We start from the raw sequence: 57,671 nt of genomic DNA, 5'->3' as shown, positions 1-57,671 counted from the left end.
CGCCCTTCTGCCACAGCTTCGCCCGGAGCTCCGTCGTGCCGGGCGCTCCCGAGGACTCCACCTTGAGAGAGAAGCTGTCCCCCGCCTTGTAGGTGAGACCCGTGGCCGTCGTGGTCTGGAGGACGGTCGAGCCGCGCTGGGCCACGAGCCAGACCTTGCCGTCCGATCGGAGCCACGCGCTCATCGCGTAGAAGTTGCTTCCAGATCGCCGCGGAACGATCCCGGCGTAGCCGGACCCGCTCGTGGACGACACGTCGACCGTGAAGTCGGCGGACGCCGTGAAGTTGCGGACGGGCGTCTGGGCCAGCAACGCGGTGCGCGTGCTGCCCGCATTGAGAGCGAACCTGCCCACTCCATTGCCCACACTCGCCGCGCTCACCGCGCCGTCGCTGATCGTCCAGGTGCCGCCGAGGTCGGACGCCCCCCACCCGTTCGCCGCAGTTCGTTCGAATGCGTCGCGTGCCAGCACGTCCGTGGGGGCAGGGGCGGTTACCGTCACGGTCTTCTTCGCCGAGTGAGTCGCGCCGTCATCGTCGGTGACGGTCAGGGTCACCTCGTAGGTACCGGCTGCCGAGAAGGAGTGCGAGGTCTTCGCGCCGGCCCCGTTCTCAGAGGAGTCACCCCACTTCCAGGAATACGAGGCAATCGAACCGTCCGCGTCCGAGGACCCGGAGCCATCGACCGACAGGGTGAGATCGGAGGCGGAGGAGGTGAAACTCGCCACCGGGTCCTGATTCGGCGCGGGCGCGGTGGTGGTCACCGATTTCGTGACGGTGTGAGAGGCGCCGTCGTCATCGACCACCGTCAGTGTGATCACGTGGTCACCCGCCGACTCGTAGACGTGCGACGCCGTCTTGCCCGTCGACGACGGCGACCCATCCCCCCAGTTCCATGAGTACGACGCGATCGATCCGTCGGTATCCGATGACGCGGATGCGTCGACGGAGGCGGTCAGGCTCGCGACCGATGACGAGAAGGCGGCGACCGGTGCCTGGTTGGGTGCGGGCGCGACCTGAGTATCGCGAACCGTCAGATTGTCGAACTTCACCGTTCCGGGTGCCGTCGCGGTTCCCGCCATTGCGTAGTGGAGGAGGGGTGCACCGGCCTCTTGCATGCCGGCGGTTGAGTCCGTCGTCTCGAGCTGCCATGCCGCAGGCTCGGTGGCACCGTGCTTCCACACCTTGGCGCGGATGGCCGTCGGATTGGCCCCGGTGACATCGAGTCGAAGCGAGAAGCTGTCCCCTGCCCCCCAGGTGAGGCCGCTGACCTGCTTCGACGTGAGAACTGTGGTGCCGCGCTGTGCAACGAGCCACACCGCCCCCGTGTCCCGATGCCACACGCGCACGGTGTAGAAATTCGCCCCGATGCGGCGAGCGCCGAGCCCGACGTAGCCGGCTCCCGAGGACGGCGCGTTGACCAGTGTGTAATCGACGCGGCTCTCGGAGTCGCGCACCGTGGACGTCAGCGCCAGATTGCGAGTTTGACCCGCGGGCAGGGTCAGCTGCCCCCTGCCGTCTTGAACCGATGCCACCGATGCACTGCCGCTGAGGATCGACCAAGCGCCGCCGACGTCGGAGGTTCCCCAGCCGGACGACGTGGTGCGACCGAAGGCATCCGCGGCCACGAACGCGGGCGCCGGTATCTTCGCCACCGAGACGGAACGCTCCGCGGTCGACGTGCCTCCGAGGCTGTCGGTCAACGTGAGGGTGATCGTGTAGTCACCGTCCTTGTCGTAGACGTGCGATGCGGTCGCGCCGGTCGAGTGAGCGGACCCATCCCCCCAGTTCCAGTCGTAGGTGAGGGTCGCATCGTCGGACGCCGCCGACGCCGAGGCGTCCGTCGCGACGGCGAGTTCGTCGGTCGTGGACGTGAACTTCGCCACCGGCGCTGCGTGCGTCACCGTGACGTCTTCTGCGCGCTGGGTCGAGCCGCCGCGTCCGTCGGTCACGGTCAGCGTCACCCGGTACGTGCCCGCGGCAGCGAAGCGGTGGGACACCGTCGCACCGGTGTCGGATGCGTCGTCCCCGAAGTTCCACTGGTAGGTGAGGGGATCGCCGTCCGGATCGGTCGCCGTCCCGGCGAAGGCGACGGTCAGCCCGGCCGCCTCGGCGGTGAGAGCAGCGTCCTTCGGCTGGCCGTTCGGCGGCTGCTGCCCGGATCCGATGCGGAAGTGATCCGTCACCTGCGCCGCGGTGAGCGCTGTCGGATAGACCGCCGCTTCATCCAGCGAACCCGTCCAGTAGGTCGCGCCCTCCCACCCGTTGTCGCCGCCGATTCGCCAATAGCCGCTGTAGTTCTGCGCGGTCGTGATGTCATTCTGGGCGACCAGCTGACCATCCAAGTAGAGACGCATCCCCGCGGCGGACTGAGAGGCGACCACGTGGTGCCAGGAACCGTCGTTGAACCCCGGAGCGCTCTCGATGATCCCCGCCCAGCCGTTCCAGACACCGAACTTGATCACTCCGTCGCCGTTCATGTAGACGTGCCGGTCGTAACTGCCGCTCTCCCCCGTGCGGTTGCTGCCGAAGCCGATCAGCTTCCCGCCGTCCCTGCTCGTCGTCTTGAACCAGGTCTCCATCGAGTAGGTCGACGGATTGAACACCTGCTTGTTGCCGGTAACGCCCGTCTGCCCGTTCGGGCTCAACTGGATCGACGTACCCGCCCCCGTCGCGAGGGCGCTGGGGGCGGCCTTCGTGACGCCGCCGAAGTACGTGCCGGGGTAGCTGTATCCCGCCCCGCTCGCGTCCGCTGCGGCGTCACCCGACGCCTCGTCGAGACGCCAGTAGACGGAGGGCTTCAGGGCGTAGACAGCTGCACCGTAGGCGTCTGTCGGAGCCGCCGCGGGTGCGGTACCGCGGCCGCTCGCCAGGTAGTGCCGGTTGACCGCGTCGACGCTCAGAGCCGACGGGTAGACGGCGACGTCTGAGATGGCGCCCGCCAGGTAGTTGCTGCTTCCACCGTTCGGCCAGCCGCCGGTGTTGTCGCCGCCGACCTTCCAGTAGCCGTTGTAGCCCTGGGCCGAAGTGACGTCTGTTCGTCCGCCGACGAGCGCGCCGTCGAGGTACAGAGTCATCCCGGAGGACGACAGCGTGCCGACGACATGGTGCCACGCACCGTCGTTGAATCCCGTTCCGCTTTCGAGCGTCTGCACACTGTTCGGGTAGACGCCGAACGTCACCCTGCCGTCGTTGCTCAGGTAGACGTGACGGTCGTAACTGCCCGAGGTCCCGCCCGCGTTGTCTCCGAAGCCGATGATCTTTCCGCCGGAGGTGCTGGTGGTCTTGAACCACGCCTCGACGGAGAAGGTGTTGGGCCCTGCCTCGGAGGTGACTGTCGAGGCGAACGACTGATCCGTGCCGGAGAACTCCGTCGCCGTGGTGCTCGCGGCTCGATTCTGCCCCGGTGCACCCCGGGTCGCGCCCTTCACGGTGAGGTCGTCACTGCCGGCCCAGTCGAAACCGGCCGACCCCGAGTCCTCTCCGAGGGGCCAATAGTGGGCAGCACTGTCCTCGATGACCGCGGTTGCGTACGCCGATGCGGATTCGGAGGCGATCGTCACACTGGCAGGAGAGCTCTGGACCGTGTTCCCGTTCGCGTCCTTCGCGACGACCGTGTACGTGTACGTCTGTCCCGCGGTGACGTCGGTGTCCTTCAGGACGATCCCCGGGCGCTGCCACCACGTGGATGCGACCGAAGTCGTCGCGACAGGGGTCGCGCGTCCGCTGCGGCGGAGTTCGTAGGTGAGGTTCAGATCATCTCTGTCCCAGTTGGCCAGGATCTGCACGCGGGCTTCGCCCGCGGCGATGGATCGTGCACTCGGGGTCCAGGCGGCCGTCGCGACGCGCGGTCCCTGCTTCGCACCGCTGGACGGCTTCGTGGAGAACCGCACGATGCCCTGGTAGCGACCGTTGTTCACGCTGCCGAACTCGCCCGCGACCGAGATGAAGTCCCCGGAACCCGTGATCGACAGGCCCGCCTGTCCGAGCCCCGACGTGTTTCCGACCGTGAAGTCGGGGTACCAGGCGTAGGCGGACGGCGAGGGTGTGCCCGCCCAGTTCTTATAGATCGAGCTCTCACTCGGCGTGCGGGGCAGCGTGCCTCGGGCGTCGGCCGTGTACGCCTCGAGGTAGCGGTACTGGCGAGTGGGCTGCTCGGGCCAGAGACCGACCGTGTCGCACTGGTGGGTGTGGCTGGTCGAATAGACCACCTTCCCCGTCGACCAGACGCCGTAGTGATCGCCGTGGCAGTCGGCGAGCCAGCGGAGATCACCCGCGCCGGCATTCACCGCGAACGTGCCTTCGATGTTGCCGGTAGCGACATCGGCGAAGGTCCATCCGGTTCCGTAGACGCCGCCCGCATCCGTGGCCAGCGTGAAGATGCCGCTCTTGCCGGCGTTCCCGCCTTCTGCCCACCCGTTCTTGATGATCGAGGTCACCGCCCAGGGCACGGTCTGCCCGGTGGCCGGGTCGAGAGCCGCGATCCCCCGCTGCTCCCCGCCGACACCGTTGACGGCGTAGAACCGGCCGGCGATGATCACCTTCTGGTTGCCGGGCTCCATCACCATCGCGTCGACCTGGAGATCCGTCGAGGGCGTCCAGGAGAGGAGGGCACCGTTGCTCGTGCTGAACGCAGCGAGGTTGGCGCGTGCGACACCGTTGCCCTGCGTGAACCGACCTCCGACGTACACCGTGTCGCCCGTGGCGACGATGCCGTAGACCCCGGAGCCGCCCACCGACGGCGCGAAACCGGCGATGAGAGCCCCCGACGACGCGTCGAGAGCGGCGAAGTTGTAGCGCGTCGCACCGTTGACCTGGCTGAAGGAACCCCCGATGTAGATCCTTCTGCCGTCGGGCGAGGCGGCGATCGACTTGATCACGCCGTTGACCTGCGGCGCGAACGGCTTGAGGTTTCCCGTCGTGATGTCGTAGGCGAGGATGTTCGTGCGCGGCGTGAGACTCGTTCCCGGCGCAGCCAGAGCGGCGCGAGCGTTCTTGAACGAGCCCGCCGCGTAGACGGTGGTACCGATGGTCGTCTGCGCCCAGACGTATCCGTCATCGATCTGCACCGTCGGGAGGGCGTCCGCGGTGGCGACGTCGGTGTCGCGCTGCAGCAGGGGCGCCGGCGTGGGCGGGACGGGGTCCGCCGCCTGGGCGGCGGGCGCCACGGCCAGCACGCCGGTCCCGACGAGGACCGCCGCCGCGAGGATGCTGAGCACTCGCGCGCGCTTCGACGGCTTCCGAGTCGTTGCGAGGATCATCATCAGTCCGTCTTTCCCGAGAATTCGGCGACGGGCTGTCCCGCCGAGTAGTTGACGCTCACGACCACGCTGCGATCCGCAGCCCGCTCCAGCATGAAGACGTAGGTGCCGGACGCTGACCGCCCGGGCTCGAGTTCGCCGGAGAGCGGCTTGTCAGGACCGGCCGTCGTGCCGACCCCGTATTCGCCGTCGGCGGCGGTGAGCGTGACGACCGCGGAATCGAGGTCGGCTGCTTCGCGTGAGTCGTTTCGCGCGGTCACGCGGACGATGACAGCCGATCCCGATACCTCGCCCGGGGTCTCCGCATCGACGGTCGTCGACGTCACCGAGTCGAGGTCGATGACGAGTCCTGTCGACAGCGCGATGGAGTCGTCGATCGCACCGTCTTCGACATCGGCCGCCGGTGCCTTCGTCGGCGCATCCGCATCGGCGGATGGTTCGGGAGCGGGCGCATCGGTGTCGATCGGCGTCGGCTGTGCGGTCGCCTCGCCCTCGACGGCGACCGGTTCGGCAGCGGTCACCGCGCTGCATCCGCTCAAAAGCACCAGACCCGCGAGCGCGAGCACTGATCCGAGCCTCGATCGGCGCACGATACGCCGAGCATCATTAGTCCCCAAGAGAATCCCCGACCCCCAAGTCGTTTCTCGTTCCCCAACGAGAGATCCCGCCCCCAGCAGGATCGAGCACAACTTACGTCCAACGACCCGCCAGCGCAAGTGCTGTGTATCCGCAGAGCGGGCCGAGCCTCATAGGATGACCCACAGGGGGCGACTATGCGCGTGATGTTCGACGCATTCTGGTGGGGGCGCGGACCCGGTGCGAACCGGACGGTCCAGAGGGAATTCATCGATGCCTGGGCAGCGGCGTTCCCGGATGACGAGATCGTCCTGGCCTTGCGCCGAGACGCCGACCCCTCGGACGTCCCGCCGGGCTCGGAGATCGTGCGAACGACCCTCTGGCCCCACGCGGCGGCGAACCGATGGCAGCTGCCGCGCCTCGCGGGGGACGCTCGCGTCGACCTGAGCATCGTTCACAACTACGCGCCTCGCAGCGGACGCTCGATCGTCTTCGTGCACGACGCGATGTTCCACGACAACCCGGAGTGGTTCTCCCGTCGGGAACGTCTGTACTTCGCGCCGATGCTCCGATGGGCGAGGCGGGCCACCCTGGTCACCACCTCCAGCGAGACCGAGGCGGGGCGCATCGCCCGCCTGGCACCGGCCCTCACCCCCCTCGCCGTCGGACTCGGCGTCCCCACCGCTCTGACGCAGACGCACCCTCGACGACCGGATGCCGTCCCTGCCGGCACGGGGTTCGCCGTCACCGTCGGCCGTCTGAACGTGCGGAAGAATCTCGCTGCCATCATCGACGGTGCGCGTCTCGCCTCGTCCATCACGCCGCAGAGTCCGCTGTACATCGTGGGAGGGTCCGCTCACTCCGGTGTGAGCGCGGAGCTCCCGGATGCTCTGCGCGCCGCCGTCGACGAGGGCCGGGTGGTGTTCCTGGGCTCGTTGCCGGACGACGAGGTCGCCTGGCTCTACTCCGAGGCATCCCTCGTCATCAGCCTCAGCCTCGACGAGGGGTTCGGTCTTCCGGCCGTCGAGGCAGCCTGGTTCGGTGCGCCGTTGCTCGCCAGCGACATCCCGGTCTTCCGCGAGACCGTCGGCTCGTACGCCCACTTCGTCACACCGACGGCGCCTCCCGGAGAGGTCGCCGAGGCCATCGACGGGGCATGGAGACGACGACCGGATGCCGCGGCCCGTGACGATGCGGCGAACCGCCACACCTGGTCTTCCGCCGTGCAGCGGCTGCGGGCGGCGGCTCAGCGACTCTGACGTCGGCTGCGCGCGTCGACCACAGCGCGCCGGCCGTCTCGCATCCCGCGCGCAAGCGCGCGCCATGGTGCGATCGACCGCAACTGCGCACGACCGCCCTGGAGGACGATCTGCCACGACACCCGCGGCGTCGCGCGCCACCAGCGCTCGACCATCTCACCGTCGCCGTGCTTCACGGCGTAGAGGAGTCGGTTCCGGATGTTGTGGTAGTAGTACGTCTCGGACTTGGCGCGGCCACGGACCGCATCGGGGTGCGTCTGCCCCTCGTCGTGGACCGCCGTGACGGCGAGCGTCCGTAGGGAGCCGCCGAGGTCGAGCACCCGGCGGGAGAGGTCGACATCCTCCCAGTAGAGGAAGTAGTCCTCGTCGAACCCGCCGAGGAGTTCCCACAGTCTCCCCGAGACGGCGAAGCACGCGCCCGTGGACCATTCGTGACGCGGTCTCCCGGCCCGCTCGGCTCTGCGGGAGACGCCGGCGATCGATCCATCGTCGAGATACAGATCACTGCCGCGGAACCACACCGACCCCGTGCCGTCGACGATGGTCGGTGTCACGAGAGCGAGGGGATCCTCGAATGCCGCGGCGGCCAGTGTCGCAAGGCTCTCGGAATCGATCGAGGCATCCGGATTCAGCCCGACGATGACCTCCGCGCCGCGCTGCACCGCGACGGTCGCGCCCGCATTGGTCCCCCCACCGAAGCCCGCGTTCTCCGAGAGCAGCACGGGGATCCACCCATGGCGCGCGCACGCCTCCTCGACTCGTTCGCGTTCCTGAGTGGAACTGAAGCAGTCGACGACGATGACGAACCCGTCGCCGGGGGCGACGACCCGCACTGCGTTGGCTTCGAGGATGCCGACGGCACCGTAGTTCACGATCACCACCGCTGTCCGCGGCGTCACGCCGTCGCTCCGTCCAGCGCCCGGATCTCGCGATGCCACTTGACCGCGGCGGCCGCCAAGAAGACCGCGTTCGCGATCATGAGCAACGCGTACACGGCAAGGAAGACATCCGGAGCGCCCCACAGCGCGAACACGACGCACAGCAGCCCGAAGTCGGTGGGGAGCAGGATCGTGGACCGCAGTGCGGTACCGCCGCCCCTCGCGTGGGTCGAGTCGACGCCTTTCTTGCCCTTGAGCAGATCGTTCAGCAGCATGCCGAAGAACGTCACGACGGCGATCACGCAGTACGCGAGCGGAACGACGAGCCAGAGCGTGTCGCGAGCATCGGTGTGCCACCACAGCGCGACCAGTACGCACAGATGCAGGGATGCCGTCTTGAAAGCGTCGACGAAGTGGTCGAGCCACTCGCCCGCGAGACTCCCTCCTCCGCGCAGCCGGGCGAGCTGACCGTCCGCCGAATCCCACGCGTAGCCGAGCACGAGCAGCAGCGCCACGATGAATCCGGTCCACAATTCGGCCGGCCCGACCACCAGGATGACGAGGGCGGCGAGCGTGTGCGCGGCACTGATGGCAGTCGCACCGTCGGGCGTGAACCCCCATCGATAGGCGGCAGCGGCCAGGACCCGGCCGATCCGCCTGTTGACGTAGACCGAGTACGCAGGCGCCCCCCGAGCGTGGCCCTTCTGCGCCGCGGCCAACCGTCCGTACGCGTCCCCGAATGTACGCATATGCTCCGTCCCCCAGACTGGATGCAATGTCCCCGGGACTGAGCATAGGGGATCCGCCGACCTGCCAGACTGTCCGCTATGTCGACCGGTGAGCGCCTGCGGGTGATGCAGTCCTTCGGTGCGCCACGGCCCACCTCCAACCCGTACGTCCACATGCTCGACGCCGCGCTCGCCGCGGATCCGGGGGTGGAGCACCTGCGCTTCGACCGCCGGGCCGCCCTGGTCGGCCGGTACGACGCACTGCACTTCCACTGGCCGGAGACGCTTTTCGGCGGTGCCACGCCCGTGAAGCGGTTCGTGCGCCGCCTGTTCGGCACTGCTCTGGTCGTCCGCCTCCGCCTCACTCGGGTCGCCGTGGTCCGGACCGTGCACAACGTCGAGCTCCCCGACGTCGACTCCCGGTGGGAGCGGTTGCTCCTGCGGTGGATCGACCGTCGCGCCGACTTCCACATCCGTCTCAACGACTCGACCCCGGAGCGGAGCGGCATCCCGTCGGCAGTGATCCCGCACGGTCATTACCGCGACTGGTTCGCCTCCGTCGACCCGGTGCCGCCCGTCCCACGATCGCTCGGATTCGTGGGACTCGTGCGACGCTACAAAGGCGTCGAGTCGCTCATCGCCTGTTTTCGCGAGACGTCGCCACGTCTGCCCGACTGGGCCCTGCGCATCGCCGGCAACCCTTCCACGGGCGAGCTCGCCGACGAGATCTGCGGGCTCGCGTCGGGCGACGAGCGCATCTCGCTGGATCTCCGATACCTCTCGGAGGAGGACTTCGCCCGGGCGGTCATGTCCGCGACGGGGGTGGTGCTGCCCTACCGGTTCATGCATAACTCCGGCACCGCCCTGGCCGCGCTCTCGCTCGCGCGTCCCGTGCTGGTCCCCCGGAACGAGGTCAACGAGGCGCTGGCCGAGGAAGTCGGCGACGGCTGGGTGTCGATGTTCGACGGCGACCTCACCGCGGCCGACCTCGAGCGGTTCGCGAGCGCCGTGACCGAGCGTCCCGAGGCGGACCCGCAACTCGACGATCGCGGATGGTCGCTCGTCGGCATCCGTCACCGCGAGGCTTACGAGCGAGCGATCCGAAACCGGCGAGCCGTCGCATGAGCAGAACCGACCCCCGCGTGCTGATCGCCGTCCCGTCGTACCGCCGCCCCGATCGACTCGCGAGGCTGCTCGCGGCCCTGACGGAGCAGCGCGACGACGTCAGCCCCACGCTGGTCGAGGTCGTCGTGATCGACAACGACCCGGAAGGCAGTGCCGCCGAGCCTGCCACGGCGGCACAGGCCCTCTACCGGCTGGAGCCACGACCCGGGCTCGCGGCGGTCCGAAACCGGGCGTTGGACGAGGCGATCGCTCACGACGTGGATGCCGTCGTCTTCATCGACGACGACGAGGTGCCCGCCTCGGGCTGGCTCCGAGCCCTCCTCGCCCCCTGGTCGTCCGGCACGGCGGAGCTCGTGTCGGGACGCGTCGAGTCGGAGTTCGACGTCACCCCCGACCCATGGATCGTGGCCGGCGGATTCTTCCGGCGAGTCGGATTCTCTGCGGGCGAGCGGATGCCCGCGGCCCCGACGAACAACCTGCTGATCGACGTCGGGACCCTCCGCGCGACCGGCATCCGATTCGACGAGGAGTTCGGTCGCACCGGGGGTGAGGACATCCACTTCACCTCCGCGCTCGCGCGCCGTGGCGCGCGGATCATCGCGGCACCCGACGCACTCGTGACCGATCACGTCCCCACCGAACGCGCGACGCCGTCATGGGTGCTCCGGCGCGCCTTCCGGGTGGGGACGACGACCGCCCGCGGCGACATCCACCTCACCGACGGGAGAAGCAGACGGAGCATCCGCCGAGCCCGCTGGCTGATCGTCGGCCTCGCCCGCTCCGCGGCCGGGGCCGGGCGCTGGCTCATCGGGGTCGTGACACGCTCGACGACGCATCGGGCGCGAGGCGCGAGGCTCGTCGCCCGCGGCGCCGGCATGGCTGCCGGCGGAGTGGGCTTCCGCTACCTCGAGTACCGTCCCCGCACCCGATCGTGACGCCCGCGCCCGTCGTGGTGTAGTGTCCTCCGCATCGGGCTTTGGGGGCTCGGTTCGAGTTGGGGCTCGATTTAGCTGGCTGGGGAGCTTGCTATGACTGTGCGTATCGGTTACGCCGCGGGGGCGTTCGATCTGTTCCACGTGGGACATCTGAACATCCTTCGCCACGCGAGGGACAACTGCGACATGCTCGTCGCCGGTGTGGTCAGCGACGAGATGCTGCACGAGGTGAAGGGCGTCGACCCGTTCATCCCGACGGCTGAGCGAGCCGACATCGTGCGCGGCATCCGCTTCGTGGATCACGTCCACATCGAGCGCGTGCCCGACAAGCTGGCCGTGTGGCGCGAGGTCGGTTTCACGCACTTCTTCAAAGGCGACGACTGGCGCGGCACCGAGAAGGGCAACCGTCTCGAACGGGAGTTCGCCGAGGTCGGGGTCGAGGTCGTCTACTTCCCGTACACGGCGCACACCTCGAGCACCCAGCTGCGTCGTGCGCTCGAGGTCGCCTCAGCCGAGACGCTGTACGACCGCGAGCTGCGTTCCGAGTCGGCGTGACCACGGCGCGCGACGACAGCGCGCGATCCGAGGGTCCCGACGAAGTCATCGAACTGTTCGTCGGCCAGGTCCTCGCCCTCTACCCCCTGCGGGTGTTGAGCGGACCGACCAGCGGACTCGACCCTCCGCCGCTGCGCCGCATCTTCCCCCGCTCCCGTGACCCGAGAGCCTCCTCCCGCGCCGAGCAGGACTGGGCGCGGGCTCGAGCGCGGACCTATGTGGTCCTCGCCGATGCGCCCGGCCACGGCATCCTGACCGTCGGCGACTACCGGGTGGAGGTCGTCATCCTCCCCCTCGACGCCTCGACCCCGCCGCAGGCGACCGTCTTCCGCGTCGCCTCGATCACCGGCCGCATGGTCACCGTCACCGGCGCCGTCATCGATCCGCTGATGGATGCCGCCGGCTGAGCCCCGGACTTTTCGAGACCTGTCCCGCCCACCGTCGTGCGGGACAGACGGCGAGAGCCGCACCCCTGTGGACGGGGTGCGGCTCTCGACCTGGATGCTGCGGGTCAGCGACCGCTGCGGCGGCCGGCACCGTTCTGGCGGACGACCGACCCGACGGTGAGCGCACCGCCACCGCTGGCGCGACGACCGGTGCGACGAGCGCCGCCGGCCTTGGGCGCGCCGTGCGACGTGGTCTGGCCGGAGCCGGCGGTGCGAGCGGGCTGGCCGTCACGGCGCGGCGCGTCGGCGGAGCGGCGCGCCGCATCCGCGGCACGACCCTGGCCACGGCCACGGCCACCCTCGCCGCGTCCGCCGCCCTGGCCGGAGCGACCGCGGTCGCCCTGGCCCTCGCGGGCGGCGCGCTTGCGCTGCGCGTTCGCGCCCTGGCTCTGACCGCCGCCGCGGGTCTGCGGCTGCTCGGGTGCCGGGGTGACGTGCGCGGCGACCTCGCCGACGAGCTCGACGACCGAGGCGGATGCCGCGGTCACGGTCTCGGGCGTGACGGAGATCGCGGCCTTGCGCAGGAGCGAGTCGACGTCGCGACGCTGCTCGGGCAGGACGATCGTGACGACGGCGCCCTCGGCGCCGGCGCGAGCGGTGCGGCCCGAACGGTGCAGGTACGCCTTGTGCTCCATGGGCGGGTCGACGTGGACGACGAGCTCGACGTTGTCGACGTGCACACCGCGGGCGGCGACGTCGGTCGCGACGAGCACACGGGCGGTGCCGGCCGAGAAGGCTGCGAGGTTGCGGTCGCGCTGCGGCTGCGACAGGTTGCCGTGCAGGTCGACCGACGGGATGCCCTGCGAGGTCAGCTGCTTGGCGAGCTTCTTCGCGGCGTGCTTGGTGCGAAGGAACAGGATGCGACGGCCGGTGCCCGACGCGAGGAAGCGCACGAGCTCCTTCTTCTCGTCGGAGCCGGGCACGTGGAACACGTGGTGGGTCATGGCGGTGACGGGCGAGTGCGCCTCGTCGACCGAGTGGAGCACCTCGTTCTGCAGGAAGCGGCTGACCAGCTTGTCCACGCCGTTGTCGAGCGTGGCGCTGAACAGCAGGCGCTGCGAACCCTGCGGGGTCGCGTTCAGGATGCGCGTGACGCCGGGCAGGAAGCCGAGGTCGGCCATGTGGTCGGCCTCGTCGATGACGGTGATCTCGACGGCGTCGAGGCTCACGAGCTTCTGCTGCATGAGGTCCTCGAGGCGGCCCGGGCAGGCCACGACGATGTCGGCGCCGGCGCGGATGGCCTCGACCTGACGGTTCTGGTTCACACCGCCGAAGACGGTGGCGGTCTTCATCCCGTAGGCGGCTGCCAGCGGAGCGAGCACGCGGTCGATCTGCGTCGCGAGCTCGCGGGTCGGGGCGAGCACGAGGCCGAGGATGCGGCCGCGGCGGCGGGTGCCGCCGGCGAGCTCCTGCCCGAGGCGGGCGACCATGGGGATCGAGAAGGCGAGGGTCTTGCCCGAGCCGGTGCGACCGCGGCCGAGCACGTCGCGACCGGCGAGCGTGTCGGGGAGCGTGTCGATCTGGATCGGGAACGCGGTGGTCTTGCCGTCGGCAGCCAGCGCGGCGACGAGGGGAGCGGGCACGCCGAGCGTGCCGAACGTGGGTTCAGTCATGAGAGAACTAACTCGGGCGTGATCGCCCGGATCGGTGTCCCGAGTGCGAGTGCGCAGACGGGTTCGCCGTGAGAAGGAGTCGCCAGCGACGATCGATGGATCGGCAGCGGATGATGCGTTCTACGACGCGAGGGGCACCAGGAAAGGCGCCGCAACCCCTTCAGCCTATCAGGTGGCTCCCGGACCGGCCTCTCAGAGCTGCTGGCCCGAGACGGAGAAGGTGTCGCAGGCGCCGGATCCGCCCGTGTATCCGGCCATGAACCAGCGCTGGCGCTGCTCGCTCGACCCGTGCGTCCAGCTCTCGGGGTTCACACGTCCGGACTGCTGCTGGATGTGATCGTCGCCGACGGCGGATGCCGCGGACAGGGCATCGTCGATCTGGGCCTGCGTCGGCTTCTGCAGGAAGGACTGACCGGAGGCATCCTTCTGATTCGGCGCCTCAGCCGCCCACGCCCCGGCGAAGCAGTCGGCCTGCAGCTCGGTGCGGACCGCGTTGCTGTCCTCGCCGGTCCCGTCGCGCGGGTGGTCCTCGAAGATCCCGGTGAGGTGCTGCACGTGGTGGCCGTACTCGTGCGCGAGCACGTACAGCTGCGCGAACTCGCCTCCCTCGGCGCCGAGCTGGTTCCGGAGGATCGACCAGAACGTCGGATCGATGTAGACGGTCTCGTCGGTGGGGCAGTAGAACGGACCGGTCTGATTGGATGCCGTGCCGCAGGGCGATGACGTCTGCTGCTCCACGAGCACGAGATCGGGTGCGCGGTACCCCTCGACTTCGTTCTGCCAGTACGAGTTGATGACCTCCTCGCCGGCGTCGAGCCGGCACGCGTCGTCGTTGTTCGCGTCGGCACCCGTCGTGCAGTTCTGCAGCGCTTCACCCTCGGAGCCGGTGCCCCCACCGGGTGATCCGCCCAGGAGTCCGCTGAAATCCTGACCGGTGAAGAGGCTGATCAGCAGGACGGCGATGCCGATGACGCCGACTCCGGCCCCCCCGGCGACGACGGCGCCGCGGCCCCCGCGGCGAGTCGCGCTTTTGCCCCGCACATCCGCATTCGGGTTGAAGGTCATGCGACGGACGGTACTCCGCCCCGATCGGCGCGGCACACGGGTTGATTTCAGGCCGCGGACCGTGTTCGGGACGGTCGCGCGTCGGCCAGAATGGGGCGATCGGTCACAATGGACTGCGACGGGGCTGACCGCATCGTCGCTCGCGGAGGAGATCACAGTGGACGCACACGCGGACGAACCGGCACCCGGGGACTACGCGGAATCGCGCCTCATCGCGATCCCCGACGATCCGACGACGGATGCCCCCGGCTTCGCCGCCCTGCACCCCAGCCCGGAGTGGTGGCTGGCGCTCCCCGCCGGCTCACGACTCGTGGGGCTCGTCGTCTCGCGGCCCGACATGCCGAGCGTCGTCGCCCAGCGTGACGCGCTCGCGCAGTTCGGCGTGCCGATCGAGGGGTTCCGGCATCCCGCCCCCGACATCGGCGAGACCTGGGAGGAACGTCTCACACGCCTGTTCGGGCGCCTCGGCGCCGGCGACGTGCTCGTCGTCACCGACGTGAAGGCCCTCGGCCGCGACGCGCACGAGGAGACCCGCACGGTCGCGGAGCTCCGCCGCCGGTCGGTCATCGTGAAGGTGCTCGACCGGGGCTGATCCCCGCCGTCAGGATGTCGCGCAGATGCGCAGCGGGTCGCTCGTCGCGCCGTTCTCGCGGCGCACGCTGACGTCGATGCAGATCTGGGTCTCGTCCCCGAGAGGAACGGACACGCGCGCCTTGGGGGCGTTCGCGGGGGTGGCTTCAGCGCCGTCGAGGCGCACCTGCTGCCACAGGTAGGTGTCGCCGTCCTGCGGGTCGGGGTTGACCCACCGGAAGACCGCCTTGCCGTTCTGGATGCGGCTCGACCCGTCGGTCGGCGCCGCGATGAACTCCGCGTCGGGTTCCTGGGGTTTCGGAGTCGGGGCCGAGGACTGCGCGGGCTTCGCCTCCGTCGCGTGCGGCGCGAGCAGCGATGCGACGACGACCGCGCCGACCACCACGACGACGACAACGGCAGCGGCGATGAGCCCGACCCACAGTCCCCGACGCGACCGAGCCGGCGCGGCCGTCCGACCGACGGTCTCACCGGCCGACGCCGGCGGCGCGGTCGGTGATGTCGCCGGAGGGGTCTCGCCGGCGGCGATCCGCTGCGACCCCCGGACGATCGTGCCGTCATCCGGCTCGGACGCCGCGGCGGCGGGGGCCGACGGCGGGATCGCGGTCGGCGGTCGCAGGACGGTCGAGTCAACGCCGGTCGCGGAGGCCGTGGCACCGGGGGCCCACCCCGAGGTGTCGCGGTGCTGCGTGGCATCCGTCCCGGTCGCGAGACCTGCCGCGAGGGCGGTCCGCTCCCACGTGGGCCCTGCCGCCGGGGAGGTGTGCGGGTCGATGCTGACGATGCCGCGGACGCGGGTGAGCTCGCCCTCCTCCTCCTGCTCCTCGACGGGCGGGGCGTCGTCGAGGATGTCGATCGGGGTGACCGAGTGGGCCAGCTCGATCTGCACCTTCTGCAGCGCACGGGCGAACGCGACGGCCGACTCGAAACGGTCGGTCGGGCGCTTGGACATCGCCCGTTCGAGCACCTGGAAGAGCGACGCGGGGACGTCGGCCCGCTCGAGGCGGGCGAGTGGCTCGGATTCGATCCGGCGGATCAGGTCCGCGCCGCCGTTGCGTCCACCGGGCACCTCGAACGGCGACCGTCCCGCGAGCAGGTTGTAGACCGACGCCCCCAGCGCCCACACGTCCGAGCGCACGGTGAAGTCCGGCGCGTCCGCGAAGGACTCGGGCGGCGACCACGGGATCGACATCCCCGCAGACGGATCCATGCCGTCCGCCGTCGTCGCGATGCCGAAGTCGGTGAGGGCGGGCCTGTTGTACTCGGTGACGAGGATGTTCGCCGGCTTGATGTCGCGGTGCAGGATGCCCGCACGATGGGCGGTCTCGACCGCCGCCGCGACCTGGATGCCGACGCGCAGCGCCTCGGCCACCGAGATGGGGGCCGAGCGGGCGCGGACCTGCAGGTTCGGCTTGGAGCAGTACTCCATGACGAGATACGACCTGCCGTCGCCGGCGACACCGGCCTGGTAGATCGTGACGATCGCGGGATGCGTCGAGAGCATCGCCATGACGTTCGCCTCGGCCTGGAACTGCTCGGCCGCGCCGCTCGTCATCTTGTCGGCGAGGAGCACTTTGACGGCGACGCGACGCCTGGGCAACGCCTGCTCGTACAGGTAGACGTCGGCGAATCCGCCGGAGCCGAGCACCTGGACGTAGGAGAAGCCAGGAAGCTCCGGTGGCGCGGCGGGGGCTCGCTTCGAGCTCACGGAAGGTCCTCGAAGGTCAGGGTGACGCCGTCGCCGAGGTCGAGCACGTCGCCGTCGATCACCATGGTGGGCTCGTTCGGGTGCAGCCGCACCGGGTCGTGGCCGCCCCGGAGCAGGACGGTGCCGTTCGTGCTCGCGAGGTCGACGGCGAGCACGTGCTCACCCTCCGCGCGGATCTCGACATGGTTGCGCGAGATGTCGTGCTGTGGGCCGTCCACGGCGACGAGGGTCGGCAGCTCGTTCTCGGCCGGTCGCGTCGAGCGCGGTCGGCGGCCGATGATGACTGTGCGCTCGAGTTCGACGACGCGGCCGTCGGCGAGGCGGATGCGGCCCCGCGACGGGCTCCGCGGCGGCACGTCCTCGATCGAGTCGAAGGATGCCGACCGCATCGCGCGCGCTTCGGCGACGGATACGGTCGCACCGTCGTGGTCGCCCAGCGCCGACGCATCCGCAACCGGTGGGAGGGGCGGCGCGGGGTGCGGCGGCACGAACGGGGGCAGGGCGGGGACGGGCGCGGTGCCCTGCGGCGCCACCCGGGAACTCACGATCGTCGCCCCGAGGACGGCGTCCTCATCCGGCCCGGAGATCGTCTCGCCGGGGTCCGGCGGCCGCGGCGCATCGTGCGGCACGGGGACCGAGACGGGCGAGCCGCCGAGCGTGTGGATCGGTGGAACCCCCGTGACCAGCCCCGGCGTCTCGGTCTCCGGCTCCGATTCCGGTTCAGGTTCCTTCGCCAGCGTGCGCGGCGAGGCGACGGTCTCGCCCAGATCGTCGGGTGCCACAGCGGATGCCTCCGGCTCCGGTGCGGGCTCGGGCTCGAGCTCGGGCTCCGGCTCGGCGACAGGCTCCGGCTCGGGCTCGGCGACTGGTTCCGGCTCCGGCTCGGCGAGGGGCTCCCCCGCCGTCACGGGCGCTGCGACCGGCGCGGCGGTCTCGTGCTCTGCGACGTCGAAGATGATCTCGGCGACGGGGACGACGCCCGACTCGATCGGCAACAGGTCGGCATCCGCGGCTGTCCCGAGGTCGACGCTCACGCGGATGACGCCCGGCAGGAACCTCTCGGTCCACGTCGCGACGCCGGCACCCGAGACCGCATCGACGCCGTCGGCGGTCTCGACGACGAGGGTCACCGGACCGCGAACTGCGACGCGCACCCCGTCGCCCTCCGCGACGGCGAGACCGAACGGCGGGATCGCCGCGAGCGACGTGCCGAACGCCCCTGTGAGGGATTCGAGGACGGCGCCGATCCCGCCGTTCTCGAGCCGGCGCCACACACCCTCGACGGCGTGCGGGGTCACAGCCGGGGGCAGCACGGCGAGCGCCGAGCCGGTCACGGCGGCACGCCAGGCTTCCGGGGCGCCGTCGGGCCGATATCGCACTGCGCGCATCAGGCGTCTCCTCCTGCCGCTGCTCGCGGCCGTGTGTCCTCTTCGGCGTACGACGCGCCCCCCGCGGGAGCCGTGTCGTACGCATCATCATCCTGCCCCGCCACGCGGACGGCATCGACCACCACGGCCGTGATGTTGTCGCGACCGCCGTGGAGCATCGCTTCGTGCACGAGGCGGGTCGCGGCATCCTGCGGGTCGACGACCTCTCGGAGGATGTCGCTGATGCGGTCCTCGGGAACCTCGCCCGACAGGCCGTCAGAGCAGATCAGCATGCGATCGCCCGGCTCGGCCGCGATGAGCCAGAAGTCCGCCTCGCCGCCGCTGCCCGCGCCGATCGCCCGGGTGATCTCGTTGCGGCGCGAATCCCGTCCGGCGGCTTCGCCGGTCAGCTCGCCCGCGTCGATGAGCTCCTGCACGACGGAGTGGTCGACGCTGATCTGCTCGAGCTCACCGTCCGCGAAGCGGTAGGTGCGAGAGTCGCCCACGTTGACGGTGAGCCAGTATCCGTGGCCGCCGACTTCGGTGACCGCGACGCCGGTGAGGGTGGTGCCGGCGGCCCGCCCCTCGTGACCGATGCGGTGCACGGCGGCGCGGGCACGCGCGAGGGCCGCCCGCATCCCGTCGATCCCGACGGAGTCCTGACCGACGAGGGCGCGGAACTCGGCCACGACGGCGGAGCTCGCCGCGGCGCCCGCATCGTGGCCGCCCATGCCGTCGGCGACGAGGAAGAGCGGATACTCCGCCAGGTGGGAGTCCTCGTTCACGCGTCGACGCAGGCCCGGGTGCGTCGCCGCCCCGACCTGCACGTCCATCGCGATCATCGCGCGGACTCCACCGTCAGTCGTCGATCGCCGAGTTCGAGGACGTCGCCCGACCAGATGCGCGCCGGTTCACCCGGGACAAGCCGCTGCGGCTGACCGGCACGGACGATCACGACGCCGTTGAGCGAGTGACGGTCGACGACCCACGAGCCCCGCTCGTCGGCGCCGACCTCGAAGTGCGTCTTCGACAGCGACAGGGTCTCGTCGCGGACGGGTGTGCTGCGCCGCCCCTCCTGCTGGCCGGGCCCCCGACCGAACAGCGTCGGCTCGTAGATCGTGTGCCGCGTCCCGTCATCCCAGCGCAGGATCGCGATCACGGGCGGCGAGACCCGTTCGGCCGATGCGGGCCGGCCGTCGCGGTGCGGCACTCCGGGGACGGTCGAGATCACGTCGACCGGCAGCGTCCGCGGGATCGGCCGGTTCGCCGGAACGGATGCCGGAGCCCACGACGGCGCAGGGAGGGGGTCGCCGTGGCCGGTGGCCGCCGCCGAGACGACGGGCCGGGGATCTGGCGCCGCCGCGGCCGCCGCGGTCTGCGGGATGAGGACGGGCGCGGGTTCGATCCGTGCAGCGAGCGCAGGCTCGACCGGCGCGGCGGGCGTCACCGCCAGGACGTCGGCCGGGTGGACGATGACGGCCCCCACAGCCAGGTCGTGCCATCCACGCCGCCACCGCGACGAGTCGAACAGAGGTGAGAAGAGACCGACGACGACACTGCAGGTGAGCGTCCACACGAGGTTGCGCCCGAGTGCGCGGCCGAAGCCGAGCCGCCCGTCGCCCTCGTCGGCCCGCTCGAGCCGCAGCCCCATGACGCGCATGCCGATCGAGCCCCGGCCGCCCTGCAGGGCGGTGTGGACGAGGAACCAGGCGAGCGAGGTGCCCGCCACGGCGGGAAGCAGGACGAGGATCCCCACGACGCCGGCCGACAGGACGGACACGGCCAGGACGCCCCCCGTGACCGCGGCGGCGACCGCCGCCGCGATGACGGAGTCGATGACGACGGCGCCGACGCGGTGAGGCATCGTCGCAGGGGCACCCCCGGTCATCGCCGGCGCACCGATCGACCCGCCCGACTGCGTCGGAGCGATCGCAGGCTCAGCCGGGCCCGAAGACGCTGCCAGAACGTGGCACCGCCGGCCATGCCCGCGACGATCTCGTCGACCTCGCGCCAGAAGGCGTCGACGTCCTCAGGGGTCGGGTCACCGGGGCCGTACACCTCGGCGTCGGCCTGCTGCGCGAGTGTCGCAACGCGAGAACCGTCGAACGCGTCGCCGACGACCGTTGCGCTCTCGGCGCGGGTCGATCCGGGAGGCACGGCCACGCGGTAGTCGACAGCGCGGTCGACCAGCTCGTCCCAGCCGCCCGACACGCGGTCGGCGGTGCGCTCCGCGCGCAGTCGCCGGGTGCGACGAGCCGCCTTGAGCCCACCGATCACCAGGAACGGCGACATCAGCAGCAGGATGCCGCCGAGCCCCACGCCCGTCCAGAGGAGCACGGGTCCGAGCCAGTCCGGGCCGGGCTCCTCGTCCTCATCCTGATCGCGCTCCTCGGCGAGTGCCGGCGGCTGATCGGCCGGTTCCTGCGCGGGCGGCGGCGGCTGCAGCACCTGCGGCTTCGGGTTGGCGCGCGGCTTCGTGTTCTGCTGGCTCGGCTCGTTGTCCTCGTCGGGAGTCGGGTCGAAGGGGATCCACCCCTTGCCCTCGAAGGCGATCTCGACCCAGGCGTGCATGTTCTCGCCCGTCGCGGTGAAGACACCCCCGGCATCCTTCTCACCCTCATCGGGATGCCAGCCCATGACGACACGGGCAGGCATGCCGAGCTGGGTGGCCATGAGCGCCATCGTGACGGCGTACTGCTCGTCGTCGCCCACCATCTGGTCGTTGTTCACGAGCATCGAGATGCGTGCCGAGCCGTGACCGGACGGCGAGTACACGTCATCGGCGAGACCGTGGCTGAAGTATCCGTCGGTCTTCAGGTAGCTCTCGAGCGCGCGCGCCTGGTCGATGGGCGTCTCGGCGTCCTCCGTCGCATCCGAGGCGATCTCGCTGAGCGCCTGCGGGATGCCGGTCTGCTTGGGCATCTTCAGCGGAGCGAAGGGCGTCTCGGCGAGCTGCTCGTCCTTGATCACGGGCGGGATGATCGTGTCGATCGTGTACGCGTCACCGGACTGGACGCCCGAGGTGACCACCGCGGTGCCGGTCGCATCGTTGAAGTGGGCGCCGCGACGGAGATCGGTCGCCCGGTCTCCCTGGAACTCGATGTCGCGGGCCGATCCGACGGAGGGGAGCCACACGCCGGACAGCTCCTCGATGTCGACGCGCACCTTGGTCTCGGTGCCGGTCGCCTCGGGCGACATGTTCGACCGGATCGAGGTGAAGGCGCTCGAGGATCCGGCGCCGTCCTCGGCGACGTTGTAGACGACGCCGTCGTAGGCGTCCATCGTCGCGAGGCGCACGCGGCCGTCTTTCGGCAGCCCGCTGACGGTGAACAGCTGGTCGGTCTTGAAGTCGCGGACGTACTTCCGCCAGGACTGCAGCGGGCTCGCGTAGTCGTGGATGTCGAAGGGCGGGACGACGAAGTCGCGCAGGATGTACCGCTGGGTGGGCGGGCTGGCGGTCGCCGCGACCGCAGCCCCTGCACCCGTCGCGAGGGCCAGGACGATCCCGCCCGACACCAGACGGCGCAGCCGAGCGGCGCGCGAGGCGTCGGCTCCGGGGGTCGCTGCCTCGACGGCCGTGCGCTCCGGGCTCCACATGGTGCGCAGCGCGAGCCACACGACGGCGACGGCGACGAAGAGGGCGCCCTGCACGATCGGCGCCACGGTCTGCGCCGTGCCGAGGAGGATCTCACCGGCGATGTAGACGGATGCCGGGATCAGCGCCCACGCCGCGCGACGCAGGCGCAGCGCGAGGGACGCCGTGAGCACCGTCGCGACGAGGGTCATCAGGAACGGGACGATCAGGTGGCCATCACCCGGGTCGACCGGCGGCACCGTCGTGAGGAGGTCCTTCCACGAGGTGACGGCGCCGAGCGCCAGCTGGCGCCACGTCTCAAGGGTCGGCACGACCCCGAGGAAGGTCGTGTACGGCAGGGCCAGGGCACCGCCGAGCAGGAAGTAGAGCGCGATCGTCGCCCCGGCGAGGGACAGGATGCCCCAGCGCCACCGGGCGCCCACCCATGCGAGCGCCAGGCCGAACACGAGCGCGCCGATCGTCGCGACGAGGTAGGCCGGGCCGTCGAAGGTCGCGGCGAACCCGACGATCCCGACGCCGAGCAGGAGCACGATGGCGGCGATGTCCGCGACGACGCGCCGCCAGGTCGCGCCCGGCAGCAGAAGGAAGGCGAGCCGGTTCACGAGAGGACCTTGCGGAGGGCGTTGGGAAGCTGATCGAGGTGGCCGAGCGCGACGACATCAGCGTCGCCCACGCGGCGGAGGACCGGCGATTCGAGGCGACTGTCGGCGATGATCGCGAGGGTCCGCACGCCGAAGGGCACGCGCGAGCAGGCGAGGCGCAGCTGTCCGGCGTCGACCGTCGACCCGCAGAGCAGGACGGCGACGGCGGCATCCGGGGAGTGCGCGGCCAGGATGCCGGCGAGCGCGACGATCCCGCCGTCGCGCGGCTTCGTGCTCTCGAGCGCGGAGAGCGAGTCGAGGTACCGGCGTCCGGTCTCGGCGCGGATCTTGCCGGCCGACGTGCGCACGTCCAGGGTGCGCGAGTCGCGGAGGGCGCGCAGGCCCACGGAGCCGGCGACGGAGATCGCGGTCTCGAACTCCTCGGGGTCGCGGTACTCGCCGGGGTGCGTCGACAGCGCCACGACGAAGTGCGAGCGACGGGTCTGCTCGTACTCGCGCACCATGAGCGTGCCGGTGCGCGCCGTGGACTTCCAGTGCACGTGGCGCAGATCGTCGCCGGGCTGGTACTCGCGCAGCGCGTGGAACGAGACGTCGTCACGGGCGAGGTGCTGATCGGGCAGGCCCTCGAGGTCGCGCATCTGCCCGAGCGAGAGCCCCTCGAGCGGCAGCGTCCGCGGGTGTACGAAAAGGTCGACGGCCTGACGGCGGTCGTGCGTGCGTTCGAACAGGCCCAGCGGGTCGCCGCGGAGGACGCTCACCGGACCGACGGCGAGCACGCCGCGGTGGGTCGTCGGGATGGCGAAGAGCTCCTCGTGCTCCTCCCCCGCCTGAAGCCGCGGCACCTGGAAGACGCCGCGACCGGAACCGACCGGCAGGACGATCTCGGAGGGCAGCAGCGAGCGGGACGTGAGGTTCGCGAGCTTCAGCGCACCGACGGCCCGCTCGCCCACCACGACGCGCGTGCGGGTGAGGTCGAGATCGACCTCGTACGCGGTCCGCCCGAAGAGGAAGACGATGCATAGGAGCGCCAGCACCGTCGCCACGATCGCCGCAACGAACGCCTCCTGCCAGCCGAGCGAGAACGCCGTGATCCAGAGGATGATCGCGGCGGCGATGACGACCCAGCCGGTGAGCTGGATCACCTCGGCGATGATCCGCGCGCGGGAACCCGCGCGGCGCGCCCACACCCCGGCGTCCTCTCGCACCTTCTCCCACCGCGTCGCTTCGCGGGGCGCGAGCAGCGCCGCGTCCTCGGCGGCGTCCGGTGCGGTGCCCGCGGGCGCGCCGGAGGGGCCGGGCGCGTCCGGCGCCTCGGCGACCGTCTCCGGCGTCATCGTCATTCGGCGGACGCCCTCGCGAGAGGCGCCTCGACCTGGCCGAGGGCGCGCTCGATGACCGACTCGGACGTCGTCCCCGAGAACTCGGCCTCGGGGTCGAGGACGAGACGGTGGGTCCAGACAGGTGCCGCCAGCGCCTTCACGTCGTCGGGGATGACGTAGTGACGACCCTGGGATGCCGCGACCACACGCGCGATCCGCATCATCGAGATCGCGCCACGCACCGAGACGCCGAGCTTCGTGGCATCGGATTCGCGGGTCGACTCGACGAGCTGCGCGGCGTAGCGCGCGACGGCCGGGTCGACGTGGACGGTGGCGGCCAGATCGGCCATATCGGCGACGGCCTTCGTCGTGATGACGGGGCTCAGCTTGCCCGACGGGTTGCGGTCGACGTCGCCGGCGAGGATCCGCTCGGCGACGGCGAGAGACGGGTAGCCGATCGAGGTCTTGATCATGAAGCGGTCGAGCTGCGCCTCGGGGAGCTTGTACGTTCCGGCTTGCTCGATGGGGTTCTGCGTCGCGATGACGAGGAACGGTCGACCCACCTCGTGCGGCACGCCGTCGACCGTCACGCGGGACTCCTCCATGACCTCGAGGAGCGCCGACTGCGTCTTCGGCGAGGCGCGGTTGATCTCGTCGGCGAGGACGATCGAGGCGAATACGGGACCCTTGTGGAACTCGAACTTGTGGTTCTGCTGGTCGTAGATCGTGACGCCCGTCACGTCCGAGGGCAGCAGGTCGGGCGTGAACTGGATGCGGGTCGACGACCCCTGCACGCTCGCCGCGAGTGCCTTCGCGAGGCTCGTCTTGCCCGTGCCCGGCGCATCCTCGAGGAGGACGTGACCTTCGGCGAGCATCGCCGCCAGCACGAGGCCGACGACCTCGCGCTTGCCCATCAGCGCCTGGTCGACGTTGTCGACGAGTCGCGTGAACGTGTCGCGGAACCAGGCCGCCTGTTCGGGGGTCATGCTCATTCGTTCAGTCCTTCTTCGTCATCTTCATCGTGTTCGTTGGTCCTACTTGGCCCAGAAGCGTTTCTCGGTGTCCACGTCGCCTCCCCAGCCGAGGATGTCCACCCAGACATCCACGTTGTCCGATCCGTGCCAGCACGTGATCTGGACCGAGCCGTCGGAAGGGACGTTGAACGGACCGTTGTAGTCGTTGAACCTGGGGTCGCCCGTCGCGTTGCAGTCGATCCGATAGCTCCCCCCTGGGAAGTTCTTGGTGTTGACCACGAAGTAGTAGCAGCCGTTGACGCATGCCTGCGGCCCACCGTCTCCCTTCGTCACCCAGACCTGCGGTTGCGGTGGCGGCGGCGCGTCGACGGTCGTCGCACTCGCTTGCGCGGTGGTGGTCTGGCTGCCCGCAGCGCTCGTTCGCACTTCGATCGTCCGCGTCGTGCTGTACCCGACGTCGTAGTTCTCGGTGCCCGAGGCCGCGACGACACGCCATCCTCGGCCGTCACCGGTGCGGATCTCGGTCGTGACAGGCCGCCCGTTGGGGGCGGGCGACGACCAGCTCATCGAGATCGTCCGCCCGTCGCCCGCCCGCGATGCGCTGGCCGACGGATTACCGATCTGCCCGTACGGGGCGACCTGGTTGGAGGCCGCCGACGCGGGTCCCTCGTAGGTCGTGCCGTCCGCGGTGGCCACGGCCCGGATCTGGACCGTGTACGAGCCGTTGTTGTTGACGACGCCGTTGCCGATCGTGCCGGACGTCCCTGAACCGCCGCCCGCGACCCAATCGGCACGCCATCCGCTGCCGTTCACGTTGTACTGGTACTGGATCTCGTTCGCGGTGGCACCGTTCGACGCGGCCGGCTGCCACTGGACCGTGACCTGGTTGTCGCCCTCGCCCGCGGTGACACCAGACGGAGCACCCGGCGGCGTGAAGGCACGGCGCGGAGCGGATTCAGGACTCAGCTTGCCCCACCCTGCTTTGTTGCGCGCCCGCACGGTGTAGGTGTAGTTGGTCTGGGAGGTGTCGACGACGACGGCCTGGCTCGTCTGACCTGCCGGTACCGAGATCTTCTGGACGACGCTGCCGCCGCGGATGACTCGCAACTCGTAGGCGGCGATCGCGTCGCCGTTCTCCGCAGGCTGGTTCCAGGACACGCGCATCTGAGCACGGCCCCCGACCGGCTCGAGACGGGCCACCGTCGGAGCGCCCGCCGCCGCCGGCGGTGCGGCAGGGATCTCTCCCGCGGACCACTGCGAGAAGTCGGAAGGCTCGGGTGCGCGGTTGTGGGCGCGGACCCGTACTTGGTACTCCGTACCGTTCTGCAGCCCGTCCCACTTCAGCTTGTTCCCGGTCACGCCTGTTTTCTGCGCGACGCCGGAGGGCGGTGCGGGTGAGATCTCGAGAGTGAAGCTCTCGACCGGCGACCCCTCAGTACGTGGTGTCTTCCACGTGACGTCGAGACTACGATCACCGAACGCCAGCGCCGGGGGCGCCGGCTGGTCGGGACGCACATCCGGACGCGCGGTCTCCGACGGCACCGACGGATCGGACTCGCCGACGCTGTTGGTCGCTGTGACGACGAAGTTGTACTCGACGTTGTTCGTCAGCCCGTCGAGGGTGCACGTCGTGGAGGGACATTCCCGGGTGTAGCCACCCGCGGTCGAGGTGACCGTGTAGCCCGATATCCGACGACCGTTGTCCGCGGGCGGGGTCCAGCTGAGAACCACGGTCCGGCTCCGTACCGTGGTCACGGTCGGCTTACCGGGCGCCTCAGGCCGCCCCTGAACGGTGATGCGGATGCGTCCGTCGACACGCCGGTCGGCGTCTCCTGTCGCGTCCTGGACCGTGTAGCGGACGACCACGTTCCCGACGAACTCTTTCGACGTCGTCACATTCACGTTCGGGCCGGACACCCTCACGCTCGTGACATCGCCCGTCTCGATCTGTGTGTTCACGATCTGGAGGGCCTTCTCAGGGAACGGGTTGACGTCGTTGTTCAATGCGTTCACCGACACGGTCTCGCCCTGGTCCGCCTGTTTGACGACATCGTCGTTGACCGACGGCAGCTCGCGGGTCGACGCGGTGACCGTAACCTGGATGTTTGCTTCGACGGGGTCCGTCTCCCCATCGGTGACACGGACGGTCAGCGAGAACCGCGTGCCCTTATCCACGTCAGGTTGCGCGGACACCTGCAAAGTCTGTCCGTCGATCGACGCGTTGACACCGGATGGCGCGTCGGAGGCGAGGGAGAACGTCAGTTTCTCCATATCGCCCGGGTCGGGATCCGAAGCCAGCTCCCGCAGGCCGAGAGTCGTCGCCTCCTCGCCGGGCGCGACGGAGATCGACGCGCCCGTCATCGTGGGCGGCTCGTTGTCCGGCGGCAGCACCGTGATCGGGATGGTCAACGTCGCCTTGCGGCCGGTGTCATCATCGGGCCCGGAGCCGTCGGTGACTTCGAACGTGAGCGCGTCCGATCCGAAGTAACGCTCCGCGGAGGTGTAGGTGAGCGTCGACTCGTCCTTCACGAGGCTCGCGCCGTTGCTGTGCGCCGCCGAGACCTTCTCGGTCTCGGTGATCACGACGTTGCCGCCGCCCGAAGCACGTACGTACTCCGACAGGGGCAGGTCGATCGACTCCCCGCTCTTGACAGTCACGCCCTCGGTCGAGAGAAGGGTGGGGGGAAGATCAACGAGCGCCGGAACGTGGATGAATGCTGCAGAGACCTGGTCGTCCTCATCCTTGACGAGATACGTGATGAGCTGACGCTGGTCGGTGACGGTCAGGCTGACACGACCGCCCGATCCGACACGCGCATTGTCGCCGCCCTTGCCAAGCGATACCTCAAGGGCAGACCTTGTGCCGTCGGGGTCATCGTCGTTGGCGAGGACATCGACCGTCACGGTGCCGTCTTCCTTCACCTGGTCGGGGAGGACGCGATCGTCTCGAGCGATCGGACGGGCGAGAGGGACATCGGGGTCGACCGTGATCTGCACGGACGTCGTCGCGCGGAGCCCGCGCTCGTCGGCGATCGTGTAGATGACACTCGTCTGCATCGGCTTCTCAGGCGCCGTGATGAGCAACTGCTGTCCCGAGACCTTCGCGCTGAGCCCCGCGACGTCGGGGACCTCCACCGCGTTCTTGGCGAACGTGAACTTGTCGCCGTCGGGGTCGGAGTCGTTCTTCAGCACGTCGACGGCGACCGTGCGCCCAGGCCGCATCGTGATCGTGTCGCGCACCGCGTAAGGAGCCTGGTTGGTCGTCGGGGCCGGGGCGATGCCGATCTGGACGGATGCTGTCGCCTCCTTACCGAGAGCGTCGCGTACCCGGTACTGGAACCGATCGACACCCACCGCATCTTCGAAAGCGGTGTAAGTGAAGGAGTCGGCCTCGATGGCAGACACCCGGCCCTTCTTCGGCGAGGATGCGAGACCCACGAGCTCGACGGAATCGCCGTCCGCGTCGATCCCGTTCAGGTCGACGGGAACCGTGACAGCCGACCCGCTGAGCGTGCGGACCGTCACGTCGCGCGGTCGCGGCGCGGCGTTCGACGTGTCGTCGCGGGGCAGGATCCGGATCGTGACGTAACCGGCGTCGCGTTGGCCGCTGGAGTCCTCGACCTCATATGTCGCGTTGACCGTCTTCGGCTCCGACCCGGCGCGGAAGCGCAGCGTGTCCTCGGAGACGAACAGGTCGCCGTCCGCATCGTCGACGAGCGGCGGCACGAGTTCGGGCGAGATGTGGATCTCGTCGTTGTTCGGGCTGTAGTCGTTGTCCATCACCGGAATGGTCACGACGTCGCCGGTACGCACGACGACCTCGTCGTCGACGGCGATGGGGGGGCGGAGCTTCTCCGGAGCCGGCACTGGGATGACGATGATCTCGCCGTCGGCCGACTGCGATCCGTTCGAGATCGTGTACGTCAAGCGGACCTGCTTGTCGAGCGACGCCTGGTCGCTGACGCGGATGGTCTCATGCCCGAGCACGGCCGCGGCCACACCCGCGTCCTCATCGACGGTCACGGACTGAACGACCAGAACGCCGCCCGCCGGGTCGGTGTCGTTGCCCAGCACATTGACGAGCACGTCGCCACCGGCCGGCAGGAGGGCGACGTCACGGACGGCGATCGGCGCGACGTCGGCATCCTCTTCGGGGAGCACATCGATGCGCACGATGCCGGGAGCCGAGTTCGGTCCGGCCGAGGCGAGGTAGGTGGCGTAGTACGTGCCGATCTTGGCGGACTGGAACGTGAACGACTTGTCGGGATAGTCGCGCGTCACAGCGCCGCCTTCGACGTCGTCGACACGGGTGAGGCGGAGCTGCTCGTTGCCGGTGCTCGTATCGTTCGTCAGCGGGCGAACGGTGACCGGACGGTCGGGGCGGGTCACGACGTGATCCGCGTTCGTGACAGGGAGGGTGGTTCCGAGCGGACGGATGTCGTACCGCGCGACGCCTACGGCGGAGTCGCTTCCGTCCGACACCGAGACCGGAACGTCCTTCCGACCCTGCGTGCCGCCGATCGCGCGATAGGTGATCTGGCCGTCGGAGGTGAACTCGGCTTCGTCGCCACCGTCGGGAGTGACAGATTGCAGGAAGATGTCGTCCCCGTCGGGGTCTACCCAATCAGTCAGCACGTTGTAGGAGACCACGCCGCCCGTCTCCACGGTGATCGCGGTCTTGCGCTTCTGGACCGGCGGGGAGTTCTCGCTGAGCGGCCGAACCGTCAGCGCGACGCGGGCGCTGTCCTTTCCGCCGCGACCGTCCGACACCTCGTACGTGAACGAGGTCGTCCCGCTCGCATCCTCGGGCATGGCGATCTGCAGGGCGGTGCCGTCGTAGATCGGCGTCACCTTCCCGACCGACGGCGGCGTGACCACCTTCGCAACGAGGACGTCGCCGTCGGCGTCGAGGTCGTTCTCGAGGACGGGGAGGACCGTCGTGCGACCCGGACGGACGCCGTAGCGGTCGTTCTCGGCGACGGGAGCCGTGTTCTGCTCGGTGCGCTCGGGGAGGGTCGACTGGATGGTCTCCTCCGTCGTCTCCTCCTCTTCCTCGCCCTCGCCCTCGGGAGGAGTGATGTCCTCCCAGTTGTCGACCTGCTGCAGTGCGTCGCTCGCCATCCACGCCGATCCGCCGAAGATGTCGTTCAGGACGACGACGTCCCGGTTCACGCGGAAGCGGAGCTGGCTGGACTTCTTGACACCCTTGATGGTCTTCTGCACGTCGTCGCCGTCGCCCGTGCAGTCGCGCACGAAGGCGCCGGTGCCCGACCAGGCGCCGTAGGCGCAGCCCGCGACGTACACCGGCTGAGCCGGCGCACCGCCGCCGCTGCCGGCATCCTTCGTCACGAGGTCCCCGCCGCCCAGGGGCACCCGGACGAGCTGCGACGGCGTCGCGAGCGTGACGGTGTCGGTCGCGTTGGAGGGCTGCTGGAGAACCGCGTCGCCCGGCACCTCGGCCTGCAGCCCGTCGGTCGAGTAGAGCATCGAGGTGGTCTGATCGAGGACCACGCTGACTCCGCCGACGGAGGTGATCGAGAGCTCGTCGTCCTTGTCGATGCCCTCCAGCTCGCGCTCGGCGGTCTGCACGTAGGTGCCCTCGGCGTTGGGGCCGTAGGCGAAGATCTTGCCGGACTTCGCCGAGACGGCGTAGACGACGCCGGCGGTGCTGACGGTCACCGCGGCGCCGCGACCGAGCTTCGCGATCGGATCGCCGGCTTCCTTGCCGACCGCGGCGATCGAGGTGAAGGGGGCGGCGCGCAGGGCGCCGTCCTCGTCGATCGTCGCGACGGTGGGGCCGCCGAGCACCACGTTCGCGCCCGAGGGGATGTCGGCGCTGTCCGAGAGCACGACCCGTGACGGGTCGATCGCGGTGGCGGTGTTCTCTGCTTCGTCCGTGACGAGGACCCGGTTGCCGGCCTGCTGGATGTCGTAGTCCGCCGACAGCGTGCGAAGACCCCCGTCGAGCACGCGCGACTCGTTGTTGAAGTGTCCGACGAGCAAGCTCGTCTGCTTGGTGAGCCAGACACCGCCGTCGTTGAGCTCGACCTCGGTCGTCGGCTCACCGTCGTAGGTCAGGGCGAGGACGCTGACAGCGACGACCGCGGCCGTCACCGCACCGATCGAGGCGAACGTCTTGGGCCGAGAACGCAGCCAGGTGAACGACTTCATGAGTGTTCTGACTTCCCCCGAGGCAGTCATGCATGCAGAACCGTGGCGGCCGGTGAGAAGACCGACTGCCACGGCGTGTGGACGCCATAAAGACTAAGCGAGAGACGAATATCGGGCGAGCGCGTGACGTGGGGAGTTCTCCCCATCTATGCTCGTGGGTTCGGCCGTGCCGAGGCGGTTCAGACCGCGCCGACGTACCGTGCGAGGTGCTCTCCCGTCAGCGTCGACCGCTCCTTCACCAGTGCCGCCGGCGTCCCTTCGAACACGACCCGTCCGCCGTCCCGTCCCGCGCCCGGACCGAGGTCGATGAGGTGGTCGGCGTGCGCCATGACCGCCTGATGGTGCTCGATGACGATGACGGAGTTGCCGGCATCCACCAACCGGTCGAGAAGCGACAGCAGGTTGTCGACGTCGGCGAGGTGCAGACCCGTGGTCGGCTCGTCGAGGACGTACACCGCCCCCTTCTTCGCCATGGCGATCGCGAGCTTCAGCCGCTGGCGCTCGCCTCCGGAGAGGGTGTTGAGCGCCTGACCGAGCGTGATGTAGCCGAGGCCGACGTCGACCATCCGGGCGAGCGTCGTCTTGGCCGACCCCGTCGTGAAGCCGTGGGCCTCCTCGGCCGACATCGCGAGGACCTCGGCGATGTTCTTGCCGTCGAGGGTGTACTCCAGGACGGCGTCGCTGAACCCGGAGCCGTCGCACACCTCGCAGCGCGTCTCGACACTCTGGGTGTAGCCGAGGTTCGTGATGATCACGCCGAGCCCCTTGCACGCGGGGCAGGCGCCCTCGGAGTTCGCGCTGAACAGCGAGGCCTTCACGCCGTTGGCCTTGGCGAACGCGGTCCGGATCGCGTCGAGCACGCCGGTGTACGTCGCGGGGCTCGACCGGCGCGAACCCTTGATGGGCGATTGGTCGACGACGACGACGTCATCGAACGCGGGGACGTTCCCGTGGATGAGGGACGACTTGCCCGAGCCGGCGACACCCGTGACGACGGTCAGCACGCCGAGCGGGATGTCGACGTCGACGCCCGTGAGGTTGTGCTGGGTCGCACCGCGGATCGGCAGCGAGCCGGTCGCGGTGCGCGTGCTCGATTTCAGCGCCGCGCGGTGGTCGAGGTGCCGGCCCGTGAGCGTGTCCGAGGCGCGGAGACCCGCGACATCCCCCTCGTACATGATCTGCCCGCCGCGCGAGCCCGCCTGCGGTCCCAGGTCGACGACGTGGTCGGCGATCGCGATGACCTCGGGCTTGTGCTCGACGACGAGCACGGTGTTGCCCTTGTCGCGCAGCAGCAGGAGCAGGTCGTTCATCCGCTGGATGTCGTGCGGGTGAAGGCCCGCGGTGGGCTCGTCGAAGACATAGGTCACGTCGGTCAGCGCGGAACCGAGATGACGGATCATCTTCGTGCGCTGCGCCTCGCCGCCCGACAGCGTCCCCGACGAGCGGTCGAGCGACAGGTAGCCGAGGCCGATGTCGATGAACGAGGCGATGACCCGTTTGAGCGACGACAGCAGCGGACCGATCGACGTCGGGTCGACGCTGTCGAGCCAGGCCGACAGATCGGTGATCTGCATCGCGGAGACCTCGGCGATGTCGGCCCCACCGATCTTCGACGAGCGGGCGCCGGCGTTGAGACGGCTGCCGCCGCACTCCGGGCACGGCAGGAACTTGACCGCCCGATCGACGAACGCACGGACGTGCGGCTGCAGAGCCTCGCGATCCTTCTGCAGGAACGACTTCGTGATCTTCGGAACGAGACCCTCGTAGGTCATGTTCATGTTCTGGAGCTTCACCTTGGTGGGCTCCTTGTAGAGGAAGTCCGCACGCTCCTGTGGCGAATACGACGCGATCGGTTTGGCGGCATCCAGGAACCCGGACTCGGTGAAGATGCGCACCATCCAGCCGTCCACGTTGTAGCCGGGCACGGTGATCGCGCCTTCCGACAGTGACTTCGAGCTGTCGAAGAGTTCGTCGAGGTCGACGTCGCTCACCTCGCCGAGCCCCTCGCAGCGCGGGCACATGCCGCCGGTGACGGTGTCGGATCCCGGCGCGGAGGGGATGTTGAACGAGAAGGCCTGCGGCGACCCGATGTGCGGCTCGCCGAGGCGGCTGAAGAGCAGGCGGAGCATGGCATAGGCGTCGGTCACGGTGCCGACCGTCGAGCGCGCGTTGGCCCCCATGCGTTCCTGGTCGACGATGATCGCGGGACTGATGTTCTCGAGTCCGTCGACGTCGGGGCGGCTCAGCTGCGCCATGAACTGCTGCACGAAGGTCGGGTAGGTCTCGTTGATGAGGCGCTGGGACTCGACGGCGATCGTGCCGAACACGAGCGAGGACTTGCCCGATCCGCTCACGCCGGTGAACACCGTCAGGCGTCGCTTGGGGATCTCGACGTCGACGTCCTTGAGGTTGTTCTCACGCGCCCCGACGACGCGGATGACGTCGTGCGCGTCCGCGACGTGACGATCGGATGCCACGGCTCACCCCTCCGGCGCGGACCACGGCATCGGCCGCTCGGCCCGCGTCGAATCCGACGGCACCTCGGGGAGCACCTCCGCGCCGGCGCGGATGCACAGCCAGCGGAGCTGACCGGGGCTCTCGGGGTGGGCGCGCCACGTGCGCCACACGCCCTGCCCGACCCGGACGACGGAGCCTGGACCCACCTCGACGAGGTCGTCGTCGAGTCCCATCTGACCCCGACCCTCGAGGAAGACGTAGAGCTCTTCGACCTCGGAGTGGGTGTGCCAGTAACCGGCCTGCTCCCCCGGTTCGAGGGCGTTGGCGGTCAACCCGATGTACTGCATCGCCAGCTCGTGATCGACGACGCGTCGACCGTCACGCGAGCGCGCCGGCGCGAAGCCGCCGAAGTGGTCGCGCCACTGATCGAGCCCGCCGATCTCGGTGATCTCGTACCCCGTCATGTCTGCCTCCCGGTCGCCGTCTCCACATGATCCCGGGAGCAAACCTCACGGGGCAAGACTCGGCGCGGCGGACTCGAACCTCGCGGCCGCGGCGATCGAGTCGAAGAGGTTCAGCATCGCGTCGTGCAGGTGTCCGAGCGGCGCCCCGAAGCTCGCGAGCACGACGCGCTTGGAGCCGGGGACGGCGAACCAGTAATCGACCTCGAGCCGCTGCACTGGCGTCTCGACGGGTGGCGCCTCGACGGGCGCGCCCTCGACCGTCTCGGCGACGTGCCGGTGGATGCGCAGCGCTCCCCCGTCGGGCGCCGGCACGCGAACGGCGGTGTCGATCCCCGTCACCTCCAACGCCTGGAGGCTGCGATGAAGGGTGTCGAGCACGGCGGCCGACGCGGTGCCGATCGCGGGGGTCATGGACATCGCCGAGGGCGCGTGCACCGTGAGCGTCGCGGGCAACCGCACCCCCGGCGCGACCTCGAGGCAGAGGAAGACGCCCTGCGCCTCCGACGCCCGGGCCGCCCCGACGACGGTCCGGAGCTGATCGCGCAGCCGCCGACGGGCCGCGACGGCATCGTCGGCGACGCCCACGATGTCGCGGACCGCGGCATCCACCCGGTCGAAGGATGCTTCTTCGTCTCGCGGATCGATCGCGAGCCAGGTGCCCGGCAGGGGGAAGGCGAGCCGTGCCATCACGCTCACTCCGTGCCGGCGAGCGCCCGCAGTTCGTCGGGCGAGACGAGCAGCTGACGCTTGCCGGCATCGGTCACACCGAGGGTGGACGCGATCTCGGACGCGAGGCCGATGACGTCGCGGTTCGCCTCACCGCGGGCCGTGTAGTCGCCGCGCTGACCGTCGATGAACGTCAGCGCCACCGCATCCGCGTCGGCGACGGCATCATCGGCCGACAGCACGGGGGCGGCGGCGCGCACGGCGTCGACGACTCCGGCATCCGAGGGGTCGTCGAGGAACAGCATCACCTGCACGCGGGTCACCCACGGTGCGTTCGGATGCGTCGTCCACACGAACGCACCGTTGACTCCCCCGACCGACGCGAGCTCGCTTTCGAGTCCCGCGGTGTCGGGGTCCGCGGATGCGGCGCATCCGGAGAGGCCGAGCGCTCCGGCGCAGAGCGTGATCGCCGCGACGGCGAACACGGTCAAGGGGCGGCGCTGACGGGGCATGCGAACCTCACGATCCTCGGGTGTACTCGGCGACGTAGACCTCTTCGCTGCCCGAGTCTCCCGCACCCGCGAAGAAGATGTCGTCCCCGGGCCGTGGTTCGGGCAGATACCGCTCGGCGGCATCGCCGTACATCGTGGCATCGTGCATCGGCCAGCTGAGAGGCCGGTACGTCTGCCATTCCTGGTCCAGCCGGACGTAGTCCTCGATTCCGAGCCCGAAGAACTCGAGCGTGTGCACCGGATCGATGCCGTTGTTGAACTGCGTCACACGGACGTCGGCAGGCATGTCGCTGTAGTGCTTGTCGATCGCCGAGCCTGCCGTCACGACGGACTCGACGCGGTCCGACACCCGCGGATCCGTCGCCATCTCGCCCGCCATCATGCCGCCCAGCGACCACCCGGTGAACATGATCGGGGCGTCGCTCTGGAAGACACCGGCATCCGTCATCGCCTGCCAGGCCGCCTGCTCGTACTGCGTCTGCAGCTCGGGGAACATCGACAGCATCACGTCGGTGCGGAGGTCGTTGAGCGCTCCGTCGGTGTTGGAGGGCGACCACTGCTGTGTGCTCGGCAGCTGGACACGCCAGGCGACGATCTCGCCGGATCCGTCACGCACCGCGACGACCCGGATTTCGGTGTACTCCTCGCCGCCGGCACCGTCCTGCGCGGCCAGTTCGCCGAACAGGTCGCGGTAGTCGCGGGCTTCGAGGTCGTCGGACACCTCGAAGCGGTCCGTGCGCTGCACGACCGGTGACGCCATGAGCTCGCGGATCGCCATCGATATGAGGGATGCCGAGACGAGAGCGATGAGCAGGAGCAGGCCCGCGCCGCCCAGCGTCAGGTAGACGAAGCCGAGCACCAGCACGCCGACGAGGATCATCACCGTGACGACCGCGGCCGAGACGAGAGCGCTGACCAGCTCCGCCAGCTCGAAGACGATCGCCGCGAGCACCCCTTCGGCCCAGTCCCGGACAATGGCGAACACCTCGCCGACGCCCTCCCAGAACTGGTTCCAGTTGTCGCCGAAGGAGTCGGCGCCCTCCTCGATCGCCGTGGCTATCTGTTCGCCGGCGCGGTCGGCGGCGTCCCACAGTCGCCGCCGCGCCGAGTTGAGGGCCTGTCGTGCATCCTCGGCGCCCCCCATCGCGGTGCTGAGAGCCGAGCGCGCCTCCCCCAGGCGGTCCTCGATGGTGCTCGTCGACTCGCCCTTCGCGATGGCGAGCGTGAGCGCGTTCTCGAGGTCGTGGATCTCCGCCTCCTGCAGCGGGATCTGACTGAGGTGCGCGTCACCCTCCTCGATGGCCGCGCGCGCCTCGCGCTGGATGTCCCCCAACTCCACCGCGTAGGTCACGAGCGCAGTCGATGTCCCCTGATATCGATCCTGCGCGCGTTGCAGTCCGGCGGCAGCCTCGCTCGAGGCGGTGCCCGCGGCATCCGTCGACAGGCTGTGCTGCTGCACGAGGTTCCGGAGCGCGAGGGCCGCCGACGCGATCGCCTCGGCCGTCCGGCCCAAGTCCCGAGCCCGACCCTCGAGGTCGTCGGGACGGCCGTCGAAGAGATCCTCGAACTCCACCGACAACGCGCTCACGGCTGGCGTCCCCCCTCTGCGTCGAGCTCCGTGAAGGAGTCGACGATCGCCGTGAGCAGATCGCGGACGGTGACAAGCTGGTCTTCGAGCTTTCCGCGGTTGTAGTCCCAGTTCGCCGCGAAGTCTCGGACCTTGCCCGCCAGCCGTGCCTCGCCGGTGAGGTCGGCGAGGTCCCCGCTCACCGCATCCGCCGACGAGAAGGTGTCGTATGCGGCGATCGCGCGGTCCCTGGCTGCGGCCAACTCCGCCAGGTCCAACTGCACGTCGCTCATCGTCACCCCCGATCGGCATCGACGCTACCGATTCGGCGCGGAGTCGCCCATGGGGACTCCTCCCCACTTCTGCAGCGTCGTCAGTCTGCGGCGCGGTGGCATCCGACGACGTGGTCGTCGACCATGCCCGAGGACTGCATGAGCGCGTACATCGTCGTGGAGCCGACGAATCGGAACCCCCTCTTGCGGAGGGCCTGGGACATCGCGTCGGACTCGGTCGTCGTTGCGGGGACCTCGGCGAACGAGGACGGCCGGCGATGGGATGCCGGGGCGAACGACCACATGAACGCGTCGAGCTCGCCGGGGGCCATCTCGGTGACGAGCCGCGCGTTGCCGATGGTGGCGAGGATCTTCGCCCGATTGCGGATGATGCCCGCGTCACCCATGAGCCGCTCGACGTCGGACTCGTCGAAGGCGGCCACGGTCGCGGGCTCGAAGCCAGCGAACACCTCGCGGAAGCGCGGGCGCTTGCGGAGGATCGTGATCCACGAGAGCCCCGCCTGGAACCCTTCGAGGCTCATCTTCTCGAAGAGAGCGCGATCGCCGCGCAGAGGGCGGCCCCACTCCTCGTCGTGGTATCTCCGATACTCGGCGTCGTCCCCGACCCAGCCGCAACGAAGGAGGCCGTCGGGCCCGAGTCGCATGTCCACGCGCTCAGGCTACCGACGGCCTCCGACGCTCACTTCTTCTTCTTGAGCGACTTCTCCGGGATAGGCGCCTCGCCGCGCGCCGCGAGGTCCGCGTAGTGCGCGCGGGCCTCGTCCTGACGCTGACGCTCGACGCCCGACGCGATGGGAGCCCGCACGTGCTCGGGGGCGAAGCCGAACGCATCGACGAGGTCCTGCGCGTGGGGCCGGAGCCGCGCGCACAGCCGATCGATGTACTTCGACACCGCCGCACCGCGCTGGGTCGACAGGCGCCCGTTGATCAGGTGCCACGCGAGGTGCTTCTCGATGAGGTGCAGACCGAAGAGGTCGCGCAGCCACGTGAGCACCTGGCGCGTGCTCTCGTTCTCGGTGCCCTTCACGGCATCCGAGAACGCCTCCCACTGCAGCAGTTCGCCGTGCGCCCGCGCCGCTTCGATGAGCTCGGCCTGGTGCTGGTTGAACAGCGCGGCAGCTTTGTCGGAGGGCAGCTTGGATGCCGGGCGCAGCGCACCCGCGATGTCGGCGACCATCTGCTCGACGCGTCCGGCGAGCAGCTCGTGCTGCTGTTCCGCGCGCAGACCGAGCTCGACCGAGCGGGCGGTCGACCCGAAGTCGGCGACAGTCTGACCGAGCCTCCGCAGGCCCGCACCGTGGAAGATGTTGCCCGCCGTCTGGCCGACCGCGAACTTGGCGAGGGTGGCGGCATCCGCCCCCTTGAACTGCTTCGCGAAGTCGGCGAGCAGACGCTTGCCGACGAGCTGCAGGAGGACGTTGTTGTCGCCCTCGAAGGTCACGTAGACGTCGAGGTCCGAGCGGAGTCCGACGAGGCGGTTCTCGGCCATGAAGCCCGACCCGCCGCAGGCCTCGCGGGCCTCCTGGATCGTGTTCAGGGCGTTCCACGTGCTGAGGGGCTTGAGAGCGGCGGCGAGGGTCTCGAGGTTCTCCCGCTCGGCCGGGGTGTCGACTCTGCCGCTGAAGACGCCGTCGAAGGTGCGGAGCAGCTCGTCGTGCGCGAAGTATTGCGCGTAGTTCTGGGCGAGAAGGGGCAGGAGGCGCCGCTGGTGCTTGCCGTAGTCGAGCAGCACGACCTCGTCGGTGCCCGCGCCCGAGTCGAACTGGCGGCGCTGGTTGGCGTACGTCAGCGCGATGTGCAGGGCGAGCGAGGACGCGATCGTGGCCGAGCCGTCGAGCGAGACACGTCCCTGCACGAGGGCACCGAGCATCGTGAAGAAGCGGCGTCCGGTGCTCTCGATGGGGCTCGAGTAGGTGCCGTCGGGAGCGACGTCGCCGTAGCGGTTGAGCAGGTTCGTCCGGGGAACGCGCACGTGCTCGAAGGCGAGGCGGCCGTTGTCGATGCCGTTCAGCCCGCCCTTGACGCCGTCGTCCTCGCTCTGCACGCCGGGGAGCAGCTCGCCGTCGGTCGTGCGGATCGGGACGAAGAAGCAGTGCACGCCGTGGTTCACGCCCTTGGTGACGAGCTGAGCGAACACGGTCGCGGCCTGGCCGTAGACGGCGGCGTTGCCGAGGTAGTCCTTCCACGCCGCGCGGAACGGGGTGTGGATGACGAACTCTTCGGTCTCGGGGTCGTACGTGGCCGTCGTGCCGATCGCCGCGACATCCGACCCGTGGCCGATCTCGGTCATGGCGAAGGCGCCGGGGAGCTTGGCGTCGCGGATGTCGGGGATCCACTTGTCATGGTGTTCCTTGGTGCCCAGCTGCAGGACGGCCGAGCCGAATAGGCCCCACTGCACGCCCGCCTTGATCTGCATGCTCGGGTCGGCGACGACGAGCTCCTCGAAGCCGGCGAGGTTGGCACCGTTGTCCTCGTCGCCGCCGTACTCCTTCGGGAGTGCGCGCGTGGAGCCGCTGTTCTTCGCCAGCAACCTGACCTGACCCATGACGCGCTCGCGATGCTCGGCGACGCTCTGGCCGTCGACACGCCAGTAGGCGGGGTCCTTGAGGAGCTCGCGGACGGTCAGGCGGGTCTCGCCCCAGGTGCCACGGAGCATCGCGCCCACGGCGTCGATGTCGATGCGGGGCTCGTGCGCCTCGTCGGCGCTGTGCGGCGCGGTCGGAGCGCCTCCGGCGGGGGTGCGCTTGTCGGCGGCGGGAGTGGAGGAGCGGACGACGGTGTCGGTCATCACTGGCCTTTCTGAGGACGCCCGGTCGGGGCGACGGGACAGGGAAGTTCGACATTCACGGTAGGAGTCCTCCAACAGCACGCCAACTGCATTGTGGAAGGGAGACAAGCGCGGCCTCCGACGTGGTCTGTGCGACTTGTGCTGCGCCTACATTCGGGGTGTCCCGGGGCGTTCAGACGGGCGGATGCCGCCCGGTGTGTGCACGTTCACGGATGCCGACTGCCAGACTTGAGGAATGCCCGTTCTCCCCTCTGACGAGACCGTCATCCACCTCCGCTCCGGCGGCACCAGCGTCGTCGTCGACCTGCAGCCCGACACCGCCCCGGCCATCGCCCACTGGGGCGCGGATCTCGGCGATGCGCCGCACGAGACGCTCGTCTCGCTCGCGACCGCCTCGCGTCTGCAGCGGGTCTCGGGCGGGCTCGACCGCACGGTGCGCCTCGGCGTGGTCGGAACCGCGGCATCCGGCTGGGCGGGAACGCCGACCCTGGAGGGTCACCGCGACGGCGAGGACGTCGGCGCCCTCTTCGCGCTGACCGACCTGAGGGCGACCGGGGACACCCTCGAGCTGCACTTCACGGACAGCGAGATGCAGCTGTCGGCCCGGTACGAGCTGCGGGTCACGGCATCCGGTCTCGTGCGGGCCCGGACGACGGTCCGCAACGACGGCGCCGGCGTCTACACGGTGCAGGCCCTGCACACGACGCTGCCGCTGCCGTGGGACGCGGCCGAGATCCTCGACACGACGGGGCGCCACCTGCGGGAGCGCTCGGCGCAACGCCATGAGCTCACGTTCGGCACGCACGTGAGGGAGTCGCGTCGCGGCCGTCCGGGGGCGGACTTCACCCTGCTGTTGGCCGCCGGGACGCCCGGGTTCGGGTTCGAGCGCGGCACCGTGCACGGCGCGCACCTCGCCTGGAGCGGCAACTCCCGGATCTTCGCGGAGCGGATGCCGACGGGTGAGTCCTTCCTCGGGGCGGGCGAGCTCTACCTGCCCGGCGAGATCCGTCTCGCGCAGGGCGAGGAGATCTCCTCGCCCGAACTGCTCGGCTCCTGGGGAGACGGCCTCGACGAGCTCGCGGTGCGATTCCACGAAGAGTGGCGAGCACGCGCTCAGCACCCGACCCGCCCTCGGCCGATCACCCTCAACACGTGGGAGGCGGTCTACTTCGACCACCGCCTGCCCAAACTCATCGCCCTCGCCGATGCGGCGGCGGAGATCGGCGTGGAGCGCTACGTCCTCGACGACGGCTGGTTCCGTCACCGCCGCGACGACACCGCGGGCCTCGGCGACTGGTACGTCGACGACACCGTCTGGCCCGACGGCCTGCATCCCATCGCCGACCACGTCGTCGCGAAGGGGATGGAGTTCGGCCTCTGGTTCGAGCCCGAGATGGTCAACCCCGACAGCGACCTCGCCCGTTCGCACCCCGACTGGATCCTCCGCGGGCGCACCGACCTACCGCCGTCCGCGCGTCAGCAGCAGGTGCTGAACCTTGCGCACCCCGAGGCGTACGCGTACATCCGCCAGGTCATCTCCGACATCCTCGCCGCGTACCCGATCTCGTACGTCAAGTGGGACCACAACCGCGACCTCGTCGACGCCGCCGCCGGCCCCGGCGGTGCGGCCCGCGTCCATGCGCAGACCCTCGCCGTCTACCGCCTGATCGACGATCTCAAGGCCGCCCACCCCGGCCTCGAGATCGAGAGTTGCGCCTCGGGCGGCGCGCGCGTCGACCTCGGCATCCTCGACCGCACCGACCGCATCTGGACGAGCGACTGCCTCGACCCCGTCGAGCGCCTCGAGAACCAGCGTTACACCGCGCTCGTCGTCCCGCCCGAGATGATGGGCATGCACCTCACCACCCCGCACGTGCACTCCACCGGCCGCACCGTATCGCTCAGCCTCAGCGGCGCTGTGGCTCTGTTCGGCCACTTCGGCATCGAATGGGACGTCACGACCCTGTCCGAGACGGATGCCGCGACCGTCGGCGCGTGGGTCGCGTTGGCCAAGCGGGTGCGCCCCCTCGTCGCCACGGGCCGCCTGGTGAACGCGGACGTCGCCGACCCCGGACTCGACGTCCGCGGGGTCGTCGCGGAGGACGCGGACTCCGCCTTCTTCACGATCACGCAGACGCAGACGCTCATCTCGTCGCCGGCGGGCCGCGTGCGACTGCCGGGACTCGACGCGGATCGCGTCTACCGGGTGCAGCTCGTCACCCCCGGCGGGATCGTCGAGATTCCCGCGCAGTCGCCGCTCGAGTGGGCGCACCACGACACCGTGCTGACCGGCCGTCAGCTCGCCGTCGTCGGCCTGCGTCCGCCCGTGCAGAATCCTCAGCAGTCGGTCGTCGTCGAGGTCACCGCGGTCTGAGACCCGTCAGATCCGTTCGAGCTGGTCGAGGAACTCGTCGGCCATCTCGACCTGACGGCGAAGCTTCTCGCGCCGGGTCGCGGCCTCGGCGCGGACGCCGTCGAGACGGGCACGGATCTGCGGGTCGTCGGCGTCGCCCGCCATCGCGTCGACGACCTCGAGGAGTTCCCGCATCTCGTCGAGGGTGAAGCCGAGCGGCTTCATGCGACGGATGAGCAGGATGCGGGCGACGTCGCCCTCCGTGTAGAGACGGAAGCCGCCGTCGGTCCGCGCGGACGGAGTGACGAGGCCGATCTCGTCGTAGTGGCGGAGGGTGCGGAACGAGAGTTCGGTCCGCTCGGCGACCTCGCCGATGCGCATCGTGTCGTCGGTCATCCGGTTCCCTCCGAGTGGACAGCAAACCTCACGTTACGTTAGGTTTGGTCGTGCGCGATCTTCGCGCCCTCCATTCTCCCGCGCCGCCATCGGGCCTGCGCACACCCCTCCCCGACGGAGCCATCATGACCACCACCACTCCCGTGCGCCCGCGCATCGAACCGACGGTGCTGCAGGCCCTCCGCAGCCCGCGCCTGCTGACCCGAGAGGTCCTCGCCGGACTCGTCGTCGCGCTCGCCCTCATCCCCGAGGCGATCGCGTTCTCGATCATCGCGGGCGTCGACCCCCGGGTCGGGCTCTTCTCGTCGTTCATCATGGCTGTCGCGATCGCGTTCCTCGGCGGTCGCCCCGCGATGATCACCGCGGCGACCGGCGCCGTCGCGCTCGTCATCGCGCCCGTCGTCCGCGAGTACGGGATGGACTACTTCATCGCGACCGTCCTCCTCGGCGGCGTCATCCAGATCGTCCTCGGACTCGTGGGCGTCGCGAAGCTCATGCGCTTCATTCCCCGCAGCGTCATGGTGGGCTTCGTCAACGCGCTCGCGATCCTGATCTTCCTCGCCCAGCTGCCGCAGCTGTTCGGCGACGGCATCCCTTGGCTCGTCTGGCCGCTGCTCGCCGTCGGCCTGGCCATCCTCTACGCGATGCCGCGGCTCACCAAGGCCGTGCCCGCCCCCCTGGTCGCGATCGTGCTGCTGACCGCGGCCGTCGTCGTCTTCGCGTGGAACGTCCCCACCGTCGGCGACCAGGGCGAGCTCCCCGAGAGCCTGCCGTCCGTATTCATCCCGAACGTGCCACTCACGCTCGAGACGCTGCAGATCATCGTCCCGTTCGCGCTCGCGATGGCCGTCGTCGGACTGCTCGAGTCGCTCATGACCGCCAAGCTCGTCGACGACCTCACCGACAGTCACTCCTCGAAGACCCGCGAATCGCTGGGTCAGGGCGCCGCGAACATCCTGTCGGGCGCCTTCGGCGGCATGGGCGGCTGCGCGATGATCGGCCAGACGATGATCAACGTGAAGGCCTCGGGGGCTCGCACGCGCATCTCGACGTTCCTCGCCGGCGTGTTCCTGCTCATCCTCGTGCTCGCGCTCGGCGACGTCGTGGCGATCATCCCGATGGCCGCCCTCGTCGCGGTCATGATCATGGTCTGCATCGGCACGTTCGACTGGCACAGCATCCGCCCCGCGACGCTCCGCCGGATGCCCAAGAGCGAGACCGCCGTCATGCTCATCACGGTCGTCGCGACCGTCTGGACCCACAACCTCGCGATCGGCGTCGTCCTCGGCGTGATCGCAGCGATGATCATGTTCGCCCGTCGGGTCGCGCACTTCGTGACCGTCACGCGAACGGTGGATGCCGAGGCATCCACCGCCCACTACGCGGTCGACGGGGAGCTGTTCTTCGCCTCGAGCAACGATCTGACGACGCAGTTCTCGTACCCGGACGACCCGGCGAACGTCGTGATCGACATGTCCCGCTCGCACGTGTGGGACGCCTCGACCGTCGCCGCCCTCGACGCGATCGTCAACAAGTACGAGCGGATGGGCACGACGGTGACGATCGTCGGGTTGAACGACACGGCATCCGCCTTCCACGGCCGGCTGACCGGGAAGCTCGGCCCCGGCGAGTGAGGCACCGGGGTTGACCCCTGTGCGGCATACCTGAAGGATGCCGGGGGCGCCCCGCTTCGGAGCGTCACGACGAAGGGGTCCCATGGCAGAGTCGGCACGATTCGCGATCATCGGCACGGGGTGGCGCTCGGAGTTCTTCCTGCGCATCGCCGCGGCTGCGCCCGAGCGGCTGCAGGCGGTGGGCGTGCTCGCCCGCTCCGACGCGTCGGCGGCACGGGTCGCCGGTTGGAACGTGCCGATCCACCGCTCGCTCGACGACTTGCTCGCGGCGCGACCAGACTTCGTGATCGCGTCCGTGAGCTGGCCGGCGATGCCGGCGGTGATCACCGAGCTCGTGGAGCGCGGTGTCCGCGTGCTCGCCGAGACGCCGCCGGCACCCGACGCCGACGGCCTGCGGAAGCTGTGGCACGACGTCGGCGCGAGCCGGCTCGTGCAAGTCGCCGAGCAGTACATGCTCATGCCGGGGCATGCCGCCCGCCTCGAGGTGGTGCGGTCGGGCGCAATCGGCTCCGTCGGCGGGGTGCAGGTCTCGTCGACGCACCTGTACCACGCGACCTCGATGATCCGGACGTTCCTGGATGCCGGCATGGCCGAGGCGACCGTGTCGGCCCGCACCTTCACCGCGACGCTCGTCGACCCGCTGACGCCGGCCGGATGGTCGGACGACGTCTCGCCGCAGGATCGGACGACGACGATCGCGACGCTCGACTTCGGCGACGGGCGGATGGGCCTCTACGACTTCGTCGACAATCAGTGGTGGAACCCGATCCTGTCGCGCCGTATCGTCCTCCGCGGCTCGCACGGCGAACTCACCGACGACACCGTGCGCCGGTTCGAAGGCACCGAGGTGATCACCTCGCCGATCACCTACCGCCGCACGGGTGTCGACCTGAACCTCGAAGGCAACGACGTGGTGTCGGCCGCCTTCGAGGGGCGGATCGTCTACCGCAACCCTTGGGTCGGCACGCGACTGTCGGAGGACGACATCGCCGTCGCATCGTTGCTCGAGCTCACCGGGCGGTGGGCGCTCGGTGACGGCGCGGAACCCTATCCGCTGGCCGACGCCTGCCAGGATCACCTGCTGGGTCTCGCGATCGGCGAGTCGGCGCGGACGGGCGCCGATGTGCGGGTCGCCCCTGACGTGTGGAGCTGATGGGGTTCAGGCCTTGTCGTGCAGGGTGATCCGGTAGCCGTCCGGGTCGGCGAACGTGAACGTCCGGCCGAACGGACCGTCGATGGGCGCTGCGACGATCTCGTGGCCGTCTGCGGCGAGCGCGTCGTGGACGTCCTGAACGTCGGTCGCGCGCAGCCAGATCGCGGCTCCCATTCCGGGGTGGGCCGCCGAGGCGAGGTCGGTGCCGGGCACGATGTCGCGGAGCGCGAAGGCGATCGGCGCGGTGTCGAACACGACGGCGTGAGGAGGTCCGGCGGGCGAGCGGACGAGGCCGAGATAGTGCTCGTAGAACCGCTGCGAGGCGTCGAGGTCGCTGACCTGCAGGGAGATGAAGTCGGGTCCGATGGCGGGCATGAGGCATCCTTTCGTGTGTCAGCTATCTGACATTGATGAGTGTATGTCAGAATACTGACATGGTCCAGTCCGACGAGATCGATCTGCCGACGTCGCTCGGCTATCTCCTGAAGGAAGCGGCGACCGCGCTGCGGGTCGCGATGGAGGACGCCCTCCGCCCGCTCGAGCTGACCGTGACCGCGTACTCGTGCCTCGAGATCCTCGCGCAGCGTCCCGGGTCGTCGAACTCGGATCTCGCTCGGGGCGCTTTCGTGACACGGCAGAGCATGAATGTGCTGCTGCAGACGCTGGAGCGGGAGGGCCTCGTGACGAGGCCGGCGACCGCGGCGGAGGGTCGTGTGCTGCCGGTCACGCTGACCGACGCCGGGCTGCGCCGTCGGGAGCAGGCGAGCGCCGTGGTCAAAGCCGTGGAGGATCGGATGCTGGCCGAGTTGTCGGCGGCGGAACGGGCTCAGGCGTTCGACGTGCTCACCCGCATGACGCGGGCGCTGCGGGAGGGCTGATCCGGCTCGGCTCAAACTCGCTCAGGCTTTGGCGATGACGGCGACGACGGCCTCGCCGTACGCCTCGCGCTTCTTCGCACCGATGCCGGTGATGCCGTCGAGGTCGGCGACCGACGTCGGACGGTGCTCGGCGAGGGCGCGCAGGGTCGCATCGCCGAAGACGATGTACGCGGGAACGCCCTGCTCCTTCGCCTGCTCGGTACGCCACGCGCGGAGCGCCTCGAAGAGGTCGCGGTCACCCTCGGGCAGCGCGTCGGCAGCCGACTGCTTCTTCGCACGAGTCGATCCGCCGCCGGTGCGGCCGAGGACGTCGCGGCGCAGCGGCACCGGCTCCGCGCCGCGGAGCACCGCCGCGCCGGCCTCGCCGACGGTCAGCACGCCGTATTCACCCTGTGCGACCAAGATGCCGCGGGCCAGGAGCTGCCTCACGACCGAGCGCCAGTCCTGTTCGGACAGGTCGTTCCCGATTCCATAGGTCGAGAGCTTGTCGTGCCCCTGCTGGCGGATGCGCTCGGTCGAGGCGCCGCGGACGATGTCGATGAGGTGCCCGGCACCGAACGCCTGATTCCGCTCCCGCTGAAGTCGCACGATCGTCGAGAGGAGCTTCTGAGCGGCGATGAGGCCGTCCCACGTGTCGGGTTTAGTGAGGCAGGTGTCGCAGTTGCCACAGGCATCCGACGACTGTCCGAAGTAGTTCAGGAGGTTCTGGCGTCGGCACGAGACCGTCTCGCAGAGGCCGAGCATCGCGTCGAGGTGCTGACCCATGCGCATCTTGTAGGTGCGGTCACCGGGCGACTGGTCGATGAGGCGGCGCTGCTGCACGACGTCGCCGAGGCCGTAGGCCATCCAGGCGACCGCGGGCTCGCCGTCGCGGCCGGCGCGACCGGTCTCCTGGTAGTAGCCCTCGACGGACTTGGGCAGGTCGATGTGGGCGACGAAGCGGACGTCGGGCTTGTCGATACCCATGCCGAACGCGATCGTGGCGACCATGACGACGCCGTCTTCGCGGAGGAAGCGCGACTGATGCCGGGCGCGGATCGAGGCATCCAACCCGGCGTGATAGGCCAGGGCGTCGAGACCCTGCGTCCGCAGATACTCCGCCGTCTGCTCGACGGACTTGCGGCTCAGCGCGTACACGATGCCGGCGGAGCCTTCGGGCTGCGAGCGGACGAACTGCACGAGCTGGCGACGCATGTCGACCTTGGGCTCGATGCGGTACTGGATGTTCGGCCGGTCGAAGCTCGCGACGAAGTGGCGCGCATCGGGCAGGTGCAGACGCTCGGTGAGCTCGGTGTGCGTGGCGCGCGTCGCGGTGGCCGTGAGCGCCATGCGCGGAACGCCGGGGAACCGTTCGGCGAGGTCGCCGAGAGCGAGGTAGTCGGGGCGGAAGTCGTGACCCCACTGCGACACGCAGTGCGCCTCGTCGATCGCGATGACACTGAGCTGGGCGCGCTGCAGGAGCGCGGTCGTCGCGGGGACGGACAGCCGCTCGGGGGCGACGTAGATGAGGTCGAGTTCACCGTCGAGGAGCGCCTGCTCGACACCGGCGCGCTCGGCCGGGCTCTGCGTGGAGTTCAGGAAGGCGGCGCGGACGCCGTTGGCGATGAGCGCGTCGACCTGGTCGTGCATGAGCGCGATGAGGGGGCTGACGACGAGGCCCGTGCCGGGACGGACGAGCGCAGGCACCTGGTACGTGATCGACTTGCCGCCACCGGTGGGCATGAGGACGACCGCGTCGCCGCCCGCGATGACGTGCGAGACGATGTCACCCTGATCGCCGCGGAACGCCGTGTAGCCGAAGACCTCGGTGAGCACCTTGACCGGGTCGTCGCCGACGTGGTCGCGCCGTTCGAGACGCAGGACGGATGCCGGGGGTGCGGAGGTGCGCTGCTGCGGGGCCGCGGGGCGGGTGGGCTGGGCGCGGGTGGGTTCGGAGCGCGTGGCGCGGGCGACGGACGCGGCGTAGTCGTCGTACCGCGGGTCGGGCGGCGGCGGCGAGTCGAAATCGTCCGGCGGCGGAACGTCATCGGGATCCCACACGAGATCGGCGTAGGGGTCGTTCTGCCATCCGCCGTCACTCACCCGGTCAACCCTAGCCGCGGCATCCGACACGGTCTGCGGATGTGGAGAGCGTCCACGAGGTTGCAAGGATGGGGAGGAGGAGCGGTCATGGAACTGATCAGGTGCACGGCGGCGGATGCCGGTGAGGTCGAGGCGTTCCTGCGTGAGGTCGACCTGACCGTGACCGGGCTGGACGTGCCCACGGTGCGTCTCTGGGTCGAGCGCGATGAGGCGGGTCGCATCGTCGCGAGCACGGGCTACGAGCTGAGCGGCGACGGACGGCACGCGCTGATCCGGAGCGTGGCCGTCGCGGCCTCGTCGCGCACGCGCGGCCGAGGCACCGAAATGGCCGGTTTCGCGCTCGAACACGCCGCTGCGGAGGGCGCGACGACGGCGTGGCTGTTCAGCCGCCGGTCGGGTGCGTTCTGGCAGTCGCTGGGCTTTGCGGCGGCGGACCGTTCGGAGCTCGCTCGGGTCCTGGCGGAGACCCATCAGGTGCGGACGTTCACCGAGACCGGGCAGTTGGTTCGTGAGGTCGCGTGGACGCGGGGGCTGGGGTAGGGGAAGGGGTGGATGCGGGGTCGGGCCGGTGTCGGAACCGATGTCGGAACCCCTCCCTAGTCTGGGACTATGTCCAGTCCTTCCCCGTATGTCGATGAGGTCCCCGAGGGGATCCCGACGACCCTGGACTGGGTTGTGTTGAGCGCGGACATGGCGACGATCCACGCAGCGCAGCGGTACGCGAGCATCGTCGAGTTGTGGGATGACGCGATCCGCGCGGCGACCCGGGATGAGGGTGCGTCGGTGCTGGTGGAACGGTCGGTGCGGCTCGAAGTCGCGTCGGCGTTGCGGATCAGCGAGCACGCCGCGGGCCGTCTCATGGGGGTCGGGCGGGCGTTGGTGAGGCGGTACCCGGCGGTGTGGGAGTCGATGAGTCACGCGGACATCACCGACACGCACGCGACGATCATCGTCGACGGGCTCGATGAGCTCGAGATCATCCGGGATGAGCTGGTCCGCGAGGTACTCGCACTCGCGGAGGAGATGCCGACCGGGCCGTTCCGCCGCGCGGTGCGACGCATCGTCGACCGGGAGCGTGAAGCGACGATCGCGGAACGTCACATGGATGCCGTCGCCCGCAGGCACGTGCGCGTCGAACCCGGTGCGGACGGGATGGCGTGGCTGACCGCGCACCTCCCCGCCGTCGAAGCGCACGCGATCCACGGCAGGCTCACCGCCATCGCGAAGACCCTCGACGACGAACGTTCACTTGACCAGAAGCGCGCAGACGTGTTCGGCGACCTGCTCATCGACGGGGAGACCGCGTCTCTTCCCGACTCCGCCCGTGGCATCCGCCCGACCGTCGCCATCACCGTCCCCGCCCTGACGCTCCTGACTGACGGCCCTGCCGCGCAGGTCGACGGTGTCGGCCCGATCCCGCTCGACCGTGCGCGGGAGTTGTGCGGGGCGGCATCCGGGTGGATGCGGGTCCTCACCCACCCCGACACCGGGGTCGTCCTGTCCGTCGGACGTGAACAGTACCGGCCCCCGGCCGACCTTCGCCGGCTCGTCGCGTGGCGGGCCGCCCGGTGCATGGCACCCGGCTGCGGGATCCCGGCCGATCGGTGCGACATCGACCACACCGTCGACTGGCACCACGGCGGACACACCGACGCCACCAACCTCGCACCCCTCTGCCGCGGGCACCACACCCTCAAACACCACACCGACTGGCAGGTCACAGCCAAACCCGGCGGCGCACTCGAATGGACCTCACCCGCCGGCCGGATCTACCTCGTAAAGCCCGAACGACGCATCCCGCAGTTCACCACCGACCCACCACCGTCCTAGGGCCGAGCGAGGCTGTTCATCCGTGCGACGAGCGCGGTGACCTCGGCGATCCCGATCACGTCGACGAGAGGTTCGTTGAACCATGACTCCCAGATGCCGTCGACGTCGTCCTGCGAGACGCGTCCCTGCTGCGCCAGGATCTCGGCGATGTCGCACGCCTCACGCGCGTACTCGTCCACCGGCACACCCGCCGGCGATCCCGGCTGCAGCCCGTACGGGTCCGCCTCATTCAGTGCCGACAGCACAGCCTCCACCCCGAGCATCACCGCACCATCCGGGCTTCGACGATGCCGGGCGTCCCCGGGTCGGACTGCTCCGCACCGTCGAACGCGAAGCCGTTGCGCCGGTAGAACGCGATCGCACGCGGATTCTCCCGCGCCACCCACAACGACGCGGGCCCGTCGGCCAGCACCGCCTCGAACAACGCCTGACCCGGACCCGTCCCGTGATGCGCCGCCAGGACGTAGAGCATGTACAGCTGACGGCCACCGGCATCCGACTCACCGGACATCGCGAACCCGATCAGCTCGTCGTCCTCCTCGGCGATACGGACGACATGCGCCGGCCGCCGGTCGGAGAGAATCTGCGTCCACATCCGCAGCCGACGCTCCGCCACCTCGTCGGTGAAATAGCTCGCGGGGAGGAGATGCCCGTACGTCTCACGCCAGGCGGCCACGTGCAGGGCTGCGACCGCCGCGGCATCCGTCAGCTGCGGTTCGCGGACCACCACGCTCACGCTCCGGCCCATTTCTCGGCCAGCGTGCCGATCACGTTCACGTTCCGGTTCGTCGCCACGCCCAGCAGCTTCGCCGCGCCCAGCGGGTCGACCGCCCCGTCCTGATACCCGGGCTGCAGCAGCGCATGCGCCGCGCGCCCCCGCACCACCATCCGGCCGCGATCATCGGCCCGCGCCTCGATGTCGGCGGTCTGCGACGCCGCAGGCTCGTCCTTCAACAGATACACGTAGTGACGGGCGAGCCCCGGATTCGCCTCGGCCAGCTCACGCGTCTCCCGAGCGACCTCTCGGAACTCCGCAGCGGAGTAGACGATCGTCGGCACCTCGAATCCCCGGTCGGCGGCGAACGCCTGCTCCAGCGTCTGCTCGATCCGTTCGCGCGACCGCATCCGCGAATCGAAGCGCACGTTCCCCGTGTTGATGTGCGTCTTGACACCCTCGAACCCCGCCGCCTCGACGACACGGCGGATGTCCTCCTTCGGGAACACCCGCTTCGCACCGAGGTTGATCGCCCGCAAGAAGGCCAGATACGTCGTCACCCGCCCAGTCTGCCCGGACCGGCCGACACCCCGCGAGGGAGCAGGATGAAGACATGAACGAGCTCACGCGCTGGCTTCGCGACCAACCGTCCCTCATCGGAACACCACCGCCCCTCGATCTGTCCGACCTCCCGGCCGACCCTCACGACCTCTTCGACCGCTGGATCCGCGCCGCCGCCGACGCCGGCATCCCCGAAGTGCGTGCCGCGACCCTCGCGACGGCGGATGCCGCTGGCCGCCCGGACGCACGGACCCTCATCCTCAAGGGCGTCAGCGCCGACGGGTGGGAGTTCGCCGGCCCGCGCTCCTCCGCGAAGGGGCGCCAGCTCGCCGACAACCCCGCCGCCGCACTGAACTTCTGGTGGCAACCGGTCATGCGCGCGGTGCGCGTGCGCGGAACCGTGCACGAGGCCGCACCAGCCGAGAGCGCGGCCGACATCGCCGGCAGCCCCGCCGGCGCACTCCTCGAACCCGGCGAATGGGCGCTCTGGCGTCTCGTCCCCGAGCGCATCGAGTTCTGGCAGGGCTCGCCCGACCGCCGCCACGCCCGCATCGTCTTCACCCGCGACGGCGACGACTGGACCCGCGAGGTCTAGAGCCTCACGACCTCGGTCACCCGGACGACCGCAGCGCCCTCCTCGACGGATGCCTCGAGGTCGACCTCCGCCCGGATCCGCCAATCGTGGTCTCCGGCGGGGTCATCGATGATCTGCTCGACACGCCATATGCCGTTCGCGGCATCCGACTCGTCGAACACGCACAGCGACGGGCTGCGCGCGGCCCCTCCCGTCAGGATCTCGTCGTGGTCGTCGAAGTACCGATCGAGGACCTCCGGCCAACCGGCATCCGGATCCAACTCGACCAGTGCATCGTCGTTCTGCAGCGCCGCGAGCTGCACCCGTCGGAACATCTGGTTGCGCACCAGCACAACGAACGCACGCCGATTGGCGATCACCGACGGCGGCGCGGGCGGGACCACCGGCGCCTCGGGATCGGCGGCCGGGTTGATCAGCGCGTTCCACTCGTCGACGAGACTCGAGTCGACCTGACGCACCAACTCACCAAGCCACTCGATGAGATCGAGCAACTCGTCGGTGCGCGCCTCGGCGGGCACCGTCTGCCGGATCGCCCGGTACGCGTCGGACAGGTACCGCAGCACCAGGCCCTCGCTCCGCCCCAGTTGGTAGAACGACACGAACTCGCCGAACGACATCGCCCGCTCGAACATGTCGCGGACGACCGACTTCGGCGACAGCTCGAAGTCCCGCACCCACGGCTGACTCGACGCGAACGTCTCGTACGCCTGCGCCAGCAACTCCGCGAGCGGCTTCGGCCACGTCACCGACTCGAGCAGCTCCATGCGCTCGTCGTACTCGATGCCGTCGCGCTTCATCGCGCCGACCGCCTCGCCGCGCGCCTTGTACTCCTGCTGCGACAGGATCGCGCGCGGATCGTCGAGCGTCGACTCGATCACGCTCACCACGTCGAGCGCGTAGTGACCCGTCCCCGTCTCGCTGTCGTCCGGGGACAGCAGGTCGATCGCGGCGAGCGCGAACGGCGACAGCGGCTGGTTGAGCGCGAAGTTCGGCTGCAGGTCGACGGTGAGACGGATGCCGTCGGCATCGGCCACCACGATGTCCGCCGCCGTGAGGGTGCGGAACAGCGCGATCGCCCGGCGGGCCAGCTCGTACTGCCGGGCGCGCGGTTCGTGGTTGTCGAAGACGAGGGAGCGGACGTTCGCGAACACGCCGCCGCCACGTCCGATGACGTTGATCAGCATCGCCGAGGTCAGCTTCAGCTGCGGCGACAGCGGTTCGGGCTCCGCCGCGACCAGACGCTCGAACGAGCCCTCGCCCCAGTTCACGACGCCGGTCGGCGCCTTCTTGCGGACGATCTTCTTGCGCTTGGCGGCATCGTCCCCGGCCTTCGCGAGAGCGACGGCGTTCTCGATCTCCCACTCCGGGGCCAGCACGACGACGCTGCCGTGCGTGTCGTACCCCGCCCGCCCTGCGCGTCCGGCGATCTGGTGGAACTCACGCGCCGAGAGCTGGCGCATCTTCGTCCCGTCGTACTTCGACAGCGCCGTGATCAGCACGGTGCGGATGGGCACGTTGATGCCGACGCCGAGGGTGTCGGTGCCGCAGATCACGCGGAGGAGCCCGCGCTGCGCGAGCGTCTCGACGAGCCGCCGGTACCGCGGCAGCATCCCGGCGTGGTGCACGCCGATGCCGGCGCGCACCAGCCGCGACAGCGTCTTGCCGAATCCGGTCGTGAACCGGAACCCGCCGATGGCGTCGGCGATCTCGTCGCGCTGCTCGCGGGTCGTGAGCTTCACGCTCGACAGCGCCTGCGCCCGCTCGAGCGCCGCGGCCTGCGAGAAGTGGACGATGTAGACCGGCGTCTCGCGGTTCTCGAGCAGCCCCTCCACCACCTCGTGCACGGGCCGCCGGGCGTAGGAGTAGCCGAGCGGCACCGGGCGCTCGACACCCGCGATGTGCGCGACCGCTCGCCCGGTGCGGCGTTCGAGGTCGGTCTTGATGGCCGTGACGTCGCCGAGGGTCGCCGACATCAGCAGGAACTGCGCCTTCGGGAGGAGCAGCAGCGGCACCTGCCATGCCCATCCGCGGTCGGGGTCGCCGTAGTAGTGGAACTCGTCCATCACGACCTGGTCGATCTCCGCGTCGGGACCCAGCCGCAGTGCGACGTTCGCCAGGATCTCGGCGGTGCAGCAGATGATCGGCGCGTCGGGGTTCACCGACGAATCGCCCGTAACCATGCCCACGGCATCCGGTCCGAAGATGTCGACGAGAGCGAAGAACTTCTCGCTGACGAGGGCTTTGATGGGAGCCGTGTAGTACGTGCGGCCGCCGCGGGCGAGGGATGCCGCGTGTGCCGCGACCGCGACGAGCGACTTGCCCGTGCCGGTCGGCGTCGCGAGGATCACGTGCGATCCGGACGCGAGCTCGAGGACCGCCTCATCCTGCGCCGGATACAGGTCGATGCCACGCTCGATCGTCCATTCGAGGAAGCCCTCGTAGACGGCGTCGGGGGTCGACCCCGCCGGAATGCGGTCCCGGAGCGTCGAGGTCATCCCTCGAGTCTGCCCCACCGGCGGCGGGGCGGCGTGCCCAGTGCAGGTCCGATCGACCCCGGACGCCCTCGAACGGCTCCGCAGGGGCGTCTCGCCCTGCACTCGGCACAGGGCCGAGTGCGTCAGGGCATTTCGGCCTTCGCCGCGAGCACGCGAGCGGCGGCGGCGTCGACCTGAGCGGCGAACTGCGGGTCGGCCTTCGCCTTCGCGAGCACCGCGTCGTACATCGCGGGGAACACCGACGGCTTCGCCGAGACGAGCACCACGTCGACGCCGGCCGAGATCGCCCTCACGGCGCGGTCGGCGGGCGACCAGGCCGACACAGCCACCGCGCCCGAGAGGTCGTCCGAGAACACCACACCGTCGAAGCCGACCTCGCTCCGCAGGAGTCCCACGACCTTCGGCGAGAACACCGCCGGGGTGGATCCGTCGATCCGGTCGTAGATCGCCGACGAGACCATCACCGCCGACGGACCCGCCGCAGTGAGCGGCCGGTAGAGGTCGACATCCGGACCGTCCGGCGTCACCGCCCTGTCGACGACGTCGGCCGTCGTGTCGGTGTTCGCGGACACGTGGCCGAGGCCCGGGAAGTGCTTGAACGTGGGGAGGATGCCGGCATCCCTCATCCCGTCCGCGAAGGCGCCCGCCTTGTCGGCGACGGTCGATGCGTCGTAGCCGTACTGGCGGCCGTACCCGCCGATCGGCGGGTTGTCGAAGCGGGTCGCCTCGCTCGTGACGATGTCGGCGACGGGGGCGAGATCGAGGTTCACTCCCGCGTCGGCGAGCTCGCGCCCCCATGCCTCGGCCCTCGCCTGCAGCTGATCGGACGGCAGGTCGGCCTGGCGGATGCCGTAGGGCATCGCATCGAACCCCGGCCCGCGCAGCACCTGGACCTCGCCGCCCTCCTGGTCGGTCGCGACCCAGAGCGGCACCCCCTCGGGATGGTCGAGTGCCGTGAACCGTGCGACCACCTCCGCCGTGCCGGAGACCCCCGCGTGCGATCGTCCGCTCAGGAAGATGCCGCCGGCGTGCCGGTCGCGGACGACGGCCAGCGTCGCCGGCGACGCCGTGGTCGCGGGGGTCCCGACCATGAAGAGCTGGCCGACCCGCTGCTCGAGCGAGAGCGCGTCGATCGGGTCCGGCGTCCGGGACGGCGATGGAACCGCCGAGGGCGACGTGGCGGGAGAGGGCGCCGATGGCGACGTCCCGGGGGAGGGTGCGACGGACGGCGACGAGGACCCCGTGGGAGAGGCGGCACACCCTGCAAGGATCGACGCGGCCATCACCGTGGCGAGTACGGACCATCTCCACGACCGAGGCACACAGACATTCTGCGCCTGCACCGGCCGTCGTGCGCCGGGCTCGGTGTTCCGTATTCAGTCTCGACGGATATTCGTAAGGACGTGCCGCACCGCATTTCCAGGCACCCACCCGTCACCGGTCGGCCTCGAGACTGAATACCGAACGCGTGGCAGCGGGGCTACCGAACGCGTGGCAGCGGGGCTACCGAACGCGTGGCAGCGGGGCTACCGAACGCGTGGCGAGGCGCACCGGATCGCCCGACACGCGCCCTCGCCTACACGCGCGCCTCAGCCGCGCCCGGGCGTGTGCAGTCTCGCGAGGTAGGCGGCGGCTCGCACGGGTGCGCCGGCGCGGTCGGTGAGCGAGACGACGACCGTGACGACGGTGGCCAGCGGGATGGTCCACGCGGCGGGCTGCGCAAGCAGCGGAGCGGCGACGCCGACTCCGCCGACCGCCGCGTGCACGACGAACGCGAGGCCGCACGCGACCGCACCGGTCACCATGCCCGCCACCGCGCCGCGCGCCGTCAGCCGCGACCACCAGATCGACAGCAGCAGGACGGGGGACAGAGCGGATGCCGCGAATACGAAGACGACGCCGACCGAGGCCACGAGTCCTGCCGGCTGGGTCAGCAGGGCGATGGCGAGTGGCACGAGGGCGACGAGGACGGCCGACAGCCGGAAGGAGCGGACCGATCCCGAGAACACGTCCTGGCTGACGACACCGGCGAGCGACACCGTGAGGCCCGCCGAGGTCGCGAGGAACGCGGCGAACGCGCCCGCTACGACGAGCGCGGTGAGGAGCTCCCCCGCGAGACCGGGGAACACGCGCGCGGGAAGGACGAGCGCGACGGTGTCGGCGACGCCCGGCTGAGCGAGGTCGGGCGCGACGACGCGCGCGAGCAGCCCGATCACGCTCGACACGGCGTAGAAGGCGCTGACCATCACGATGACGAGCACCGTGGTCTGCCGCGCCGACCCGCCCGTGGGGCTCGTGTAGAACCGCACGAGCACGTGAGGAAGGCCCATCGTGCCGAGGAGCAGTGCGAGCAGCAGCGATCCCGCGGCGTAGGCGTCGAGCCCCGAGGGCCCGGCCTCGGCGGGGAAGACCACGAGCGGGTCGATCTCGCGCGCTCCCCCGCCGACCGCGAACACGATGAGCACGGCGGGCACGAGCAGCGCCGTGAGTTTGAGCCAGTACTGGAACGCCTGCACGTAGGTGATCGCCCGCATGCCGCCGGCCGCGGCGGCCGCGGCGACCAGGACCGCGACGAGCACTGCACCGACCCACGGCGGGACGTCGGCCACGACCTGCAGCGTGATGCCGGCGCCGTGGAGCTGCGGCACGATGTACAGCCAGCCGATGAGCAGGCACGCGGCGCTCGTCACCCTCCGGGACGCCCGGGACTCGAGCCGCGCCTCGATGAAGTCGGGGATCGTGTAGGCACCGCTCCGACGCAGCGGCGCCGCGACGAACAGCAGCACGAGCAGGTAGCCGGCGGCGTACCCGATGGGGAACCAGAACCCCTCGGCCCCGCTCAGCAGGACGAGTCCCGACAGGCCGAGGAAGGTCCCGGCCGAGAGGTACTCCCCGCTGATCGCGGAGGCGTTCCAGACGGGCCTGACGGTGCGGGATGCCACGAAGAAGTCGCTCGTGGTCCGCGAGATCCGCAGGCCGTACGCGCCGATGAGGACGGTCGCGCCGACGACGGCCGCGACCGCGACGAGGTCGAGCAGCGCGTTCACGCCTCCTCGTCCCGGAGCGCCCGCCAGCGCCGCTCGTTGCGGTTGGCGCCGCGGACGTAGAGGATCGCGAACCCGGCGATCACGGGGTAGAACCCGAACGCGTGCAGCAACCACGACAGCGGAACGCCGAGCAGCGCGATCTCGTCGAGCTCGGGAACGAGCGCCAGCACCGCGAGCAGGACTGCGGCGACGGTCACGAACCCGAGGACGGTCCCCACGGCCAGCCGCAGCTGCGAGCGGCGGAGCGCTCTCGCGTACGCGGCCTCGGCGTCGTCGACGGGCGTGCCCGGCAGTGCGATGCCGCGGGTCGGTGCCCCCGGACGCCCCGCCCCGGCGGTGACGCGCACACGCTGAGCGCTCACGACCCGCTCCGGCCGACGAGGGCGTCACGGACGGCTGGGAGCAGGCGCCGGCTCACCGG

46 protein-coding genes (2 of these 46 running past the window's edge) are annotated in these 57,671 nt (G+C 70.0%); 13 read left to right on the top strand and 33 right to left on the bottom strand.

The annotated features are described in order from the left end of the window. Positions 1–5,260: the 5' portion of a PKD domain-containing protein gene (locus tag Q9S78_RS03015; RefSeq protein ID WP_311868805.1), read on the bottom strand. The gene continues 155 nt to the left of window position 1, outside the view; the window shows 5,260 of its 5,415 coding nt (coding positions 1–5,260); it begins with the start codon at positions 5,258–5,260; the stop codon falls past the left edge of the window. After that, positions 5,260–5,778 (bottom strand): DUF4352 domain-containing protein, encoded by a 519-nt coding sequence (locus tag Q9S78_RS03010; protein WP_311868803.1) that lies wholly within the window; start codon positions 5,776–5,778, stop codon positions 5,260–5,262. Before Q9S78_RS03010 ends, Q9S78_RS03015 begins: the two co-directional genes overlap by 1 nt. A gap of 261 nt (positions 5,779–6,039) precedes the next feature. Here Q9S78_RS03010 and Q9S78_RS03005 point away from each other — a divergent pair, with 261 nt between their 5' ends. Continuing rightward, a complete protein-coding gene (locus Q9S78_RS03005; protein ID WP_311869663.1) occupies positions 6,040–7,092 on the top strand; it encodes a glycosyltransferase family 4 protein in 1,053 nt (350 codons plus the stop codon). Here Q9S78_RS03005 and Q9S78_RS03000 read toward each other — a convergent pair. Together Q9S78_RS03000 and Q9S78_RS02995 are read right to left on the bottom strand one after the other, a co-directional pair. Continuing rightward, entirely contained in the window at positions 7,080–7,991 is a 912-nt protein-coding gene (locus tag Q9S78_RS03000; RefSeq protein ID WP_147298685.1) for a glycosyltransferase family 2 protein, read from the bottom strand. The two genes, Q9S78_RS03005 and Q9S78_RS03000, sit on opposite strands and share 13 nt — an antisense overlap. Beyond that, positions 7,988–8,719: a CDP-alcohol phosphatidyltransferase family protein gene (locus Q9S78_RS02995; protein ID WP_116227928.1), complete on the bottom strand. Its 732-nt coding sequence runs from the start codon at positions 8,717–8,719 to the stop codon at positions 7,988–7,990. Before Q9S78_RS02995 ends, Q9S78_RS03000 begins: the two co-directional genes overlap by 4 nt. 78 nt (positions 8,720–8,797) lie before the next feature. Between Q9S78_RS02995 and Q9S78_RS02990 the strand changes: the two genes are divergently transcribed. The 4 genes from Q9S78_RS02990 (at position 8,798) to Q9S78_RS02975 (ending at position 11,720) form a co-directional block, all read left to right on the top strand. Further along, the gene (locus tag Q9S78_RS02990; RefSeq protein ID WP_311868794.1) at positions 8,798–9,823 is read left to right on the top strand and encodes a glycosyltransferase; all 1,026 of its coding nucleotides are present in this window, start codon (positions 8,798–8,800) and stop codon (positions 9,821–9,823) included. Next, entirely contained in the window at positions 9,820–10,758 is a 939-nt protein-coding gene (locus tag Q9S78_RS02985) for a glycosyltransferase family 2 protein (RefSeq protein WP_311868792.1), read from the top strand. The genes Q9S78_RS02990 and Q9S78_RS02985 overlap by 4 nt, the downstream gene beginning before the upstream one ends. Before the next feature lie 93 nt (positions 10,759–10,851). Next, the gene (locus tag Q9S78_RS02980) at positions 10,852–11,313 is read left to right on the top strand and encodes an FAD synthase family protein (protein WP_018185802.1); all 462 of its coding nucleotides are present in this window, start codon (positions 10,852–10,854) and stop codon (positions 11,311–11,313) included. Further along, positions 11,310–11,720, top strand: a complete 411-nt coding sequence (locus Q9S78_RS02975) for a hypothetical protein (protein ID WP_311858625.1) — start codon at positions 11,310–11,312, stop codon at positions 11,718–11,720. The genes Q9S78_RS02980 and Q9S78_RS02975 overlap by 4 nt, the downstream gene beginning before the upstream one ends. Positions 11,721–11,824: 104 nt before the next feature. On the opposite strand, the gene Q9S78_RS02970 is transcribed toward Q9S78_RS02975, so the two are convergent. Both Q9S78_RS02970 and ypfJ read right to left on the bottom strand, forming a co-directional pair. Further along, the gene (locus tag Q9S78_RS02970) at positions 11,825–13,372 is read right to left on the bottom strand and encodes a DEAD/DEAH box helicase (RefSeq protein WP_311868789.1); all 1,548 of its coding nucleotides are present in this window, start codon (positions 13,370–13,372) and stop codon (positions 11,825–11,827) included. A 192-nt stretch (positions 13,373–13,564) separates the two neighbouring features. After that, entirely contained in the window at positions 13,565–14,437 is an 873-nt protein-coding gene (ypfJ, locus tag Q9S78_RS02965) for a KPN_02809 family neutral zinc metallopeptidase (RefSeq protein ID WP_018185805.1), read from the bottom strand. A 157-nt stretch (positions 14,438–14,594) separates the two neighbouring features. Between ypfJ and Q9S78_RS02960 the strand changes: the two genes are divergently transcribed. Further along, positions 14,595–15,029 carry a recombinase family protein gene (locus tag Q9S78_RS02960; protein WP_018185806.1) on the top strand — a complete coding sequence of 145 codons (435 nt, stop codon included), beginning with the start codon at positions 14,595–14,597 and terminating at the stop codon, positions 15,027–15,029. A 9-nt stretch (positions 15,030–15,038) separates the two neighbouring features. Here the strand turns inward: Q9S78_RS02960 and Q9S78_RS02955 are convergent, their stop codons facing one another. The 16 genes from Q9S78_RS02955 to Q9S78_RS02880 all read right to left on the bottom strand — a co-directional run bounded on the left by Q9S78_RS02955 (position 15,039) and on the right by Q9S78_RS02880 (position 39,511). Further along, positions 15,039–16,736, bottom strand: coding sequence for a serine/threonine-protein kinase (locus tag Q9S78_RS02955; protein WP_311868785.1), 1,698 nt, complete (start codon positions 16,734–16,736; stop codon positions 15,039–15,041). After that, on the bottom strand, positions 16,733–18,124 hold the full coding sequence (locus Q9S78_RS02950) for an FHA domain-containing protein (RefSeq protein WP_311868784.1): 1,392 nt from the start codon (positions 18,122–18,124) through the stop codon (positions 16,733–16,735). The genes Q9S78_RS02955 and Q9S78_RS02950 overlap by 4 nt, the downstream gene beginning before the upstream one ends. Further along, a complete protein-coding gene (locus tag Q9S78_RS02945) occupies positions 18,124–18,945 on the bottom strand; it encodes a PP2C family protein-serine/threonine phosphatase (protein ID WP_311868781.1) in 822 nt (273 codons plus the stop codon). The genes Q9S78_RS02950 and Q9S78_RS02945 overlap by 1 nt, the downstream gene beginning before the upstream one ends. After that, complete coding sequence (locus Q9S78_RS02940; RefSeq protein WP_311868779.1) at positions 18,942–19,967, bottom strand: RDD family protein; 1,026 nt, start codon at positions 19,965–19,967, stop codon at positions 18,942–18,944. Before Q9S78_RS02940 ends, Q9S78_RS02945 begins: the two co-directional genes overlap by 4 nt. Positions 19,968–19,987: 20 nt before the next feature. Further along, the gene (locus Q9S78_RS02935; RefSeq protein ID WP_311868778.1) at positions 19,988–22,300 is read right to left on the bottom strand and encodes a transglutaminase TgpA family protein; all 2,313 of its coding nucleotides are present in this window, start codon (positions 22,298–22,300) and stop codon (positions 19,988–19,990) included. After that, complete coding sequence (locus Q9S78_RS02930; protein WP_018185812.1) at positions 22,297–23,640, bottom strand: DUF58 domain-containing protein; 1,344 nt, start codon at positions 23,638–23,640, stop codon at positions 22,297–22,299. Before Q9S78_RS02930 ends, Q9S78_RS02935 begins: the two co-directional genes overlap by 4 nt. Next, entirely contained in the window at positions 23,637–24,611 is a 975-nt protein-coding gene (locus tag Q9S78_RS02925; RefSeq protein ID WP_018185813.1) for an AAA family ATPase, read from the bottom strand. Before Q9S78_RS02925 ends, Q9S78_RS02930 begins: the two co-directional genes overlap by 4 nt. 42 nt (positions 24,612–24,653) lie before the next feature. Next, a complete protein-coding gene (locus Q9S78_RS02920; protein ID WP_311868775.1) occupies positions 24,654–30,764 on the bottom strand; it encodes an Ig-like domain-containing protein in 6,111 nt (2,036 codons plus the stop codon). A gap of 179 nt (positions 30,765–30,943) precedes the next feature. Further along, complete coding sequence (locus Q9S78_RS02915) at positions 30,944–33,241, bottom strand: ATP-binding cassette domain-containing protein (protein ID WP_311868773.1); 2,298 nt, start codon at positions 33,239–33,241, stop codon at positions 30,944–30,946. 3 nt (positions 33,242–33,244) lie between these two features. Next, on the bottom strand, positions 33,245–33,685 hold the full coding sequence (locus Q9S78_RS02910; RefSeq protein ID WP_311868771.1) for a cupin domain-containing protein: 441 nt from the start codon (positions 33,683–33,685) through the stop codon (positions 33,245–33,247). 45 nt (positions 33,686–33,730) lie between these two features. Further along, entirely contained in the window at positions 33,731–34,372 is a 642-nt protein-coding gene (locus Q9S78_RS02905; protein WP_311868770.1) for a hypothetical protein, read from the bottom strand. Positions 34,373–34,377: 5 nt separating this feature from the next. After that, complete coding sequence (locus Q9S78_RS02900; protein WP_311868768.1) at positions 34,378–34,863, bottom strand: hypothetical protein; 486 nt, start codon at positions 34,861–34,863, stop codon at positions 34,378–34,380. Between the two features lie 7 nt (positions 34,864–34,870). Next, entirely contained in the window at positions 34,871–36,451 is a 1,581-nt protein-coding gene (locus Q9S78_RS02895) for a hypothetical protein (RefSeq protein ID WP_311868766.1), read from the bottom strand. Further along, a complete protein-coding gene (locus Q9S78_RS02890; protein WP_231370917.1) occupies positions 36,448–36,723 on the bottom strand; it encodes a hypothetical protein in 276 nt (91 codons plus the stop codon). The genes Q9S78_RS02895 and Q9S78_RS02890 overlap by 4 nt, the downstream gene beginning before the upstream one ends. A gap of 80 nt (positions 36,724–36,803) precedes the next feature. Further along, complete coding sequence (locus Q9S78_RS02885; protein WP_036324347.1) at positions 36,804–37,367, bottom strand: DNA-3-methyladenine glycosylase I; 564 nt, start codon at positions 37,365–37,367, stop codon at positions 36,804–36,806. A gap of 35 nt (positions 37,368–37,402) precedes the next feature. Beyond that, complete coding sequence (locus Q9S78_RS02880; protein WP_311868765.1) at positions 37,403–39,511, bottom strand: acyl-CoA dehydrogenase family protein; 2,109 nt, start codon at positions 39,509–39,511, stop codon at positions 37,403–37,405. Between the two features lie 235 nt (positions 39,512–39,746). Here Q9S78_RS02880 and Q9S78_RS02875 point away from each other — a divergent pair, with 235 nt between their 5' ends. Continuing rightward, on the top strand, positions 39,747–41,885 hold the full coding sequence (locus tag Q9S78_RS02875) for an alpha-galactosidase (protein WP_311868763.1): 2,139 nt from the start codon (positions 39,747–39,749) through the stop codon (positions 41,883–41,885). Positions 41,886–41,891: 6 nt separating this feature from the next. Here the strand turns inward: Q9S78_RS02875 and Q9S78_RS02870 are convergent, their stop codons facing one another. Further along, positions 41,892–42,260 (bottom strand): MerR family transcriptional regulator, encoded by a 369-nt coding sequence (locus Q9S78_RS02870; protein ID WP_116227909.1) that lies wholly within the window; start codon positions 42,258–42,260, stop codon positions 41,892–41,894. Positions 42,261–42,385: 125 nt separating this feature from the next. On the opposite strand from Q9S78_RS02870, the gene Q9S78_RS02865 reads away from it, so the two are divergent. Both Q9S78_RS02865 and Q9S78_RS02860 read left to right on the top strand, forming a co-directional pair. Then, a complete protein-coding gene (locus Q9S78_RS02865) occupies positions 42,386–43,894 on the top strand; it encodes a SulP family inorganic anion transporter (protein WP_311868761.1) in 1,509 nt (502 codons plus the stop codon). 82 nt (positions 43,895–43,976) lie between these two features. Further along, entirely contained in the window at positions 43,977–45,047 is a 1,071-nt protein-coding gene (locus Q9S78_RS02860) for a Gfo/Idh/MocA family protein (protein WP_311868760.1), read from the top strand. A gap of 6 nt (positions 45,048–45,053) precedes the next feature. Here Q9S78_RS02860 and Q9S78_RS02855 read toward each other — a convergent pair whose 3' ends face one another. Next, the gene (locus Q9S78_RS02855; RefSeq protein WP_018185827.1) at positions 45,054–45,422 is read right to left on the bottom strand and encodes a VOC family protein; all 369 of its coding nucleotides are present in this window, start codon (positions 45,420–45,422) and stop codon (positions 45,054–45,056) included. Positions 45,423–45,481: 59 nt separating this feature from the next. On the opposite strand from Q9S78_RS02855, the gene Q9S78_RS02850 reads away from it, so the two are divergent. Continuing rightward, positions 45,482–45,925, top strand: coding sequence for a MarR family winged helix-turn-helix transcriptional regulator (locus tag Q9S78_RS02850; protein WP_311858591.1), 444 nt, complete (start codon positions 45,482–45,484; stop codon positions 45,923–45,925). A 21-nt stretch (positions 45,926–45,946) separates the two neighbouring features. Here the strand turns inward: Q9S78_RS02850 and recQ are convergent, their stop codons facing one another. Then, on the bottom strand, positions 45,947–48,007 hold the full coding sequence (gene recQ / locus Q9S78_RS02845; protein WP_311868758.1) for a DNA helicase RecQ: 2,061 nt from the start codon (positions 48,005–48,007) through the stop codon (positions 45,947–45,949). Between the two features lie 87 nt (positions 48,008–48,094). Between recQ and Q9S78_RS02840 the strand changes: the two genes are divergently transcribed. Then, positions 48,095–48,547 (top strand): GNAT family N-acetyltransferase, encoded by a 453-nt coding sequence (locus Q9S78_RS02840; protein ID WP_311858588.1) that lies wholly within the window; start codon positions 48,095–48,097, stop codon positions 48,545–48,547. 69 nt (positions 48,548–48,616) lie between these two features. Beyond that, positions 48,617–49,837, top strand: a complete 1,221-nt coding sequence (locus Q9S78_RS02835) for an HNH endonuclease signature motif containing protein (protein WP_311858586.1) — start codon at positions 48,617–48,619, stop codon at positions 49,835–49,837. Here Q9S78_RS02835 and Q9S78_RS02830 read toward each other — a convergent pair. From Q9S78_RS02830 to Q9S78_RS02820, 3 genes are read right to left on the bottom strand one after another with little or no spacing between them, the layout of a single operon-like run. Continuing rightward, positions 49,834–50,100, bottom strand: coding sequence for a hypothetical protein (locus tag Q9S78_RS02830; protein WP_311858585.1), 267 nt, complete (start codon positions 50,098–50,100; stop codon positions 49,834–49,836). The two genes, Q9S78_RS02835 and Q9S78_RS02830, sit on opposite strands and share 4 nt — an antisense overlap. Then, on the bottom strand, positions 50,100–50,585 hold the full coding sequence (locus Q9S78_RS02825; RefSeq protein WP_020097717.1) for a GNAT family N-acetyltransferase: 486 nt from the start codon (positions 50,583–50,585) through the stop codon (positions 50,100–50,102). Before Q9S78_RS02825 ends, Q9S78_RS02830 begins: the two co-directional genes overlap by 1 nt. Beyond that, the gene (locus Q9S78_RS02820) at positions 50,570–51,112 is read right to left on the bottom strand and encodes a DUF1697 domain-containing protein (protein WP_311858583.1); all 543 of its coding nucleotides are present in this window, start codon (positions 51,110–51,112) and stop codon (positions 50,570–50,572) included. Before Q9S78_RS02820 ends, Q9S78_RS02825 begins: the two co-directional genes overlap by 16 nt. A 53-nt stretch (positions 51,113–51,165) precedes the next feature. Between Q9S78_RS02820 and Q9S78_RS02815 the strand changes: the two genes are divergently transcribed. Then, a complete protein-coding gene (locus tag Q9S78_RS02815; protein ID WP_311858582.1) occupies positions 51,166–51,708 on the top strand; it encodes a pyridoxine/pyridoxamine 5'-phosphate oxidase in 543 nt (180 codons plus the stop codon). On the opposite strand, the gene Q9S78_RS02810 is transcribed toward Q9S78_RS02815, so the two are convergent. From Q9S78_RS02810 to Q9S78_RS02790, 5 genes are all read right to left on the bottom strand, one after another. Beyond that, positions 51,705–54,203 (bottom strand): DEAD/DEAH box helicase, encoded by a 2,499-nt coding sequence (locus Q9S78_RS02810; RefSeq protein WP_311858581.1) that lies wholly within the window; start codon positions 54,201–54,203, stop codon positions 51,705–51,707. The genes Q9S78_RS02815 and Q9S78_RS02810 overlap by 4 nt on opposite strands. A 122-nt stretch (positions 54,204–54,325) precedes the next feature. After that, complete coding sequence (locus Q9S78_RS02805) at positions 54,326–55,486, bottom strand: glycoside hydrolase family 3 N-terminal domain-containing protein (RefSeq protein ID WP_311859572.1); 1,161 nt, start codon at positions 55,484–55,486, stop codon at positions 54,326–54,328. Positions 55,487–55,792: 306 nt separating this feature from the next. Then, the gene (locus tag Q9S78_RS02800; protein ID WP_311858579.1) at positions 55,793–57,250 is read right to left on the bottom strand and encodes a sodium/solute symporter; all 1,458 of its coding nucleotides are present in this window, start codon (positions 57,248–57,250) and stop codon (positions 55,793–55,795) included. Further along, positions 57,247–57,612, bottom strand: a complete 366-nt coding sequence (locus Q9S78_RS02795) for a hypothetical protein (protein ID WP_018187961.1) — start codon at positions 57,610–57,612, stop codon at positions 57,247–57,249. Before Q9S78_RS02795 ends, Q9S78_RS02800 begins: the two co-directional genes overlap by 4 nt. Next, positions 57,609–57,671, bottom strand: the end of a protein-coding gene (locus Q9S78_RS02790) for a LytR/AlgR family response regulator transcription factor (RefSeq protein WP_311858576.1). The gene runs 657 nt beyond the window's last position; 63 of the gene's 720 nt are visible here — the last part of the coding sequence; its start codon lies beyond the right edge, outside the window; the stop codon is at positions 57,609–57,611. The genes Q9S78_RS02795 and Q9S78_RS02790 overlap by 4 nt, the downstream gene beginning before the upstream one ends.

This window comes from Microbacterium aquilitoris (assembly GCF_031932285.1).
Lineage (GTDB): Bacteria > Actinomycetota > Actinomycetes > Actinomycetales > Microbacteriaceae > Microbacterium > Microbacterium aquilitoris.
The sequence above is the reverse complement of the archived record's forward strand: the minus strand, read 5'-3'. Positions and strand labels throughout refer to the sequence as shown.

Coding starts and splice junctions, on each gene's coding strand:
- Q9S78_RS02925 (WP_018185813.1), bottom strand. CDS start 24,611: ATGAGCATGACCCCCGAACAGGCGGCCTGGTTCCGCGACACGTTCACG.
- Q9S78_RS02870 (WP_116227909.1), bottom strand. CDS start 42,260: ATGACCGACGACACGATGCGCATCGGCGAGGTCGCCGAGCGGACCGAA.
- Q9S78_RS02990 (WP_311868794.1), top strand. CDS start 8,798: ATGTCGACCGGTGAGCGCCTGCGGGTGATGCAGTCCTTCGGTGCGCCA.
- Q9S78_RS02875 (WP_311868763.1), top strand. CDS start 39,747: ATGCCCGTTCTCCCCTCTGACGAGACCGTCATCCACCTCCGCTCCGGC.
- Q9S78_RS02880 (WP_311868765.1), bottom strand. CDS start 39,511: ATGACCGACACCGTCGTCCGCTCCTCCACTCCCGCCGCCGACAAGCGC.
- Q9S78_RS02905 (WP_311868770.1), bottom strand. CDS start 34,372: ATGGCACGGCTCGCCTTCCCCCTGCCGGGCACCTGGCTCGCGATCGAT.
- Q9S78_RS03005 (WP_311869663.1), top strand. CDS start 6,040: ATGTTCGACGCATTCTGGTGGGGGCGCGGACCCGGTGCGAACCGGACG.
- Q9S78_RS02850 (WP_311858591.1), top strand. CDS start 45,482: ATGGTCCAGTCCGACGAGATCGATCTGCCGACGTCGCTCGGCTATCTC.
- Q9S78_RS02825 (WP_020097717.1), bottom strand. CDS start 50,585: ATGGGCCGGAGCGTGAGCGTGGTGGTCCGCGAACCGCAGCTGACGGAT.
- Q9S78_RS02805 (WP_311859572.1), bottom strand. CDS start 55,486: ATGGCCGCGTCGATCCTTGCAGGGTGTGCCGCCTCTCCCACGGGGTCC.
- Q9S78_RS02900 (WP_311868768.1), bottom strand. CDS start 34,863: ATGCCCCGTCAGCGCCGCCCCTTGACCGTGTTCGCCGTCGCGGCGATC.
- Q9S78_RS02980 (WP_018185802.1), top strand. CDS start 10,852: ATGACTGTGCGTATCGGTTACGCCGCGGGGGCGTTCGATCTGTTCCAC.
- Q9S78_RS02835 (WP_311858586.1), top strand. CDS start 48,617: ATGTCCAGTCCTTCCCCGTATGTCGATGAGGTCCCCGAGGGGATCCCG.
- Q9S78_RS02815 (WP_311858582.1), top strand. CDS start 51,166: ATGAACGAGCTCACGCGCTGGCTTCGCGACCAACCGTCCCTCATCGGA.
- Q9S78_RS02885 (WP_036324347.1), bottom strand. CDS start 37,367: ATGCGACTCGGGCCCGACGGCCTCCTTCGTTGCGGCTGGGTCGGGGAC.
- Q9S78_RS02860 (WP_311868760.1), top strand. CDS start 43,977: ATGGCAGAGTCGGCACGATTCGCGATCATCGGCACGGGGTGGCGCTCG.
- Q9S78_RS02995 (WP_116227928.1), bottom strand. CDS start 8,719: ATGCGTACATTCGGGGACGCGTACGGACGGTTGGCCGCGGCGCAGAAG.
- Q9S78_RS02970 (WP_311868789.1), bottom strand. CDS start 13,372: ATGACTGAACCCACGTTCGGCACGCTCGGCGTGCCCGCTCCCCTCGTC.
- Q9S78_RS02910 (WP_311868771.1), bottom strand. CDS start 33,685: ATGACGGGGTACGAGATCACCGAGATCGGCGGGCTCGATCAGTGGCGC.
- Q9S78_RS02985 (WP_311868792.1), top strand. CDS start 9,820: ATGAGCAGAACCGACCCCCGCGTGCTGATCGCCGTCCCGTCGTACCGC.
- Q9S78_RS02855 (WP_018185827.1), bottom strand. CDS start 45,422: ATGCCCGCCATCGGACCCGACTTCATCTCCCTGCAGGTCAGCGACCTC.
- Q9S78_RS02830 (WP_311858585.1), bottom strand. CDS start 50,100: ATGCTCGGGGTGGAGGCTGTGCTGTCGGCACTGAATGAGGCGGACCCG.
- Q9S78_RS02865 (WP_311868761.1), top strand. CDS start 42,386: ATGACCACCACCACTCCCGTGCGCCCGCGCATCGAACCGACGGTGCTG.
- Q9S78_RS02810 (WP_311858581.1), bottom strand. CDS start 54,203: ATGACCTCGACGCTCCGGGACCGCATTCCGGCGGGGTCGACCCCCGAC.
- Q9S78_RS02950 (WP_311868784.1), bottom strand. CDS start 18,124: ATGCGCGCAGTGCGATATCGGCCCGACGGCGCCCCGGAAGCCTGGCGT.
- Q9S78_RS02930 (WP_018185812.1), bottom strand. CDS start 23,640: ATGACGATGACGCCGGAGACGGTCGCCGAGGCGCCGGACGCGCCCGGC.
- Q9S78_RS02840 (WP_311858588.1), top strand. CDS start 48,095: ATGGAACTGATCAGGTGCACGGCGGCGGATGCCGGTGAGGTCGAGGCG.
- Q9S78_RS02940 (WP_311868779.1), bottom strand. CDS start 19,967: ATGCCTCACCGCGTCGGCGCCGTCGTCATCGACTCCGTCATCGCGGCG.
- Q9S78_RS02890 (WP_231370917.1), bottom strand. CDS start 36,723: ATGAGCGACGTGCAGTTGGACCTGGCGGAGTTGGCCGCAGCCAGGGAC.
- ypfJ (WP_018185805.1), bottom strand. CDS start 14,437: ATGACCTTCAACCCGAATGCGGATGTGCGGGGCAAAAGCGCGACTCGC.
- Q9S78_RS02945 (WP_311868781.1), bottom strand. CDS start 18,945: ATGATCGCGATGGACGTGCAGGTCGGGGCGGCGACGCACCCGGGCCTG.
- Q9S78_RS02920 (WP_311868775.1), bottom strand. CDS start 30,764: ATGAAGTCGTTCACCTGGCTGCGTTCTCGGCCCAAGACGTTCGCCTCG.